Origin of the sequence: Streptomyces akebiae (assembly GCF_019599145.1) — a bacterium.
GTDB lineage: Bacteria > Actinomycetota > Actinomycetes > Streptomycetales > Streptomycetaceae > Streptomyces > Streptomyces akebiae.
In genome coordinates this window covers 9,169,987-9,227,076 of sequence record NZ_CP080647.1, presented here as the reverse complement: position 1 = coordinate 9,227,076, position 57,090 = coordinate 9,169,987, and the positions used below count along the sequence as shown (strand labels likewise).

The window sequence follows — 57,090 nt, the reverse complement described above, 5'->3', positions numbered from 1 at the left end:
ACCACCGTGCGCCCGGAGTACCGTTCCTCGGTCCGTGGCGGTGCCTCGGCCGCGAGGTGCTCCACGCGTCGGGCGCGCTTGGCCGCCGCGCGGGCGGCCGCGGTCATGGTGCGGCGGGCGGGGGAGCCGGCACCGCGGGTTCGCGAGGTGGTGTTCGCCACGGTCTTTCTCCTCAACTCTGATGCCTGTTCATACGGGACGCCGGTCGTTCAGCCCACGAACTCGACGTCGGACGTCAGCCAGCGACCGTCCTTGAGGACGAGGTCGAGCTGGAGCCGGTACGTGCGCGCCTCTCCGTCGGGCACGGCGGTGTTGGTCACCTTGCTGTCGGCGACGACCAGGACGCGGGCGGACCGGGCGTCGGACCTCACGATGCCCGCTTCGAGGACCTGTCCCTCGGACACGGACTTGTTCTCGGCGACCAGCGCGGTCAGCTGCTCGGTCTGCGCGGCGAACTGCTCCTTGAAGTCGCCGGTGGCGCTCTTGAGCACGTTCCCGCTGTCCCGGTCGTAGTGGCGGTAGTCGAGCGAGGTGAAGTTCAGCGCCGACTGGCGGGCCGCCGCCAGGACGTCCTGCCGCCGCTGCTCGGCCCCGCGCTGCCCGGCCAGCCCCACGGCCAGCCAGACCGACAGCGCGGTCGTCAGGACGGTCGCGACGACGAGTCCGGCGGACAGCACCCTGCGGCGCACCCGCTTCCCACCGTCGGCGTTCATGCGCTCGGTCACCTCGGCGTTCATGCGCTCGCTCATCTCGGTGTTCATGCCATCGGTCCGACGAGTAGCCATTGCCACGACTCCTTTCCGAAGACGGTCTGTTGGCCGCCCGTCGAGCCGATCTCGACGGGCCTCCCGTCCGGGCCGGTGGCGGTGCCCGTGTCCGGGTCGTACGGGGTGACGTACGCGGCCCGTTCGGCGCCGTACGAACCCGTCGACGCGCCGGGGGCGTTCTGCGCGCCGCGCACCGAGGTGTCGCTGCCGCGCGGCGCCGTGCAGCGCGCGTCGGTGTTCGCCGGGCGCGTGCCGGTGTCGTCGGGGTCCCGCCGCTGCGTCCCGCCGTACCCCTGGGTGCACGGCGGCGGGTCGTCGGCGCCGAGGACGAGGCCGAAGTGGGTGGTGCCGTCGCCCGGGACGACCGTGTAGCTGCCGGAGACGACGACCGGGAAGGTGACCAGGGCCTGTTCGACTCCGGGCAGCCGCGCCACGGTGACCTGGCCGCCGCTGATGAGGTTGGCCAGCAGGACCGGCAGATCCGGCCGGGTCGACTTCAGCAGGGAGTCGATCTCCTGCGCGGCGGGCGCCGCGTTGCCGATCAGCCGGCGCAGATCCCCGTCGCTCGCCTTCAACTCCTCGGTGAGCGCCGCCAGATCGCGCGAGAACGATGTGATGGCCGAACCCTGGTCGGCCTGGGTCTTGAGCACCGTGCGCGAGTCCTCGATCAGGGAGATCGTCTCCGGGAGCGTGTCGGAAGCCGCCTCGACGAGTTCGTTGCCCGAGTCCACGAGTCGGCTCAGCCGTGGCCCGGTGCCGGAGAAGGCCTTGCCCAGTTCGTCGACGGTCGTGCGCAGATCGTCCTTGCCGACCGAGTTGACCAGCCGGTCGAGGCTGACGACGAGGTCGGTGGTGGGCAGCGGCACCCGGGTGCGCTCGCGCGGTATCGGGCTGCCGTCGAGCAGGTACGGACCGCCGGTCCGCCGCGGTTGCAGATCGACGTACTGTTCGCCCACCGCCGAACGGTTGGCGACCACCGCCAGGGTGTCGGCCGGGATACGGGGTGCGTCGTCCTCGATCTCCAGGGCCACCGACACCCCTCGGCCGGACAGCCGCAGCTCGCCCACCCGGCCCACCGGCACCCCCCGGTAGGTGACCTCGGCGCCGGAGAAGATGCCCCCGGACGCGGCGAAGTCGGCCCGCACGGTGTAGCCGCGGTCGAGGACTTCGTCCACCAGGCCCGTGTACTCGGCGCCGACGTACGACACCCCGACGGCGGTGAGGGTGACGAAGGCGAGCAGCTGGGCCTTGACCGTACGGGTGATCACGGCTGTATTCCCTTCAGCATGAGCTCGGCGAGCGCGAGGTCGATCCCCGCCGGGAGGCGGCCGGAGTCCCCTCGGGGGCCGTAGCCCGCGGTGCACACCGGCGGGCACAGCAGGTCGTCGCCGTCCGTGGGCGCCGAGGGTTCGACCGGAACCTCCGGGGTCTCGGGCAGCGGGGCGGGGGCCGGGAGGCCGGGCACATCCGGGAGTTCCGGCGGTTCCGGCAGGTCCGGGATGTCGGAACCGTCGTCCCCGTCACCGGAACCGCCGGGCTCGCCGGGCTTGTCCTTGACGTTGCCGTAGATGCCCGCCAGGTCGAGGTCGGCGGTGACCGCGAGGTTGACGTAGTCGCCCTCCACGGCGTCGACCACATTGCGCGGGAAGGGGTAAGTGGTCAGCAGTTCAAGGGAGTTGGGCAGGTCGTCGCCCGCCTTGTCGAGCTGCTGCAGGATCGGCTTCAGCTGCTTGAGGTTGGCGACGGTGTCGTCCCGCGAGGCGGTCACGACCCGGGTGCCGGTCTTGCTCAGCTTCGACAGGGCGGTGAGCATCCGGGTCAGGTCGCGGCGCTGGTCGGCGAGGACCTTCAGGGCGGGCGGCAGCGTGTCGACGGCCTTGGTGATCGTCTTCTTCTCCTTCCTCAGCCGCTTGGCCAGCCGGTCGACGCCCTTGAGGGCGCGGACGATGTCGGCGCGCTGCCCGTCGAGTCCGCCGAGGAACGTGTCGAGTTCCTCCAACAGGGACCTGACCCGGTTCTCGCGGCCCTCCAGGGCCTTGTTGAGCTCCACGGTGATCGTCTTGAGCTGGGCGACGCCGCCACCGTTGAGGAGCGCGGACAGGGCGGACAACACCTCCTCGATCTCCGGGTTGCGGCCGCTGCGGGACAGCGGGACGCGGTCGCCGTCGCGGAGCCGTCCGACGGGCGCGGTGCCGACCGGCGGGGACAGCGCCACGTACTTCTCGCCGAGCATGCTGGTCTGCCGGAGCTCGGCGACCGCGTTGGCGGGCAGCTTCACCGAGTCGGCGACGCGCAGCCGCACCCGGGCGTGCCAGCCGTCCAGCTCCACCTTCTCGACCGCGCCCACGGTGACGTTGTCGACCTTGACCGCCGACTGCGGCACCAGGTCCAGGACGTCCCTGAACTCGACCGTGACGTGGTAGGAGCGGCCGTCCGCCGCCGCCCCTCCGGGGAGCTGGACGTCGTACCAGCCGTTGAACTGGCAGCCCGTCAGCAGCAGCGATCCGGCGGCCGTCCACGCGGCCACGCCGGTCCTACGGGAGACACTCATGCTCGGGCCTCCAGGATTCCGCCGAGCGTCCGGTCGACCGTGCCCGTCACCGCGGGGGCCGTCGGTACCTCGGGCAGGGAGTCGAAGAGCTTCTTCAGCTCCGCGCAGTCGGGGTTCTCGCCGCCTTCTTCCCCGGTCGTCTTCAGAAGGGAGCACAGGAGGGACGCCGGGTCCTGCGGCTGCTCGGGGTTGTTGCGGGTGTCGAGGGTGCCGGCGGAGGCGTTGTAGGCGTTCTGCAGGTTCGACAGACCCGTGGGAGCGACCTCCAACAGCTCCTCCAGCGCGGCGCGTTGGGTGACGAGGACCTTGGTGACCTTGCTGAGGCCCCGCACGTTCGAGGTCAGTGACTTCTTGTTCTTCTTCACGAACTCCGACACGTCGCCGAGTGCCGCGCCCAGATGCTTCAGCGCCGCCGCGAGGTCCTCGCGCTCCCCGGCGAGCTGCTCCGCCACCTTGGTGAGGCTGGTGTTGAACGACCGCACGCTTTGGTCGTCGGCGGCCAGCGCGGCCGTGAACACCTGGAGGTTCTGTACGGTGCCGAACAGGTCGCCCCGCCCGTCGGACAGGGTGGTGACGGCCTGCGAGAGGTCCTCGACGGTCTGGTTGAGGTTCTCGCCCTGGCCTTCGAGGTTGTCCGCGCTCACGCCCAGCAGTCGCGACAGGGAGCCGTCCTTGTTCGCGCCCTTCGGGCCGAGTGCCTCGGACGTGGTGTGCAGGCTGTCGAAGATCCGGTCCAGCTCGACGGGCACGGCCGTGCGCGACTCGGGAATGACGTCGCCGTCCCGCAGCACCGGGCCCTTGCGGTATACCGGCAGCAGTTGCACGTAACGGTCGCTGACCACCGAGGAGTTGATGATGGCGGCCTGCGCGTCGGCGGGCAGCCTGCGGCCCTCCTCGTACTCCAGCTCGACGCGCACCCGGCCGCCCTCCGGCGTGATCCGCCTGACCTCGCCGATGCGGATGCCGAGGACGCGGACGTCCGAGCCGGGATAGATACCGACGGTGCGCGGGAAGTACGCCGTGACCCGGACGGTCCCGGGGCGCGGCCACAGCACCATGGCGAGCGCGGCGAGGACCGCGAGCGCGGTGAGCAGCACCAGGGTGCGCGGGGCGGGCAATCGCCTGGTCATCGTGAGCCTCCCGTGCGGGGCACCACCGGGGCGGCGACCAGGTTCTGGACGTAGGAGTCGAACCAGCGGCCGTTGCCGAGGGTGTTGGTGAAGACCCGCACGTAGGGCGCGAGCAGCTTGACGCTCCGGTCGAGGCTCGCCTGGTTGCGTTCGAGCATCCTGACGAAGGTGTTGAGGTTCTTGAGCGCGGGCCCGATCGCCTCGCGGTTGTCCTCGACCAGGCCGGAGAGCTCGATGCCCAGCAGGGCGGAGCTCTTGAGCAGTTTGTGGATCGCCGTGCGCCGCTTGCTGATCTCCTTGAACAGCTTGTCGCCGTCCTTCACCAGCGCGGAGAAGTCCTCCGAGTGCTCGGCCAGCACTCCGGTGACCCCGTTCGCGTGGTCGAGGAGCTCACGCAGCGCCTTGTCGCGCGAGGCCACCGTCCGGGAGATCCGTGACAGTCCCTTGATGGACGCCCGCACCTCCGCGGGCGAGTCCTGGAAGGTGGTGGAGATCGTGTCCAGCGCCTTCGCGAGCCGCTCCGTGTCGACCTCCTCCGTCGTGGTCGTCAGATCGCTGAACGCCTGAACGACGTCGTACGCGGACACCGTCCGCCGCAGCGGGATCTCGCTGCCCGCCCTCAGTCGGCCCGGCCCCTTCGGGTGCAGCGCCAGGTATTTCGCGCCGAGGATCGTCTTGACCCGGATCGACGCGCCGGTCTCGGTGCCGAAGTCCGGGTCGTCCTTGACCTTGAAGGTCACCTTGACGTGGTCGCCGTCCAGATCGACGTCCTCGACCTTGCCGACCTTGACCCCGGCGATCCGCACCTCGTCGCCCGGCTTGAGGCCGCTGGCCTCCGAGAAGGCGGCGCTGTACGTCTCGCCGCCGCCGATCACCGGCAGGCTGTCGGCGTTGAACGCGGCCACCGTCAGCAGCGCGAGGGTGGTGAGCCCGACCGCGCCGACGAACACGGGGTTGCGGTCCCGGAACGGCTTCAGCCGCGGGCGGCCCGCCTTCCGGGGCAGCCTGATCCTCGGCAGCTTCGGTGGCAGGACACGCACCTTCATCAAGGGCTCCGGGCGACGCTTCCTGCGGGGAAGGAGCCGCAGCTTCGGCAGCCCGGGCAGCTTCGGTGGCAGGACGCGCACCTTCATCAGGGGCTCCGGGCGGCGGCGCCGTGGCCTGTTCGGCGCGATGCGGATCCTCATGCGCCGCACCTCGCCCGCGCCACGTGGAACTCGGGGGTGAGCACCTGCTTCGTCTTCGGCAGCACGATCCGGCCGTCGAAGTCGCAGAGGTAGAAGTTGAACCACGAGCCGTAGGACGCCGTCCCCGTCAGCGCGGTGAGCTTGTTCGGCAGCCGCTTCAGCACGCCCTCCACGGTCTTCTCGTTCCTGTTCAGCGTCCCGGTGACCTCGCCCAGCTCGGTGATGTCGTCCTTCAGCGGCGGGCGGGCGTCGTCGAGCAGCCCCGATGTGGCCTCCGTGAGGTCGCCGATGCTCACCAGGGACTCCCCGATGGGCTTGCGGTCGGCGGACAGTCCGGAGATCACCCGCCGCAACTGCTTCAGCAGTCCGGAGAAACGGCCACCGCGCTCGTCGAGCGTCTTCAGTACGGAGTTGAGGTTGTCGATCACGGAGCCGATCAGCTCGTCGCGGTCGGCGAGCGTCGTGGTGAGCGACGCCGTGTGCGCGAGCAGGCTGTTCACCGTGCCGCCCTCTCCCTGAAGGGTTTTGATGATCTCGGTGGCCAGCTGGTTGACGTCGTTCGGGCTGAGCGCGGCGAACAGCGGCTTGAAGCCGTTCAGCAGCGCGTTGAGGTCCAGCGCGGGCTGGGTCCTGGACAGCGGGATGGTGCCGCCGGGCCGCAGCCGGGTGCCGTCGCCGGCGCCCTCGGTGAGCGCGATGTACCGCTGCCCGACCAGGTTCCGGTAACGAACGACCGCGCCGGTACTGGTGAGCAGGGGGCGCTCCGCGGTGACCGTGAAGGTGACCTCGGCCAGGGTCCGGTCCTTGATCCGGATGCCCTCGACCTCGCCGACCCGCACCCCGGCCACCCGGATGTCGTCGCCCTCCTCCAGGCCGGTCACATCGCTGAACACTGCTCGGTACGTGTCCTTCGGCGCGAAGGAGACGTTGACGATGGTGGCGGCGAGCAGAGCCGTCGCCAGGATGGTGACCAGCGCGAACAGGCCGAACTTGACCAGGGGTGCCATGGTCTGGCGAGCTCCCGTCGTCCTCATACGACGCTCACCGCCGTCCCACGAGCGAGCGGGCCGAACAGCAGGGTCGCCACGGGCGGCACCTCGTCCGCCGGTACGCCCATGACGGGGGCCACGAGCGAGCCCACGGCCCGCTGCTCGGTCTCGGTGGCGGACACGTCGACACCTGCGGGCAGGGCGCCGCCGGAAACACCGGGCGACGTACCGTCGTTGAGCTTCGTGTGCGGTGCGGGCACCTGTGGATGGGGCAGACCCCGGCAGTTCGGCCCGGACCGCTCGGCGTAACGCGGCTCCTCGCCGGGCTCGTACGCGGCCTGCGGGCGGACGACTTCGAGGGTGATCCGCATCCGGCCGCCCCGGAACGCCTCCTGAGACGCCTTCTCCTGCCGGACCAGCCCTTCGAGGAGGCACGGGTACTCGGGTGAGTAGCGGGCGAACAGCTGAAGGGTGGGGCGGGAGACCCGGCCCAGCGTGATCAGCCGGTCGCCGTTCGCTTCGAAGAAGTCCTCACCGGTGCCCGCGACGGTCGCGGTGGTGCGGAGCGCGGCGGCCAGCCGGTCCTTCTTCTCGACGATCGTGCGGCTGGTGGTGACCGTGTTGCGCAGGATCCGCATCAGGTCGGGCGCCGCGTCCCCGTACACCTCGGCGACATCGGCGAACCGGGAGATGTCCTCCTTGAGTGACGGCATGTGCGGGTTGAGGCGGCGCAGATAGCTCTCGACGCGGGTGAGGTTGTCGCCGATCCGGTCACCGCGGCCCTCCAGCGCGGTGGCGAACGCCGAGAGCGTGGCGTTCAGCTCGGCCGGCTCGACCGTGCGCAGCAGCGGCAGCAGGTCGTTCAGCAACCGCTGCAGCTCCATACCCGTCTTCGTGCGGTCCTGGGTGATGACGTCCCCGGCGCGGATGGGCCGGGCCGAGGAGCCGCGCGGTGCCACGAGGTCGACGTACTTCTCGCCGAACAGCGTCTTGGGCAGCAGCCGCGCGTGCACGTCCGACGGGATGAACGCGACGTACTCCGGCCTGAGCGCGATGTCGAGGGTCGCCTTCTCGCCGTCCGCGCGCACCGCGCGCACCTCGCCGACCAGCAGTCCGCGCAGTTTGACGTCGGCGCGCGGATCGAGCTGGTTGCCGAGGCTGCCGGCCTCCAGGGTGATGCGCACGACCGAGGTGAACGCCTGCTGGTAGACGGCCACGGCGAGCGACAGCAGCAGCGCGAGCACGGCGATGAAGGCGACGCCGTACAACCGAAGTCTCAGTACTCTCATCGACCTCACCCCGCGATCCGTACGGTCGTGTTGGCGCCCCAGATCGCGAGGCTCAGAAAGAAGTCCAGGACGTTGATGGCGACGATCGACGTCCGCACCGCCCGGCCCACGGCGACACCGACCCCGGCGGGTCCGCCGCTCGCGTAGTAGCCGTAGTAGCAGTGCACCAGGATGATCAGTACGGCGAAGACGATCACCTTGCCGAAGGACCACAGCACGTCGACGGGCGGCAGGTACTGGTGGAAGTAGTGGTCGTACGTGCCGGTCGACTGCCCGTAGTAGACGGTGGTGATGGTGCGGGCGGCGAGGTAGGAGGACAGCAGGCCGATCACGTACAGCGGGATCACGGCGACGAAACCGGCGACCATCCTGGTGGTCACCAGGAACGGCAGCGAGGGCACGCCCATCACCTCCAGGGCGTCGGTCTCCTCACTGATCCGCATCGCGCCGAGCTGTGCGGTGAAGCCGGCGCCGACCGTGGCGGACAGGGCGAGCCCGGCCACCAGCGGGGCGATCTCCCGGGTGTTGAAGTACGCCGACAGGAAGGCCACGAAGTTGGAGGTGCCGAGCTGGTTGAGGGCCGCGTAGCCCTGGAGGCCCACCTCGGTGCCGGTGAAGAACGACAGGAAGGCGATGACGCCGACCGTGCCGCCGACGACGGCCAGCGCGCCGCGCCCGAAGCTCACCTCGGCGAGCAGCCGCACGATCTCCTTCTTGTAGCGGCGCAGGGTACGGCCCGTCCACGCGAGTGAGCGGCCGTAGAAGGAGAGCTGGGTGCCCAGCTCCTCCAGTGAGCGGAGCGGGCGGTCGAGAAGTCGTGGAGGTCGCATCGTCGGTTTCCTCAGCCCCTCTGCGGGACGACTTGGAAGTACACCGCCGTCATCACGAAGTTGGTCACGAACAGCAACATGAAGGTGATCACCACTGACTGGTTGACCGCGTCGCCGACGCCCTTGGGTCCGCCCTTCGCGGTGAGCCCCTTGTACGAGGCGACGATCCCGGCGATCGCCCCGAACACCAGCGCCTTCACCTCGGCCGCCCACAGGTCGGAGAGCTGGGCGAGGGTGGTGAAGGACGCCAGATACGCGCCGGGGGTGCCGTTCTGGAGGATCACGTTGAAGAAGTAGCCGCCGGCCACACCGACGACCGACACCAGGCCGTTGAGCAGCACGGCCACCACCATGGAGGCCAGTACGCGGGGGACGACCAGCCGGTGGATCGGATCGATGCCGAGCACCTGCATGGCGTCGATCTCGTCGCGGATCTTGCGTGCCCCGAGGTCCGCGCAGATCGCCGTGCCGCCCGCGCCCGCGATCAGCAGCGCGGTGACGATCGGCGAGGCCTCCCGCAGGACGGCGAGGACGGAGGCGGCACCGGCGAAGGACTGGGCGCCGAGCTGCCGGGTCAGGCTGCCTATCTGGAGGGCGATGACGGCCCCGAAGGGGATCGACACCAGGGCCGTGGGCAGGATCGTGACGCTCGCGACGAACCACGCCTGCTGGATGAACTCCCGTGCCTGGAAGGGCCGTCGGGGTATGGTCCGCACGACGTCCAGCGCCATCGCGAACAGGTTGCCCGAGTGCCGCAGCGCTCCGGTCGGTGACAGGCTCATGCTCCGGCCACCTCCTTCCGGTGCAGCTCGGCTTCCCGTCGGGCGATGGCCTCCCAGCGGGGTGGCCTGGTGATGCCCGGACCCGGCAGCAGGCGGGGAGGCAGCTCCTGACCGCCGGGCGTCGTGGTGTGCTCGCCGTCGCCGAGCTGCGCCAGCTCCTGCTCGACCTGGGCGGCGTCCTTCTCCTCCGCCATGCCGATCGGCCCCTGCATCCGGCCGTTCAAGAACTGGCGTACGACCGGCTCGTCGCTGGTCAGCAGCTTCTCGCGCGGGCCGAACATCACCAGCTCGCGCCGGAACAGCAGTCCGATGTTGTCGGGCACCTGGCGGGCCGAGGCGATGTCGTGCGTGACGATCAGGAAGGTGGCGTCGATCTGCGCGTTGAGGTCGACGATCAGCTGGTTGAGGTAGGCGACGCGTACGGGGTCGAGGCCCGAGTCGGGCTCGTCGAAGAGGATGATCTCGGGGTCCAGCACCAGGGCCCGTGCCAGCCCGGCCCGCTTGCGCATACCGCCGGAGATCTCGCCGGGCAGCTTCCCCTCGGCGCCGATCAGCCCGACCATGTCCATCTTCTCCAGCACGATCCGCCGGATCTGGCTCTCGGACTTCCGGGTGTGCTCGCGCAGTGGGAAGGCGATGTTGTCGTACAGGTTCATCGAGCCGAACAGCGCGCCGTCCTGGAACAGCACCCCGAACAGCTTCCGCACCTCGTACAGGTCGTGCTCACGGAGCTTCGTGATGTCGCGGCCGGCGATCTTGACCGAGCCGCGTTCCGGCTTCAGCAGCCCGACGAGCGTCTTGAGGAACACCGACTTGCCCGTGCCCGAGGGGCCGAGCATGACCGATACCTCCCCGGCGGGCAGCGTCAGCGAGACGTCCTGCCAGATGACCTGGTGGCCGAAGGACTTGGTCAGCCCTTCCACACAGATCTCGACACCCATCCGGTCCCACCCTTCAGCCGTGGAGCAGCTCCGACATCTGCTCTACGGGGAGGGGCGGGAGGTCCGTCGCGACGAGGCCGATTTTTTTCGGACGAATTTGCGGACTGCCGGTCAGGCAGCCTTACCGACCTCCTGACCTGCGCGTTTACGGGAGCTCGGTCGCGGTGGAGAGGGAGAGCGGGGTGGCCGGCACGGCGGACGTGTCCGGAACCGACGAGATCGACGCCGCCGGCGGCACCGGGGGGACGGCGGACTCGACCGGCGCATCCGACACGTCCAGCACCCCTGACCCACCTGTCGCATCTGCCACATCTGGTACATCTGCGATATTTGGCATGTCCGGAGTGTCCGGCAGCTCTGGCACGCCCGGGACCCGGGGAACCCCGGGCGCAGGCAGCCCCGGAAGCGGGGGCACCGAGGCCTCGGGCAAGGGCGGCACGGACAGCGGCAGCATCGATCCGTCGTCGGCCGCGGATCCCGCCGGACCGTCGCCGGGGGCCGCCGACGCGGGCGACGATTCGCGCGGCTCCGGCGCGCGCACCCCGCCGCCCCCGTCGCTCGTGAGCGCCTCCGAGGGCCCGGACACGGAGGGCCGCGGAGCCGGACCGCCCTCGCTCCCGTCGAGCGCGTACGGCATCACGAACCCCGCTACCGCCAAGGTCGCCGCCGTCGAGGCGACGACCACGGCATGCGCTTTCCCGCCTCCCCGCGGCCGTCCGCGCCCGAGCAGGAACAGCACCACGCCGAGCGTCCCGGCCAGCGAGGCGCGCAGCGTCCGCCGGGCCCGGGCGAGCAGCGACTCGACGGTCCGATAGCTCAGCCCCATCTCCGTGGCGACCTGGCCGACGTCCAGGTCCTCGGACTTGAGCCGCAGCGCCTCCGCCTGCCGGGCGGGCAGCTCCCCGCTGCGCACGGCCAGCCACTTCGCCTCGGCCCGGTCGCACACCGCCTCCTCGACGGGCACCGGGCCCGGTGCGATCAGCGTGGGGCTGGTGCGCACCTCGGCCTCACGGTTGACCTGTCGGTACCGGTCGACGCACAGCCGCATGGTCACGGTCGTCAGCCAGGCACCGAGGCGCTCGTCGTCGAGGTCCGGACGCTCGGCGGCGCGCAGCATGGCCTCGTGCACGGCGTCCTCGGCGTCCTCCGGGCTCATCGACCTGCGCCGGGCCACCTTGAGCAACTGCTCGCGGTGGCTCCACATGCGCTGCCAGCGGTCGTGGTCCGCCTCTGTCCCAGCAGCCATGGCCGCCTCTGTCTCAGCAGGCATGTCCGTCGCCATGAGGGCCCCTTCGCGCTCACTCCGCCGGTCTCGTGCCGTCCGGCGGGTGGCGACATTACCGCCCGGTATCCGTGGTTGTGGAGGGGGACGGGCGCATCGTGTCCGCACCGTTGCTGGTCAACGGGCCGACACCGGGCAGCACGTCGCCACCGGGCAGCTCAACGCCCTGGTCGGGTACGGGGAGCGGTGACTCGTCCGCCTGCTCCGCTCCGCCCGACGGGCGGGACGGGGTGGGAGAGGGGGAGGGCGAGGGTGAGGCGGGCGGCGCAGGGGACGGGCTCGCGCCCGGGCGCTCGGACGGCTCCGGCGCGGGTTCGCGTGTACTGCTCGGTCTCGACGGCTCCGGTCGCGGGGACGACCCGCCGCTCCGGTCCGGTACCACCCGATGCCCTTCCAGGAAGTACGCGTACCAGGCCCGGACCGTGCGCAGATAGGCCGCCGAGTGGTTGTAGCCGAGGATCGCCCGATCCAGGTCGGCCGGGTCGGACAGGTCCCTCCCCCACCCCGCGCACAGATAGCGCCCGGCGGCGAGCGCCGCGTCGAAGACGTTGTTCGGGTCGGCCCGCCCGTCGCCGTTGCCGTCCACGCCCCAGCGGGTCCAGGTCGACGGGATGAACTGCATCGGGCCGACCGCCCGGTCGTACGCCGTGTCCCCGTCGTACCGGCCGCCGTCGGTGTCCCGGATGACCGCGAAGGCGCCGCCGTTCAGCCGGGGGCCGAGGATCGGTGTCACGGCCGTACCGTCTGCGGTCACCCGGCCGCCGCGCGCCTGCCCCGACTCCACCTGGCCGATGGCGGCCAGCAGTTGCCACTCCAGTCGGCATCCCGGTGCGGTGCCCCCGAGCTCCGACTCGGCACGCCGGTACGCGGCGAACACGGTCGCGGGCAGTGCACCGCCGGCCCGCCCCGCGGCCGTGGCCTCGTCGGACTTCCCGGTCCGCAGAGGCGGAAGCTCGGTGCGGTACGGGGCGTCGCCGGACACGCTCGGCCCGTGCTCGGCACGCGCCGCGTTCCGCGCCGCCTCCGCGGCCTGTGCGGAGACCTCCGGCGCCTGGGAAGCGGTCAGCGCCGCCATCGCCGCCGCCGCGATCGCCGTGCATCTGGTCCCTCTCGCCGTACCGACCGTCCTGAACAACATGCGCACCGCCATCTCGCGGCCCCTCCCTGAGCGGATTCCGTCCTCTGCTCTACGCGGGCGGTCGGCGCGTCCGTCGCCGGAGGAGGAACATGCGGGAGAGCGGTGTCACCCGCCCTGGACATCGCCTCGGAACTCTGGACGGGCCCGGCCGCAGTCGGCCCGGGAGCGCCTTCGCCGCACGCCATCGGGTGCCGTCGAGGTGATACACCATCACCCCGCCTTACCGGGCCCCGAGTGCGAAGCGCTCCAACGCCACGACCGCACCCGGTACCTCCTGCGGTCGCCGAATCTCTTGGACGTCGGTTGACGGCTTTGCTTTGCGGGGCTCGCATCAGGCTGTGGACCTGGACGCCATCCTCCCGACGCGACGCGGACGCGCAGACCGCCCGGGCGTAGGCTTCGCTCAGCATGGACAGGGGGGCCGGAGCACATGACGGTTGAGGCAGCACAGAGGTGGGGGTCGACCCTCGATTCGGTCGTGGTGTACGCGCAGGGCGCGGTCTGCCGCCGTCTGGCCCGGGGCATCGTGCCGCCCGACGGCCGGGTACGGGTGACGGGACTGCCCCGCTCGTTGGACCCGGGCTCGCTGCGGGCCCGTGTCCTGGGCACACCTGGGGTCCGTGTCACCGAAGCCCGGGTGGAGGTCGAGGCCCAGCCCCTCGGCAGGGACACGCCCGACGAGTTGCGCCGCGAGGTCGAGCGGCTGCGCGACGAGCATGCGGCGGCACAGGGACGCCGGGACCGGCAGCTCGGTCTGATCGAGGAAGTGAGGGCTCTGCACCCGATCCCACCTCCCCGCAGGCGCGAGGACCCGCACCGGCGCACCCCGGTCGACGCGTGGCTGGAGCTCGCCGACTTCGTCGACGAGCGGCTGACGGGACTGCACACCCGCCTCGTCGAGCTGGAGGATGCGCTGCACGACGTCGAGCACAAGCTCGCCGTCGCCGCCGACAGGCTCGCCCGCGCCTCCACCGACGCACCGTCATCGCGTGTGGAGACCACGGTCTGCGCGGTCCTGACCCTCGACGGCACCGGTGACGCGCGACCCGAGGTGGAGCTGGAGTACGGGGTGCCGGGCGCCGTCTGGGTACCGACCTACCGTCTCACGCACCGTCAGGGCGACGGCAGCGGCCGTCTGGTGCTGCGTGCCTCGGTCGCCCAGCGGACCGGCGAGGACTGGACCGGCGTGCGCATCGCCCTGGCCACCGCCGATCTCCGGCGCCGCACCGACCTGCCGAGGCTCCGCTCGATCCGGATCGGGCGCAGTCAGCCCGCCCCCGCGCCCTCTGGCTGGCGCGAGCCTCCGGCAGGACTCGCCGACCTGTTCACCGGGTACGAGGCCGTCGGCCCCCGCCCTGCCACAACCGCCGCACCTGCGGCTGTCGTGGTCGGCTCCGCGCCCGTGGGTGCCGCGGGCGGCTCCGCGTCCGGTCCCGTTCCGCCACTGCCACCGCCACCTCCACCTCCCCCGCCGCCGGCCTCGCAGGGCTACGGCCGTCCGCCGGCCGCGGTCCCGGCGCCCGGTGGCGCGTACAACCCCTCCCCGGTGTCGTTCGGCGACGGGATGGCCGACCGCGCGCAGCCGGCCCCCTCGCGGTCGGCCGGCAGGCCGCGGACCGGCGGCAGCTCCTTCGCGGGTGCCCCCGCCGCCCCCATGGCGCCCGCGGCTCCCGGCCGGGCCGCACCGCCACCCCTTCCGGCACCGGTGGCCGGTCCGCCGCAGCCGAGCGGCGCCGAACTCGACTACGCCGCCCTCGTCCTGTGCGGCCCCGACGAACAGGGGGATCGCAGAGGCCGGCTGTTTCCCGGCTCTCCCTTCGACCCGATGGCGACCGAGCATCGCCGCCGCGCCGAAGCGGTGGCCGCGCTCCCGCTGCCCGGCCACGCCGTGCGGCCCCGCGAGTCGGCTGGTTCTTTCGACCACCGTTTCGATGCCACCGCCCGCGCCGACATTCCGTCGGACGGCACCTGGCACACCGTCACCGTCGGCGAGATCCCGGTCGGCCTGTGCACCGAGTACCTCTGTGTGCCGTCCGTGGAACAGACCGTGTACGCGACGTTGGTGCTCTCCAACGCCACCGACCAGGCACTGTTGGCCGGCCCTGTGGAGGTCACCGTCGACGACGACTTCCTGCTGACCACCGCGCTGCCCACACTCGCCCCCGGTGGTGTCCGGCGGGTGGGTCTCGGGCCGGCCGAGGGGATCCGGGTCACGCGCCGTACGAACCTGCACGAGTCGACCTCGGGCCTGCGGGGCAACACCACCGTGCTCGACCACCGCGTCCACGTGGAGCTGGCCAACCGGCTCGCGAGGCCTGTCACCGTCGAAGTCCGCGAGCGGGTGCCGGTCACCTCCGAGCCGGACGTCCGGATCGAGGAACGGGCCGACTGGGCGGCACCCGAGGAAGGCACGGGGCCCGATCGCCATGCGCCCGGCACCCGCGTCTGGCGACTGGACCTGCCCGCAGGCGCCACCGCCGCCCTCGACGGCGGCTACGAGATACGCATCCCGACCGGCAAGGCCCTGGTCGGCGGCAACCGCAGGAGCTGACCCACACCATGTCCACGGCCCCGAAGCCGATCGCCCTCCCTGTCACCGCCGTCACGTGTCTCGAGGATCGTGCCCACGTCGAGCGCGCCGCCGTGCTCGACCTGAAGGCCGGGGTCCAGCGGCTGCGTCTCGGGCCGGTCAGTGCGCTGGCCGTCGACCGGACCCTCCATGCCGAGCTGACCGCCGATCTTCCCGCGACCGTGCTCGACGTACGGATCGTCCGCAACTGGACGCCGCGCGGGCCGCTGCCGTCCACCGACGACTCCGCCCTGCGCCTGCGCGTACACGCCCTCGAAGAGGAGCAGTTGTCTCTGGGACAGCGACGTGACCGGCTGCGTGCCCGCCTCGACCTGCTCGGCCGCCTCGCCGCCGATCTGCTGCGGGAGATCGGCGAAGGTGCCGGCTCCGGGGAGAGCGAAGGACCCCGTTGGGCCCGCGAACTGGACCGGGTGGACGACGAGCGCGACGCGCACGGCGAGGAACTCCGCGCCGTGGAGGCCCGGCTGGCCGCCCTCGCCGCCGAACTCGGGGAAGCCCGGCGGGCCATGGATCTCTCCGAGGAGGAGCCCACCGAGCTGGTCGGTCATGTCGAGTTGACTGTGGAGGCCGCGGTCGCCGGGCCGGTCGGGCTGCGCCTGAGTCACCTGACCCCGTGTGCGCTGTGGCGGCCCGCCTATCGGGCCGTGCTCGACGGGGACTCCCTGACGCTGGAGACCGACGCGATGATCTGGCAGCGCACCGGCGAGGACTGGTCGGACGTACGGCTGACCCTGTCGACGGCCCGCTCGGCGCGGGCCACCGATCCGCCACGGCTGGGCGAGGACCGGCTGACGCTCAAGGACCGCTCCGCGGCGGAGCGCCGCACGCTCGACGTCGAACTGCGCGAGGAGGAGATCGGGGACCTCGGCCCAGCCCCGGTGCTCGGCCTGCCCGGGGTGGACGACGGCGGCGAGGCGCGGGTACTGAGATCCCCCGCGTCGGTCTCCGTACCCGGAGACGGCCGCGCCCACCGGGTGCCGCTCACCGTGTTCACCACCGCCGCGAGCAGCGAATACGCCTGCTCACCCGAGGTGTCGCCGCTGGTCACCCAGGTGGTGCGGTTCGACAACCTGTCCGGCCACGTGCTGCTCGCCGGGCCCGTGGACCTGGTCCGAGGCAGCGGATTCAGCGGCCGCGGCACGCTGGACTTCACCGCCCCGGGCGCCCCCGTCGAGCTGGCCTTCGGCAGCTGCGACGACTACCGGGTGGCCCGGCATGCCGAGGAGTCCCGCGGCTCCGCCGGAATCACCCAGCGGACCGTGGTCACCCGCACGGTCCGGCTGCACCTGTCCCGGTTCTCCGCCCCCGGAGAGCACGGCGAGCGGGTGGTCGTCCTTCGGGAGCGGATCCCGGTCTCCGAGGTCTCGGCGGTCGAGATACGCCTGCACAAGGATTCATGCTCCCCGGCGCCCGACGTGGTCGACGCCGAGGGCATCGCCCGCTGGGACGTCCCCCTGCCGCCCGGCGGCCGCCGCACAGTCACCCTGGTCTACGAGCTGTCGGCGAGCGCCAAGGTCACCGGGCTGTGAGCGGTGGTCCACTGCCCGCCCGCCGACAGCGTGATCATCGTCCTCCGGGACAACCTCAACACCCATCGCACCGCTGGCCCGCGTGACCACACCGCAGGCCACGCCTGACTCACGATCGTCCATCTCCCCTCCTAACAGCCCGGACTTGAACCCGGTGGAAGAAGGAGTCTGGTCCCTGTTACGGCGAGGCCCGATGGCCAACACCGCATTCACCGACCCCGACCACCTCACCCGCACCCTCCGCCGCGGCCTCGCCCAGGTCCAGCGCCACCCGGAACTCATCAACGGCTGCCTCACCGAAACCGGCCTGACCCTCAACGCCGACACCCGAAGCCAATCCGACAAGGTCAGTTGACGGCCAAACGCAACGCCGCCGCGTACGGGGAACCGAGGGACCGTACGGACCTGGACGGGCTGATCGCCCACGGGGCCGCGCTACGGCGTCACCGTCAGCTCGTGGAGCAATCTCGACCTGCGCGCCCGTCTCACACCGCGCCCGTCTCACACAAGGCAGCCTGGAACCGGGTTCCACCGTGCGGTTCGACGCCGTCCTGAGCGAGTTCGGGCGGCCCGTCGAGGGCCTGGCCGAGGTGGTGGCGGACGTGCGGCGACCCGACGGCGTCCTCGTGACCGCGCCCCTCGACGAAGAGCTGCCGGGCGCCTTCACCGGCGAGCTCACGACGGCCTCGGCGCGGGTCCGGCAAGCGCCGGTCACGGCGCGTGGGCACCCCTTCGGCCGGACACCCTTCTCCAGGGAGCAACTGCTCGGCGTGGCCGTCGTGGTGGGCGGTGACGAGCCCCCGGCCGTGGTGGTGGGCACCGACGAACCCGTCGACCGCCGGGGGGAAGAGCGCGTCCACCTGCCGAACGCGGTACACCGTGCCGCGGTTCGGCCGGCACGCGTGTCGGCGGACGCCCGCCCCGCCCACCCACCGGATCTCCCTCACGGACGAGGCCGTCCCGCCGCCCTGCCGCCCTGCCGCCGCGTCCGGGGCGTCAGCGGGGCCGCGGGTTGTCCTGTGCCCGCTGGCCCATCCGCTCCCAGAACCGGCGCAGTTCGGCCACGTCCGTGCGTTGCTGCCAGGGGGCCTGGGGGTGGAGGAACGACCGTGACAGCACACTGGACTGCGCCCGGCAGAAGGCCTCGCTCAGCTCGACACGGTGGCTGTCGAGACCCTTGGGCGGATACGGGCACAGCTCGAAGGAGCAGTCGTCACGGCAGTTGGAGCCCGCCTGGGAGGCGGTCGTCCGGACGACCGTGCGCCCCGGGTCGAGCGGGCCGCGGTCCCGGCTCAGGCACGGCGGCAGGTCCGGCCGCGCCGTGTGCCGCAGGCGCCGGAGGCGGTCCTTGGGCCAGTCGCCCCGCTCGGCGAGGTTGAGGAGCAGCAGCACGTCCGCGAGGAGCTGCTGGGCCCGCGGGTGGAGGGTGCTCCAGCCGGTCGAGGGCGGAATCCACAGCTGGTGCTTGCGCGCCTCGCCCCACGGTGCCGTCTGCGAGCCGACGTGGGCGGCGACACCCGACTCGTCGATCCACAGGAACCGCTCCGGCTGCCGGGTCTCCAGGGCCCAGACGCAGAGCCGGGCGGCTTCCACGACGAACGGGTGCTGCTCCTTGCCGTCCGGCAGGGCCAGCCACTGACGGACCTGTTCCGCGGGGTGGGAACCCCGGCCGTGCGCGGGGCGCGTCACCGTGACCCCGTCGGGCAGGTCCCACAGGGTCAGCGCGTGCAGCAGGGTGAGGCGGGTGAACCAGAACCGGGTGCGCTTGAGCATGTCCCAGGCCTGCCCGCTCAGGTACTCGCGTGCCTCGGCGCGGGCATGCGGATGGCGGTGGCGGCGGTTCGCCGCGTACTTGAACCCCTGGGCGAGGGCGATCTCCACGGTCAGGTCGAGCGCGGGCGCGCCGGACCCGTCGGGCGCGCCGACCCGGCGTACCCAGCTCTCCAGATACTCGTAGGGCGTGTTCTGGTGGCGCTGTGTCGTGACCGAGCCGACCAGCAGGGGAATCAGCCAGGCGCACATGGTGTTGTCCCGCCACCGCTGTTCCTCCTCCTCGCGCTCGGACTCCTCCTGCCTGCGTTCCTCGCGCCGCCGCTCCCGTTCGCGCGCCTCCCAGGGGCTGCGCGAGCCGTCGCGCTCCGCCGGACGGTGCCCCCGGCGCTCCGCCTGCGCGTCCGTGTCCGCGTCCGGCTCCTGCGCCCCCCACAGATCGACCATCCAGTCCCGGGCTCGCTCCAGCGTCTCGTCCCGGTCGGTCTCCGGGCCGCGCAGCCGGGCCTGCAGCACCGCGAAGGCGCTGTCACCGCCCGCGCCGATCTCCTGCGCGATGGCGACGCGGACGGGGTACGAGGGCTCCATGCGGGCGATCTCGAAGAGTTCCAGGTACGCGGGGACCACCGTGCGGCTCCGGGCGACGCCGCGCACGGCGTCGCCGAAGCGGGAGACGAGCAGCGCCTTCGCGACGCGCAGCGTGTGCGGGTCGCGGGCGCGCAGGTCGGGCCATGACGTGGCGAGCCGCATGGCGATGAGGTGCTGCTGCGGCTCGGCGTCCACGCTGTCGATCTCCAGCGCGGCGGCGTACAGCTCGAGGGCCTTGGCGTGCAGCGTGCGACCGAACAGCCGCTGCGCGTCCGGGGTGTGTCGCCCCGAGAGCTGCTGGGGCGGTTCCTGTGCCTCCGCCGGACGCCCCCGGGATGCCCGGGCGCGCTCCTCCGCTCCTGTGGGCCGCCCCGGTGTGTCCCGGGCCCCTTCGTGAGCCTCCTCCCTGCTGTCCATCTGCGCCTTGCAGGCCGCCCGAACCAGAAGATCCCGCGCGGCGGACACGGGACACCACGGCTGCCCGCCGCCGTGCGCCTCCTCCCCGTGGCGGCACGAACCCTCGGGCGTGCGGGAGTGGAGCACCATGGCGATCAGCAGTTCCCGGCCCGGCTTCTCCAGCGCCGCCGGGAACAGGTATCCCTCCGTGGGTTCGGCGGGCACGCCCGGATGGATCACGGCATTCATGAACCGCGCTCCGAGGTGGGCCTGGATCACGCTGTGCTGGAAGCGGACCCTGTCACCGCCGACCTCCACCAGCCCCATGCGCGCGCCCCAGTGGGCGGCGAGGCGAATGTCCAGCTTGCTGTCCTCCACCCTGCGCACCAGTTCCGCCAGGATCTCGGGGTAGCGGGGCCGCGAGGGGTTCTGCTCGTCCACCACGTCGGTGAAGTGCACCTCGCAGGAGTCCGACGCCAGCCCCGCGCACGCGAGCGCGGAGAGGTAGTGCACGGCCGCCCGTCGCTCGTCCTGCCCCAGCGGCAGTTCCGGCCGGAACCGTCCGCTGATCAGGGCGGCGATCCAGGTGTCGACCAGGTGGTGGCGCAGGCCCGCCCGGTCCCCGCCACGCGTCTCCACCGCCTCTTCCTCCGCGCTGGCGTTCAGGGCGCGCTCCAGCAGGCCCTCCTCGTGGAGTTCACTGGCGATCTGCAAGTAGGTGGGCGCCTCCGCGATGCCGGCCTTCTCCACGATCCAGTCCAACCGCTGCCGGTCCTCCCAGGCACTGCCCGAGGAGATGTACGCGAGCGCGGCCTCCTCACTCAGCGGTTCCAGGTCCGTGAGGGAGGCCTCCATGCCCCGCAGGGAGTCGTGCGGGCGGGAGGTGATGATGAGCGGCAGCCGCTCGTCGGTGGCCCGCCGGATCGCCAGCCGGATGACGGTGTCGCGTTCATCCGCCATGGTGTCACCGGTCAGCGCCTCTTCGAGGCCGTCCGCGAGGACGACGATCCGCCCCTGCTGGCACAGCCTGCGCCATACCTTCTCCGCCTCCGCGTCGGAACGGATGTAACCCTGCACCTCCCGGCAGAACCGTCTGAACGCCATCTCGCGGAAGTCCAGGTCCGTGTCGGCGTTCCGCAGCCGCAGCGGCACGGGAAGGGCCTTGCGCCGGGCGAACTGCTCCGTCAGCAGCACGATCAGCGCCGTCTTGCCCGTGCCGACGCCGCCGACCACGACATGCGTACGACGGAACCGGGCGTCCCGCTGGTCCTCCATGAGGACCTCGCACAACTGGTCGCGGCCCACCACCTTGCCGAGGATGCCCCCCGCCGTCTCCACCAGCTCGTGCGGCGTCGTCCGGGCCTTCCTCAGGTACGCCCTGCGCACCCTGGTGAACCGGAAGGAGAGGTAGGCGACCGTGGCCAGGGAGAGGGTGAGGAACGGCATGATCAACGACTGGAGGACGGCGCAGGCATTGGGGCTCTTCGCGCAGTGCTGGTCGAGCCACCGGACCGGTGTCCAGAACGTCCGGTCGTTCGCCAGCGTGACCAGTGCCGTCACGGCCAGGAACAGCAGGAGCAGCGCGCCCAGCAACGTCGCCACGAGCGACAGGTAGTACCACCCGCTCTTGCGGACCCGCCACGGCCGGGCCCTGCCGTACCCCTGCCGCGTCAGCCGGCGCGATGGTCTCCTTCCAACGTTCACGTGGTGATTGGTTCCGTATCGGGTGGGTGCCCCACCGTCATTCACCCGGCCGGCCCAGCCGGGTCCGGACGCGGAGTGCGGTGCGTGGCCGTGTTCATGACACCGACATCGCGCGGGGGAGGTCAGTGCGGTAGCCGCCGTCGCCCCGGACTTCGCGGACGGTGGATGGGCGGCGGCCACCTGGTCGAGGTCTATCTGGTCTGCGAGCAAACGGCCGAGGGTGTCGGTGATCGGGCAGTGGTCCCCATGGCGGAATCCGTACTCCGTCGTTGCCGCTCCGTGCAGAAGCCCCACGGACCAGGATGCCCCGACCTGCGGTTTCGTGTCCGCGCTGGAATGAGTAGACGCCCCTGGACGGTCGTTACGACCTGTGCCAGGTGGGACCGTCAGCTCGGAGCGGGCCGCCACAGCCGATCCAAGACAACAGAGCCGTAGGCCCGAGGTCTGCCTCAGTCAAGATTCGGACCATTCCCGGGCCGGCGGTCGGCGCGGCCGGACTCCGCCTCCGCGGTCTCCGCAGAGCGGCCACCTAACCGAGGAAGCTCAGCCGGACCTGACGGTCGGGGTTGTCCCTGTTCGTGTCCACCAGACACACCGACTGCCACGTCCCCAGCTCCAGTCGCCCGGCGATCACCGGAAGGGTGGCGTGAGGTGGGACCAAGGCGGGGAGGACGTGGTCGCGGCCGTGGCCGGGGGTGCCGTGGCGGTGCTGCCAGCGGTCGTCGGCGGGCAGGAGGGTGCGCAGGGCGGCGAGGAGGTCGTCGTCGCTGCCGGCGCCCGTCTCGATGATGGCGATGCCGGCCGTGGCGTGCGGGACGAAGACGTTGAGGAGACCGTCCCGTCCGGCCGCGGACTCGCGGAGGAAGTTCTCACAGTCGTGGGTGAGGTCGACGACCCGCTCGCGGGAGCCGGAGGCGACGTTCAGTACTCGGGTGGTGAAGGCATCGGACATGGCTCCATCCTCGCGCACCGAGAAGACGTCGGCGTGACCCACGTACGCCGCGCCTCCTCCACCACACCGGCGCTGCCAGGGGAAGATCCGGCGCCCCCTCCCCGTTGGTAGAAGCATGAACAACACGCGTGAGGTCGAGGTGGTCGTCATAGGCGCCGGCCAGGGAGGTCTGGCCGCCGCCTATCACCTGGGCCGCACCGGCTTCGAGCCGGAACGCGACTTCGTCGTGCTGGACCACTCCCCCGCGCCGGGCGGCGCCTGGCAGTTCCGCTGGCCGTCGCTGACGTACGGCAAGGTGCACGGGATGCACGCGCTGCCGGGCATGGAGCTGACGGGGGCCGACCCGGCACGACCGTCGTCCGAGGTCGTCAGGGAGTACTTCGACACCTACGAGCGGACCTTCGACCTGCGGGTACGGCGCCCCGTGGACGTCCGCGCCGTGCGTGAGGGCGAGGACGGGCGGCTGGCCGTCGAGACCTCGGACGGTGGGTGGTCGACGCGGGCACTGATCAACGCGACGGGGACGTGGGACCGGCCGTTCTGGCCGCGCTACCCCGGGCAGGAGACCTTCCGGGGGCGGCAGTTGCACACCGCCCGGTACCCGGGGCCCGAGGAGTTCACGGGACTTCGGGTGATCGTGGTCGGCGGAGGCGCGTCCGGGACACAGCATCTGCTGGAGATCGCGCCGTACGCCGCCGCGACGACCTGGGTGACGAGGCGTCCGCCCGCGTTCCGCGAGGGACCGTTCGACGAGGGCGCCGGGCGGGCGGCGGTCGCCCTGGTGGAGGAGCGAGTGCGGCGAGGACTGCCGCCGAGGAGCGTCGTGTCGGTGACGGGTCTGCCGCTCAACGACGCGATCCGGCAGGGCATCGCGGACGGAGTCCTGGACCGGCTGCCGATGTTCGACCGGATCACCCCCGACGGCGTGGAGTGGGACGACGGCCGCCACACCGACGCCGACGTCATCCTCTGGGCGACCGGTTTCCGCGCCGCTGTCGACCATCTGGCTCCCTTGCGGCTGCGCGAGCCCGGTGGCGGCATCCGCGTCGACGGCACCCGCGCGGTCGCCGACCCCCGCGTCCACCTGGTCGGGTACGGCCCCTCGGCGAGCACCATCGGCGCCAACCGGGCCGGCCGTGCGGCGGTGCGGGACATCCGGCGGTTCCTGGCGAACACACCGGCCGCCGCCTGACGCCCCGAGCCGCCCCGGCCCCGACCTCAGCCCGTCGCCGGTGAGGGCGACCCGCTGCCCGTCCCGGCCTCCGGTGACGCCTTTCTGCGGTTCTGGTTGAACTCGGCGACGTTGCGCAGGTGTTCCTGGTAGTTCGCCGTGAAGCGGGTGTCGCCCGGCTTGACCGTGACGAAGTACAGCCAGTCACCCTCCGTCGGGTTGACGGCGGCACGCATCGCCGCCTCGCCCGGGTTGGCGATCGGAGTCGGCGGCAGGCCCATGCGCCGGTACGAGTTGTAGGGGCTGTCGATCTTCGTGTCGTCGACGGTGGTGTTCAACGTGGAGCGGTTCAGCGCGTAGTTGATGGTGGAGTCCATCTGCAGCGGCATCCCGCGTTCCAGGCGGTTGAAGACGACCCGGGCCACCCGGCCCATGTCCTGCTCGGTGGCCGCCTCGGCCTGGATGATGCTCGCGATGGTGACCGCCTGATAGACGTTCATCGCGTTGCGCTGGGCCCCGGCCGTGACCTGGCCGCCGTTGAACTTCTTGTTCGCGGTCTCGACCATGGACGCCAGCAGGGACTCGGGGGTCGACTTCTCCCGCAGCGGATACGTCGCCGGGAACAGATAGCCCTCCGGGTTGCCCTCGGCATCGTCGGGCAGCATCAGCCTGGCCTTGGACAGCGACTTCTTGGTGGACCCGGCGGGCAGCGCGAGGGCCTTGTCGACGGCTTCGTAGACCTGGCCGGAACGCCAGCCCTCCGGGATCACCAGGGACGCGGGGCGCTCGGCCGCGCCGTCACCGCCCCCCACGCTCAGCAGCGGCACCGCCACGGCGGTGGCCGCCACTACGGCCCCGGCCGCGATGAGGGCGGCCCGGCCCCGACGCGTCAGTCGAATCGTGCTCCGTGGCGGAGTGTTCATCTGCATGCGGGCACGGTAACCCGCATATCACCTCAAACCCGGCATATCTTCATCTTGTCGGCTCCAGTTTCGGCACCTTGGCCACGTCCCGACCGGGCTTCAGCCGCGCGTCCCGCCGGACCAGCGCCGCGTACCGCCCACCGCTCTCCAGCAGTTCCTCGTGCGTACCGCGCTCGACGGCACGCCCGGAGTCGAGCACGACGATCTGGTCGGCGCCGCGGATGGTGGAGAGCCGGTGCGCGATGGTGACGGTGGTGCGGTTCGCGGAGAGCGCGTCGATGGCCTCCTGCACCGCGTGCTCGGTACGGGTGTCGAGGGCGCTGGTCGCCTCGTCGAGGATGAGGACCGGGGGATCGCGCAGAATGGTGCGGGCGATGGCGAGACGCTGCTTCTCCCCGCCGGAGAAGCGGTGTCCGCGCTCACCGACGACGGTGTCGTAACCGTCGGGCAGGGCCGCGATGTGGTCGTGGATCTGGGCCGCCCGCGCGGCCGCGTGCAGTTCCTCGTCGGTGGCGTCCGGTTTCGCGAAGCGCAAGTTGTCGGCGACCGAGGCATGGAAGAGGTACGTCTCCTGCGAGACGACGCCGATGCCCCGCGCCAGGGTGTCGAAGTCCAGGTCGCGCACGTCGACGCCGTCGAGGGTGACCCGGCCACCCGTGACGTCGTACAGCCTCGGCACCAGCCAGCCGAGCGTGGACTTGCCGGCGCCGGTCGGCCCGACGACGGCGAGGCTGCCGCCGGCCGGAACGCTCAGGTCGATGCCGTCGAGGATCGGGCGCGACCTCGCGCCCCCGCCGGGGCCACCGGTCTCGCCGGGGCCACCGTTCTCGCCGGGACTGCCGGCACTGTCGGTGCTGTCCGCGTCGTAGCGGAACTCGACCTTCTCGAAGCGGAGTTCGCCCTTGATGCGGTCGAGGTGGACCGGGCGCTCGGCCTCGGTGATGTCGATCGGCAGGTCGAGGTACTCGAAGATGCGCTGGAAGAGGGCGAGCGAGGCCTGGATCTGGACACCCGTGGACAGCAGGCTCACGGTCGGCCGGAACAGGTTCTGCTGCAGCGACACGAAGGCGACGAGCGTGCCGACGGAGACGGACGGGCCGCCGAGTTGGAGCGCGACGCCGGCGGTCCAGTAGATGACGGCGGGCATGGCGGCCATGACGACGGTGATGATGGCCATGCGCCAGCGCCCCGCCATGTTGGCCCTGACCTCCAGGTCGACGAGCCCCTCGGACTCCTCGGCGAAGGACTTGGTGAGCGAGTCGGCGCGGCCCATGGTGCGCCCGAGCAGGATGCCGCTGACGGAGAGCGACTCGGTCACCGTCGCGGCCATGGCGGCCATCTGGTTCTGCCGCTGGGTGGTGATCTTCTTGCGCTCGTCGCCGACCCGGCGGCTTATCCACACGAAGAGCGGCAGCAGGAGCAGGGTGACCACGGTGAGCCGCCAGTCCAGAGCGACCATCGCGACGACCGTGGCGACCACGCTGGTGGTGTTGGACACCAGGGAGGTGGCCGTGGAGGTGACGGTCGCCTGCATGCCGCCGATGTCGTTGGCGATCCGGGACTGGACCTCGCCGGTCCTGGTCCGGGTGAAGAAGGCGAGCGACATCCGCTGCAGTCGACCGTAGACGGCGGTGCGCAGATCGTGCATGACACGCTGGCCGACAGTGGTGGAGATCAGCGTCTGCAGGACACCGAAGATGCTGGTCAGGACTGCGCTGAGGATCATGCCGAGGGCCAGCAGACTCAGCAGCCCGGTGCGCCCCTCGGGGATGGCGGTGTCGAGGATCTCCTTGAGGAGGAAGGGCGTGGCGACCGACGCGAGTGACGCGGCGCCGACGAGGAGGCCGACGATCGCGAGCCGACCGCGATAAGGGCGGAAGAGCTTCAGGATGCGACGCACCTGTCGGGGCTGTTCACCCGTGTCGGCGGAGGGCGCCCGGGTGGGTTCGGGATGGGGATGCATGGGCTCCTACGGGAGGTGAGGCGGGTGGGAGGTCGAGGTGACGACGAGGACTTCCGGCAAAGCTTCCGGCATTTCTGGGTACTTCTGGGGACTTCCGGGGGCCTGCGGAGCCTAGCTCATTGTTACCTATACTCACAATGAACATGGTCCTGATATTGTTCCCGGTATGACCGACCCCGATGCCGGCGGACTGCTCGCCGAGCAACTGCTGCGGCTCACCCGCCGCGTGCACCGCATCCAGAAGCGCCACCTCCAGCAGAGCGGGTTGGAGATCACCCCGGCGCAGTCGCGACTGCTGCGCACCCTCGCCCACTACGACACGCCGCCGAGGATGGCCGATCTGGCGGAGCGCCTGGAGGTCGTGCCCCGGGCCGTGACGACGCTGGTCGACGCGCTAGAGGAGAGCGGGCGGGTGCGCCGGGCGCCCGACCCCACCAACCGGCGGGTGATCCGGATAGAGGTCACGGACGAGGGCCTCAAGGTCCTGCGGGAGCTGCACCACGCGCGCCGCTCGGCGGCGGAGGAGATCCTGGCACCGCTGTCGGACGGTCAGCGGAGCGTACTCGAAGGCTTGCTCGACACGCTGGTCGACGGGACGCCGACGGCGGAGCGACGCTGCTGAGCGCCGCCGCCGACAGGGAGCCGCCGACTGGCGCCGACGACCAGGCGTACGCGAAGGGCCCGGCGCAGAGTGCTGCGCCGGGCCCTTCGTATCCCGGGAGGGCGGAGAAGGAGGGATCCAGAGGAAGGATCAACTCACTCCGGACGCGGCCTCCTTGGTCTCCCCCTTGGAGAGAGCGGGAACCCCTGCCTCCGAGTGAGTGCCCTCGGCCTCGCCCTCCGCGTCACCCTCCGCCTTCGCGGGAGGCTTCCCGGGCTCGTCCTCTTCCTCCACGAACTCGATCTCACCGTCGAGCATCTTCTTCGCCCGGTCGGTGTCCAGCGCGCCCTCCCACTTCGACACCGCGAAGACGGCGACACAGTTGCCGAGGAGGTTGGTGACGACGCGCATCGAGTCCATGATGCGGTCGACGCCGAGGAGCAGGGCGACGGCGCCGGCCGGGATGGCACCGAGCGAGGAGGCGGTCGCCGACAGCGCGAGGAACGCCGAACCGGGGATGCCCGCCATGCCCTTGCTGGTCAGCATCAGGACCAGGACGACGGTGACCTGCTGACTGAGACTGAGGTCCACTCCCACGGCCTGCGCGATGAACAGGGTGCCGATGGACAGGTAGATGGACGCGCCGTCGAGGTTGAAGGAGTACCCGGTGGGCAACACCAGACCCACGGCGTCGTCGCGGGCTCCGGCCTGGCGCAGCTTCTGCATCATGCGCGGCATCACGGACTCGCTGGACGCGGTGCCCAGCGCGAGCAGCATCTCCGCCCGCGTGTAGCGGACGAACTTCCACAGGCTCAGCCCGGTCATCAACTTCAGTGCGACGCCCAGCAGCACCAGGAACGCGGCGGCGACGGCGTAGCAGAGGATGATCAACTTGGCGTAGGTCTTCATCACGCCCAGGCCGTACTCACCGACCAGGTGGACCATCGCGCCGAACACGGCGAGCGGGGCCAGCTTCATGACGAAGCCAACGATCGCGAAGATGACCTCCTGGGCCTGCTCGATGGCGGGCAGGATCTTGGGCACCTTGGTGTGCCCGAGGTGCAGCAGCGCGGCGCCGGTGAGGCAGGCGAGCACGAGCACCTGGAGCAGCGCGTTCTCGGCGAACGCGCCGATCGCGCTCTGGGGCAGCGCGTTGAGGATGAACTCGCTCGTCGTCGGCAGCTCACCGCCGGCGGTCTTCGCGTCGACCGCCGAGGTGTCGAGCTTCGAGGGGTCGACGTTCATGCCCGAGCCGGGACCGAAGACGTTGGCGGCGACCAGACCGATGAGCAGCGCGGCCGTCGAGGCGACCTCGAACCAGATCAGGGCCTTGAGCCCGATCCGTCCGAAGGCCTTCAGATTGCCGGCCTTGGCGATGCCGACGACGACCACGCAGAACACGAGTGGCGAGATGACGGTCTTGATGAGCCGGATGAAACCGTCGCCGAGCGGTTGGAAGGTCGTGGCCGTGTCCGGCCACAACCTTCCGACGACGATTCCGAGCACAAGCGCGACTCCGACTTGCGCGAACAATGAGGTACGCAGCATGCGTGCGACGCGTCGCGGCAGGGACGGTACGGACTGCGGCACGGGCACTCCTCCGAGGGGACTTTCTGGCATGCGGAAAAATGCTTCCGCGTCGATCACTATCGGGGAGTCGTCGCTCGCAGGGAAGACCGCCGCGTTTCACGGAGGTAAATCATCGAACAGACGTCACATCGCACGCATGGGGCATCAACAGCCCATACGGTCCTGGGTCAGCACTCCCTGTACGGAGACCAGCGAACGGTCGTAGCATCCGTCCGACCCGTAGGTTCGGTAGCGCTCGCTCGTCGTCCCGACGGCGTGCCGCTGGTCGCGCGGTACGTTCGCGGTGTACGTGGCGTCACCGGTGTAGGTGTCGTCGAGCCGGGACCACGCCGTGCGCCGCCCGCCGTGCGTCTCGGTGACCGTCGCCCGGTCGCCGAGCGTGAGCACGGTCCGCAGCCGCTCTCCCGCGCCGAGCGTGGTCGTTCCGTCCATCGTGTACGACCGCTGGACACGCGTCGCCCGGTCCTGCCCACGTCCGGCTCCTCCGCTGCCTCCGCTCACGGTGACCGTCTCGTCGTCGCTCCACGTCGCGTCGAGCGCGTCGGGGTTCTCGCCGTCCGACCAGGTGTGCGTGGAGGTGTTGACGAGGCTGCGGCGAACGGTGGTCGTGACCCGGCCGTGGGAGGTGTCGACGTAGCCGGCGACGGTCAGCCGATGGCTCCCCTCGGTGTCGAGGCGGTGCTCCGCACCGGGCGTGTACGTGGTCGTGTTGGCGAAGTCGCCCTCCCTCACCTTCGTGAGGGCGCCGGTGACGTGCTCGCTCTTCTCGTCCTGCCAGACCAGGACGTTGACCGGGGTGCTCCAGCCGCTCTGCCCCTCGGGCACACCGGCGACGGACACCTCGATCCGGTGCGGGCGCCCGTCGTTGAGGAGTCCGGCGAAGGGGGTGAGGTCGTAGCGGAGGGGCTGGATGTCGAAGGCGCGGAGCCCGGGGACGACGTACCAGAGGAAGGGGTTGGACCAGCCGCCGGTCCACACGTTCGGGAACGGCGCGGCGATTCCGGCCAGTTGCCCGTCCACCGCGATCCGCACCTCACGGTAGGGCCCGTCGTCAGCCTTGCAGGAGTACGGCGCCTCGTCGGGCACCGTCAGGTACCAGTACTCCTCGCAACCGCCGCCGGACCCGGTCGCGTACACCTCGGCGATGACGCGTTCGGTGTTGCGCGGGGTGGTGAGGCTGGTGCCGTCCTGGAGAGTGAGGACACGGTCGGGGACGGTTCTCGCCGTTCTCGCGTCGGGCCGGCCGACGTAGAAGGTCAGCGTGACCTTGACGTCGAGGATGCCGGTGTACGTGTCGTCGACGACGTTGCCGATGAGCATCTCGACCGGCTGCTCGGTACGCAGGGTGTCGCTGTAGCGCGTGACGTCCTTCTCCACGGACCACTCGATGCCGTCGGGCGAGGGCTGCGGGGTCGACGTCCGGAACACCTCGACGCCGCCGATGTGCAGATGGCCGAGACGGTCGAACTGGCGGCCCTTGACCTTGCCGTCGAGCCGCAGGACGACCTTGCTCCATCTCTTCCCGCACTCCCCCGGCGGCGCGTAGGTCCCCCGGTACGGCGTGAAGTCCTTGAACTGCGCCTCGGCGACCGTCACTTCGCACGATTTCGTGTTCTCGGGTCTGGCGACGGCCGGGGCAGCGGTGATCGGATCGTGCCAGTCGGAGCCGAACTCGGCGGGGACGGCGGGCGAAGCACCGGTCCGAAAGGGGGTTGCGGCGGATCGGGCGGAAGCGGCGACGGATTCGTCGGGGGTCCCGGCGGACTGGGCGGGGGTGGCCCCGAGGAGGGTGCTCGCCAGGAGGGTCGCCCCGGTGAGCATGGACATGATGATCCGGCTTCTCATGGCCGGAGTTCTACGGGGAGTCGGCACTCCGCCGCAATGGGATCTCCGGCCACAAGCAGGCCCAGGCGCACCGGCCGCCTCAGGCCTTCAGCTCCGCCTTGTCCCCCATGACGATCACCGGGTGCAGGGCCGGGTCGAGCGTACGCAGCAGGTACTCCATGCCCGACTTGGACAGGCTGACACAGGCCGAGGTGCCGCTGCCGTGGTCCATGTGCAGCCAGATGCTGCCCCCCTTCGACTGGCCCTCGGGACGCGTCGGGTCGATCGGCGAGGTGCCCTTGACCCGGTTGTAGTCGATCGCGATGACGTAGTCGAAGTCGTGCCAGTGCGACTTGGCCCAGTAGTGGGGCGCCTGGAACGACACCGACCGGCTGTACGGCAGCTTGGCCCCCGGGTCGGCCAGCACCCCTCCCGCGTCGCTCAGTGTGAACACGCCGACCGGGCTGCGCTTGTCGCCCTCCCGATGGTCGGTGGTCCATCCCTTCTTGCCGTTGTGGCCCTCCCAACTACGGGTCTTCTTCCAGTTGGAGCCGCTTTTCGTGTAGAGCACGACTGTGGCGTCGGCGTCGTTCCTGCCCTCCCCGTAGACGGCCACGACCTGGCGGGACTCCGCGGGGATCTGCTTCTGGAGACGGTCACCGACGCCCGGGACACGGGTCGGGTCAACGGTCCCGGCCCCGGCCCGATCCGTCCCGCCCCCGGACTTCGTGGCGTTCGTGTCGGCCCTGGCTCCGTCGTTCGTGACACCCGAACCGCCGCACGCCGCGACGGACATCACCAGCGCGCCGCAGACCACCACGGCGAGTCCGACACGGGCCGCGCCCTTCCTCGCACCCATGTCGTCCGCACTGCCCGCACTGCTCGCCGCACCCGCGCTCGCGTCGCTCACCGTGCCGGTTCGTCCCCGCCTCGTACCGCCTATTCGCATGCGGTCCATCGTCGCACCGCTCGCCGGACGGGGGCGCCCGCCGTCGCGCGCGTCGAGCCCTCCGCGGAGTGTCCAGGCCGAAACTTTGCCCGGCACCGGAAAACCGTTTGCTTCCGACCACGCCGCGACGCGAACCTTTCACGGCCGGTCGCTGGACCTCGCCGCCCCTTTTCTCCCCACTTCTCCTCCCTTCCCCTCATCCCTGACACGAGCCTCTGGGACGTCATGCAGATTCAAGACCTTCCGTACAAAGACCCGGGTGTGCCGGACGCGCGCTCGGGCCCACGATTCCTGTGGTGGCTCGGCCGGAATCAGCTGGGCGGACAGTTCAAGGCGCTGGCGTGGGGGTTGCTGCACTTCACGTCCGTGGCCGGACTGCCGTTCTGTGTCGGCTTCGCCATCCAGGCCGTGGTCGACCGCTCCGGATCCCGACTCGCCCTCGCGGGGGTGGTGATGATGGTGTGCGGCTTCACCATCGCGTTGGGCGACACCTTCCTGCACCGGGCCGCCGTCACCAACTGGATCACGGCCGCCGCCCGCGTCCAGCAGTTGCTGGCCCGCAAGACGGCCCAGCTCGGCTCAGCGCTGACCCGCCGGGTCGCAGCCGGAGAGGTGGTCGCGGTCTCCACCGGCGACGTCGAGAAGATCGGCTGGTTCGTCGAGGCCATCTCCCGCTTCACCGCCGCCGCCCTCACCGTGGTGCTGGTCTGCGTCGGCCTGGTCGTGTACCAGCCCGCCCTGGGCATCGTCGTCGCCATCGGAGTCCCCGTCCTCGCCCTGGCCGTGCTTCCGCTGCTGCCCCGCGCGACCCGCCGCGCCGACTTGCAGCGCGAGAAGGCCGGCCGCGCCACCGAGCTGGCCTCCGACACCGTCGCGGGCCTGCGCGTGCTGCGCGGCATCGGCGGCGAGGACCTCTTTCTGGACCGCTACCGCCGCGCCTCCCAGGAGGTCCGCCACGCCGCCGTCCGCAGCGCCCGTATGTGGGCGCTCATCTCCGGCATCCAGGTGCTGCTGCCGGGACTGCTGATGATCGCGGTCGTCTGGCACGGCGTGGGTCTCGCCCGAGAGGGCCGCATCACGGTCGGCGAACTGGTCACGGTGTACAGCGCGGTCATGCTGCTGGCGTACCCGCTCAGACACTTCGAGGAGATCGCGATGGCGTACTCCTTCTCCCGCCCGTCCGCCAAGCGGGCCGCCGGAGTGCTGTCACTGGAGCGGGCCACGGACACCGAGGGGTCCCGAGAGGCCGCCGTGCCCACCGGAGACCTGTACGACCCGGCCACCGGGCTGCTCGCCCCAACCGGGTGTCTCACGGCGGTGGTGTGCGGTGACCCGGACGCGGCCGGACGACTGGCGGAACGGCTGGGCGGCCACGCCGCCGAGGAGGGCACCTCCGTGCTCCTCGGCGGTGTCCCGCTCGACGAACTGCCCCTCGACTCCGCCCGCACGGCCGTCCTCGTCCAGGACAAGGACCCGGTGCTGCTCTCCGGCACTCTGCGCGAACTCCTCGACGTCCCCTCCTCGGGCCAGGTCACCGCCGTGGAGGCGCTGAACGCCGCCCAGTGCGGTGACGTACTGGACGCCCTGGTCCAGGGATCACTGGACGCCGAGGACCCGATGGACGCGCGGATCACCGAACGCGGGCGGTCCCTGTCCGGCGGCCAGCGCCAGCGACTCGCCCTGGCCCGCTCCCTGATCACGGATCCCAAGGTGTTGGTCCTCGACGAGCCGACCTCTGCCGTCGACTCGCACACCGAGGCCCGGGTCGCCGACGGCATCCGCTCGCTGCGGGCGGGCAGCACGACGGTCGTGTTCACCTCCTCGCCCCTCCTGCTCGACCTCGCCGACCGCGTCGTGCTCGTCCACGACGGTGAGGTCGCGGCGGTCGGCCTGCACCACGACCTGGTCCGCAAGGAACCCCGGTATCGGGCCGTCGTCACCCGCGAGACCGACGAGGAGGCCGACGAGAGGACCGCCCTCACCGGCCGGCCGCAAGACCGCAAGACCGCTCTCAGCGAAGTGCTGGACGAACTGGAAGAGATCGAGGAGACCGCATGATCGGCGTGGCGCCCCCGGCCTACGACCCGGCCGCCCCGACAACGGCGAACACCCTGCCCGTCGGCGCCCCCGCGACCGTACGCGCCTACGTGGCCGAACTGTTCCGCCGGCACCGCCGGGCGTTCGTCCTGCTCATCACCGTCAACACCATCGCGGTCGTGGCCTCGATGGCGGGCCCCTACCTGCTCGGCGCACTCGTCGAACGGGTCTCCGACGGGGCGCGCGAACTCCATCTGGAAGTCACCGCGGCGGTGTTCGTCGCCGCCCTCGTCGTCCAGGCCGTCTTCGTACGGGAGGTACGTCTGCGCGGCGCCATGCTCGGCGAGCGGATGCTGGCCGACCTGCGCGAGGACTTCCTCGTGCGGTCGGTCGGCCTGCCGCCGGGTGTCCTGGAACGTGCCGGCACGGGTGACCTGCTCTCCCGCATCACCACGGACATCGACCGGCTCGCCAACGCCATGCGTGAAGCCGTGCCCCAGCTGGCCATCGGCGTGGTCTGGGTGGCCCTGCTCCTCGGCGGCCTGGCCGTGACCGCTCCCCCGCTGGCGCTCGCCGTCCTGCTGGCCCTGCCGCTGCTGGTGGTCGGCTGCCGCTGGTACTTCAAGCGCGCCCCCTCCGCCTACCGCTCGGAGTCCGCGGGGTACGCCGCCGTCGCCGCCGTGCTCGCGGAGACGGTGGACGCCGGCCGCACCGTCGAGGCCCACCGCCTCGGCACACGCCGCATCGACCTCTCCGACCAGCGGGTCCGTGAGTGGACCGCCTGGGAGCGGTACACGCTGTGGCTGCGGTCGGTGCTCTTCCCCGTCATCAACTTCACGCACACCACGGTCCTCGGGTCCGTCCTGATCATCGGCGGGGTGTTCGTCCTGAAGGGCTGGATCGGGCTCGGGCAGCTCACCACGGGCGCGCTCATCGCCCAGATGCTCGTCGACCCCATCAACCTCATCCTCCGCTGGTACGACGAACTGCAGGTTGCCGAGGTGTCGCTGGCCCGTCTGGTAGGGGTACGGGACATCGAGCCGGACGCGGGCGACCCGACCGTGGCTCCCGAGGGGCGCCATGTCCACGCCGACCGGGTGCGCTTCGGGTACCGCGAAGGCGTGGACGTCCTGCGCAAGGTGTCCCTGGAGGTCGCGCCGGGCACCCGGCTCGCGCTCGTCGGCCCCTCCGGCGCGGGCAAGTCGACCCTGGGCCGACTGCTCGCCGGGATCTACGCGCCCCGCGACGGCCGCGTCACCCTCGGTGGTGCCGAGCTGTCCCGGATGCCCGCCGAGGACGTCCGCTCCCACGTCGCCCTGGTCAACCAGGAGCACCACGTCTTCGTCGGCTCCCTCCGCGACAACCTGCTCCTGGCCCGCACCGGCGCGCAGGACGCCGAGCTGTGGGCAGCGCTGGGCGCGGTCGACGCCGACACCTGGGCACGGGCACTGGACGAGGGGCTGGACACCGAGGTCGGTTCCGGCGGGTTCACGCTCACCCCGGCGCAAGCCCAGCAGATCGCACTGGCCCGGCTGGTCCTGGCCGACCCGCACACGCTGGTCCTGGACGAGGCGACCTCTCTTCTCGACCCACGGGCGGCCCGCCATCTGGAACGCTCCCTCGCCCGCGTCCTCGACGGCCGGACCGTCGTCGCCATCGCCCACCGCCTGCACACCGCCCACGACGCCGACGTCATCGCCGTCGTCGAGAACGGCCGCATCAGCGAGCTGGGCAGCCACGACCAGCTCGTCGCGGCGGACGGCGCGTACGCCGCACTGTGGAGGTCGTGGCACGGCTGACCGGCGCGGGGGCGCCGCCACCAGGCGGAGAACGGCCGTCACCGACCGGACGGCGCCCCAGCCCAGGCCCCTGTTCGGCTCCTGCACGGCGCTCACGACGGGTGGGGCCGCACCGGCGGGGCCCTGCCGCCGGACCGCAAGGCGCACCGGCCTCGGCGGCGGGCCCCACCGTTGCCTCGGCCGTCGCCTCCTCACCTGCCTCGGCGGCCGCCTCAGCACCTGCCCGGGCAGTCGGCTGCGCCCCGGCCGTGCCGACCAGCCCCGGCAGGGCCCGGCGGCCGCGGTCGCCCTGCCGTTGCGCGGTGCCGAACGCGAGTGGAAGGCTGGTGGTGGGCACTGATTCGGGGGACGCCCGTGAACCGCCCGGTTCGCGGGGTTCGGGCCGTCGCCCAGCGGTCCGTGCGTCCACCGTCGCCGAACGGTGGCACCGGGCCCGCCCCACCACTGGAGGTACCCGTGGACAGAGCCGGCGGATGGGGAGACGACGTCTACCAGCCAGACGGATCCGAGATCCAGGACGACGCGGGGCTGCTGGACGCCGAGGACACCCTGGTCGCCGACGGTGTGGCCGACCCTCTCGACCGGGGCTGGTCCCCACCCGAGCGGCCATGGGCGGTGGAGCACACCGGTGTGACGGCGGCGGAGCGGCTGCGCGGCGAGACCCTGGAGCAGCGCCTCGCCGAGGAGCTCCCGGACATCGCCTACCCCGACGGGGACGGCATCGGCGACTCCCAGGACACCGACGGCGAGCCGCTGGACAACGAGGTGGGAGACCTCCGCTCCGGCCGTCTGGTCGCCCCCGACGAGGGCGCGCACGAGGACGAGGAGAGCGGGCTGATCGCCACTGATGTAGGCATCGACGGAGCGGCCGCCTCCGCCGAGGAGGCCGCCATGCACATCGTGGACGAGGACTCCCACCCGAGCTGACCCCCAGGCGAACGCGTCACCCGGACCTGGGCGGCCGGTCCCTCGGCGGCAGTGCCCGGGTGTCAGATGACGTTCAGAGCTGCCGCCGCGCCCACTCCCCCGAGCACCATGAACACCGGCATCAGCACCCGCAGCTCGACCCAGCTGCCGGCCCGGAACCGCATCGCCTTCGGTGGCCCCACGGGGTACCAGCGCTTGCGCCCGATCGGTATCGGCCACAGGATCGGGCACCCCGACACGGTCAGCGAGTCCCCGATGTCGTGCACCAGCGCGCCGAGCACGATCGGCAGCCCGAGCCACAGGTACTCCTGGCCCGGCTGTGTGAACAGCCAGTCCGCCCCGTTGCCGGGCTTGTCCAGGACACCCGCGAGGATCCAGGCACTGGTCGCCGCCAGCAGCCACACCAGCACATCGCTGCTCGCCCCCCGGGTCGCCCGCCACAAAAGACCCTCGATGGCCAGCACCAGATGCACGAAGAGAATGGCCAGCACCGCCCAGCGGCCCCCTGTGATCGCGGTGACAGACGCACCGCCACCGAGCAGCGCCGCCCACAGCCAGGTGTGCGTGAGCGTGCGGTGCCCACCCGAGCGACGCGGGTCGCCCTGCTTCTTGGTCGCCTTGTAGACGGCGTACGACAGCTTGTCGACGATCTCGCACACCCAGCGTGACAGCGGACCGAAGGAGCGGGAGATCGTGGCCGCCTTGTGGTCCAGGTCCGGGGCGAGTGCGGCGCCCGCGCAGATCAGCGCACCGACCAGGAGCACCGGCCAGGGCATCGTGTGCCCCGCGGCGGCCGCTGCGGCTCCTACGCCGAGCCAGGCCGCGGCTCCCGACAGTGAGTGTGCTGGTCCCATCATGGCCGTGCCCCGTCCCATTCCGTTCGTGCCGCTGTCCAGGCGCCTTGTGCCGCTGTCCAGTTGTCCAGGTGCGCTGACGCTGCGTCGGCGCCACAGCGTAGCGTTCGCGATCTTCGGTCTCGCAGCCGATTCCCCCATCGGGTGCGCGGGCAGGCAAGATGGGGGCGTGACCCTCATCGATCAGCTGCCGCGGACCGCCGACCCCGACGCCCTCTACGAAGCCTTCGAGTCGTGGGCCCAGGAACGCGGTCTCACCCTCTATCCGCATCAGGAGGAGGCGCTCATCGAGGTGGTCTCCGGCGCGAACGTGATCGTGTCGACGCCCACCGGCTCCGGCAAGAGCATGATCGCGGCGGGCGCCCACTTCGCGGCCCTCGCCCGCGACGAGGTCACCTTCTACACGGCCCCGATCAAGGCGCTCGTCTCGGAGAAGTTCTTCGAGCTGTGCAAGATCTTCGGCACCGAGAACGTCGGTATGCTCACTGGCGACGCCTCCGTGAACGCCGACGCCCCCATCATCTGCTGCACCGCCGAGGTGCTGGCCTCCATCGCGCTGCGCGACGGCAAGCACGCCGACGTGGGCCAGGTCGTGATGGACGAGTTCCACTTCTACGCGGAGGCCGATCGGGGCTGGGCCTGGCAGATCCCGATCCTCGAGCTGCCGCAGGCCCAGTTCATCCTGATGTCGGCGACGCTCGGCGACGTCTCGATGTTCGAGAAGGACCTCACGCGGCGCACCGGTCGCCCGACCGCCGTGGTCCGCTCGGCGACCCGCCCGGTGCCCCTGTCCTACGAGTACGTGCTGACCCCGCTGACGGAGACGCTCACCGAACTGCTCGCCACCAAGCAGGCTCCGGTCTACATCGTGCACTTCACGCAGGCACAGGCCGTGGAGCGAGCGCAGGCGTTGATGAGCATCAACATGTGCACGCGGGAGGAGAAGGACCAGATCGCCGAGCTGATCGGCAACTTCCGCTTCACCACCAAGTTCGGCCGCAACCTCTCCCGTTACGTGCGGCACGGCATCGGCGTCCACCATGCCGGCATGCTGCCCAAGTACCGACGCCTGGTGGAGAAACTCGCGCAGGCAGGTCTGCTGAAGGTCATCTGTGGCACGGACACGCTCGGCGTCGGCGTCAACGTCCCCATCCGCACCGTGCTGTTCACCGCCCTCACCAAGTACGACGGCAATCGTGTGCGGACCCTGCGGGCCCGTGAGTTCCATCAGATCGCGGGACGCGCGGGACGGGCCGGCTTCGACACGGCGGGCTTCGTGGTGGCACAGGCACCCGAGCACGTCATCGAGAACGAGAAGGCCCTCGCCAAGGCCGGCGACGACCCGAAGAAGCGTCGCAAGGTGGTCCGCAAGAAGGCGCCCGAAGGGTTCGTCGGCTGGACCGACAACACCTTCGAGAAGCTCATCGCCTCCGATCCGGAACCCCTCACCTCCCGCTTCCGGGTCACCCACACGATGCTGCTGTCGGTGATCGCCCGGCCGGGCAACGCCTTCGAGGCGATGCGCCATCTGCTCGAGGACAACCATGAGCCCCGCAAGCAGCAGCTGCGGCACATCCGCCGCGCGATCGCGATCTACCGCTCGCTCCTCGACGGCGGCATCGTCGAGAAGCTCGACCAGCCGGACGCCGAGGGCCGCATCGTCCGGCTGACGGTCGATCTCCAGCAGGACTTCGCGCTCAACCAGCCGCTGTCCACCTTCGCCCTGGCCGCGTTCGAACTGCTCGACCCGGAGTCCCCGTCCTACGCCCTCGACATGGTGTCCGTCGTCGAGTCGACGCTGGACGACCCGCGGCAGATCCTCGCCGCCCAGCAGAACAAGGCACGCGGAGAGGCCGTGGCCGCGATGAAGGCCGACGGCGTCGAGTACGAGGAACGCATGGAGCGGCTGCAGGACGTCAGCTACCCCAAGCCGCTGGAGGAACTGCTCTTCCACGCATACAACACATACCGCAAGAGCCACCCCTGGGTCGGTGACCATCCGCTGTCGCCGAAGTCGGTGATCCGCGACATGTACGAACGGGCCATGTCCTTCACGGAGTTGGTGTCCTACTACGAGCTGGCCCGCACCGAGGGCATCGTGCTGCGCTACCTCGCCGGCGCCTACAAGGCCCTCGACCACACCGTCCCCGACGATCTGAAGTCGGACGATCTGGAGGACCTGATCGCCTGGCTCGGCGAGATGGTGCGCCAGGTCGACTCCAGTCTCCTCGACGAGTGGGAGCAGCTGGCGAACCCCGAGGAGATGACGGCCGAGGAGGCCCAGGAGAGGGCCGACCAGGTCAAGCCGGTCACCTCCAACGCGCGTGCCTTCCGGGTGCTCGTCCGCAACGCCATGTTCCGCCGTGTCGAACTGGCCGCGCTCGACCACGTGGACGAGTTGGGCGAGATGGACGCCGAGTCCGGCTGGGACGCCGAGCGGTGGGGCGAGGCGATGGACAAGTACTGGGACGAGTACGAAGAGCTCGGCACCGGTCCCGACGCCCGTGGCCCGCGGCTGTTGATGATCGAGGAGGAGCCGCACAACGGGCTGTGGCGCGTCCGGCAGACCTTCGCCGACCCGAACGGCGATCATGACTGGGGCATCAGCGCGGAGGTCGACCTCGCGGCCTCCGACGCCGAGGGACGCGCCGTCGTCAAGGTCACCGACGTCGGTCAGCTGTGAGCACAGGAGAGGCCACCACATGACGACCAACCCCGCCGAGCGGCTCGTCGACCTGCTCGACCTGGAGCAGATCGAGGTCAACATCTTCCGCGGGCGCAGCCCGCAGGAGTCCCTGCAGCGGGTCTTCGGCGGCCAGGTCGCCGGCCAGGCGATGGTCGCCGCCGGACGCACCACCGAGGGCGACCGGCCCGTGCATTCGCTGCACGCGTACTTCCTTCGCCCCGGCCGTCCCGGGGTGCCGATCGTGTACCAGGTCGAGCGGGTGCGGGACGGGCGGTCGTTCACCACGCGCCGGGTCACCGCCGTGCAGCAGGGCCGCACGATCTTCAATCTGACCGCCTCCTTCCACAAGCCTGAAGAGGGGAGCTTCGAGCACCAGCTGCCGCCGGCCCGCAAGGTGCCGGACCCCGAGTCGCTGCCGACGGTGACGCAGGAGATCAGTGAGCATCTGGGCACGCTCCCCGAGCAGTTGGAGCGCATGGCCCGGCGTCAGCCCTTCGACATCCGGTATGTCGACCGGTTGCGCTGGACGGCCGAGGAGGTCGAGCACGCCGAGCCGCGCAGCGCGGTGTGGATGCGCGCCGTGGGTCCCCTCGGTGACGACCCGCTCGTGCACACCTGCGCGCTCACGTACGCCAGCGACATGACGCTCCTGGATGCCGTACGCATCCCGGTGGAGCCTCTGTGGGGGCCTCGTGGGTTCGACATGGCGTCGCTGGACCACGCGATGTGGTTCCACCGGCCGTTCCGAGCGGACGAGTGGTTCCTGTACGACCAGGAGTCCCCGATCGCGGTCGGCGGCCGCGGACTGGCCCGCGGCCGTATCTACGACCTGGAGGGACGTCTGCTCGTGTCGGTCGTACAGGAAGGGCTGTTCCGGAAACTCGGCGCCTGACGGCAGGCGGGACAGGATGCCTGACCGGCGCGCTCAGTGGGGGCCGCGCCGGAGCCAGCCCAGCAGCCCGCGTCGTCCCTCGGGAGCCGTCCCGGCGCCGGGTCCGCCTTGCCCGGGACGCCGTCGGCCCCGGCGCTGTCGCGGGGTCGGTCGCGCTGTCACGACGGGCGTCTCGTGCCAGGCCGCCGACTGCGGCACCTTGCGGCGGGCCCTCGGGGCGAGTCGGTGCGCTCGGGCCTCGATGAGGGCCTGTTGAAGGTCCGTCCGCAGCCACGCGATCTCATCAGGGTCGTCCGCGGTCATGATCCGCGCGGTGATCCTCTCGGCGGGCGAGTCGGGTGTCCCTTGGTCGGCTCGTGCGGGCCGGTGGAAATGCAGGTGTGCACGTTCGTAGGGGTCCTGGACGATCTCGGCGACCAGGACCGGGTCGAGCAGGGAGGCCGAAGCGGCCGCCCTGCTCCAGGGGTCGTCGGCCTGCCTCAGCAGGAATCCGAGGTGGCGCCCTCGCCAGTTCCGGGGGCGCAGGTCCAGCCCCGCGTCCAGCCGGCGCCTGAGATCCTCCGGGATACGGCCCGTCAGCCAGGGGGTGTTCCTCTCGTCGGCCGCGAACTGCCGTAGCTCAGCCGCCAGATAGACCCAGATCACGGTGCGGTAGCGGTTGAGTGAGAATTTGACCGGTGTGAGCAGGCCCAATCGCGCGAGGCGCATGAACCGTGTGGGCGGCACGCCCAGGATCTCGGCGGCTGCCTTCGATCCCACGGCCTCGACCCGTTCCCGCAGGGCCTCCGGGAAGCCCTTCTCGGCACGGAGCCGGTCGATCTCCGCCTGTGTGATGCGACGGCCTCCGCCTCCGTCGTCGACGACCGTTCGCAGGCAGCCCAGTTGTACGGCGAGGTCGAGTTCGCTTCGCTTCAGGCCCAGTTCGCGGGCTGCTCGGCTCAGTGGCAGGGTGCCACCGGCCAACCCGGCCGGTGCAGGGGCCCGGCGTCGTGTGGTGAGCGTGGTGAGTGTGGTGGGCTCGGTGGTCGGGGTGGGCTCGGTGGTCGGGGTGTGCGCGGTGCGCGTGGCGGACTGCGTGACGGTGTCGCCGGACATGACGGTTCTCCCCCGTACGGTGTGGTGCTCGCGCTGGTCTCGCGCTCGCCTCGGGAAAAACCGTAGCCCGTTCGCTGAGAGTCGTGGCGGGCCTGTGGATAACTCGGCACACAACAGAGAAACCCGCAGGTCAGCGATCCATCGCGGCCGAGCGTTCGGGGTGCCTGGCATCCACTCGGAGGTGTTCCCCGACACGGTTCACCAGCAGGGTCATCTCGTAGGCGATCTGACCGATGTCCGCTTCCGCCGCGCTGAGGACGCAGAGGCAGCTGCCCGGCCCGGCGGCGGTGACGAAGAGCACCGCGTCGTCGAACTCGATCATCGTCTGCCGTACGTCACCGGCGCCGAAGTGGCGACCCGAGCCCTTGGCGAGACTGTGCAGACCCGACGAGACCGCGGCCAGGTGCTCGGAGTCCTCGCGCCTCAGGCCGGTGCTGGCCGCGGTGACCAGCCCGTCGTTGGACAGGACCAGCGCGTGCCGTATGGGTTCCACGCGCTCGGTCAGGTCGTCCAGCAGCCAACCGAGCCCCGCGTTCTGCGACATCGTCTTCGCACTCCCCGTTTCGTCGTTCCCCCGGACGCGGAGGATCCGACGATTCAGCCTTCCCCACTGCCGCGGTCGGAGCAAGCAGGATCGGAACATGGCAGGGAAGATGACCGACAAGGCATGCCGGTCCTTCCGCGCGAACAGCGACAACGGGTGCTTCCCCACCCGAAACAGCGGTGTCAAGGCACAGGATCCGGCCAGGGTCAGGCGTGTTGCCGTCGGCTCAGCTCACGGAGTCGAGCAGCCGGGCGGTGTGCATCCGTCCCGCGTACTCGACGAGCCGTATCAGCACCTCCTTGCCGGAGTCCCGGTCCCTGGCGTCGCAGAGGACCACGGGGGTGCCCTGGTCGAGGTCGAGGGCGCGTGAGACGTCCTGGGCACCGTGGGCGCGCGCCTCCGAGAAGCAGTTGACGGCGACCACGAAGGGGATGTGCCGGTGCTCGAAGTAGTCCACGGCCGGGAAACAGTCCTGCAGTCGCCTCGTGTCCGCGAGGACGACGGCACCCAGGGCCCCCTGCGCCAACTCGTCCCACAGGAACCAGAACCGGTCCTGCCCGGGTGTGCCGAACAGGTAGAGGGAGAGCCCCGACCTGATGGTGATGCGGCCGAAGTCCATGGCGACGGTGGTGGTGACCTTCTGGTCCACGCCGTCGGTGTCGTCCACCGACTGGCCCACCTCGCTCAGGAGTTCCTCGGTGCGCAGCGGTTTGATCTCGCTGACGGCGCCGACCAGTGTGGTCTTGCCGACGCCGAATCCGCCGGCGACGAGGATCTTCAATGCCAGGGCGCCCGTGTCCCCGTCTGTCTCATCGGAGTGCTCGGAGAGCATCGATCACTTCTCTCGGGAGTGTCGGCCGTGGTCGTTCATGGCTACGGCTGTGAGGAGTCAGCATCTTGGCAACTGCCGCTCACGCGTGGGGCGTTGGACCGGTATTTCATGTCACCGACCGCTTGTGCTCGTTCGGTGCCGGGTTGGATGCACAAGTCGGTACGGGCAGGAACGGTGCGCGTGTTCATCTACAGCGCCCTCAACCCCTCGATCACCTCGCGCAGAATCCGTTCGTCCGGCAGTTGCGCGGGCGGCACGGGGCGGCTGACGGTGACTCGGCCCGCCTCCAGAAGGTCCCCGAGGAGGACCCGCACAACGCCGACGGGCAGGTCGGCGCCGGCGGAGAGTTCGGCGACCGACTGGGTCTCGGTCCGGCACAGTTCGAGGAGCGCGCGGTGTTCCGGGCCTAGCGAGGTGTCGTCGGCGGCGGGTGCGCCGGTGTCGAGCGAGATCAGGGCGATCAGGTCGAAGCGGCTCCCGCCGGGGCCGGGTCTGGTGCGTCCGCCCGTCATGGCGTAGGGGCGGACGAGCGGTCCGGCCTCGTTGTCGTACCAACGGCTGCCCGGCGGTTCGTGCGGGGCACCGGTGCCCCTGCTTTCGGTCATGAGCACGGCCCGTCCCCGGTTCAGTCGGCCGTGGGCGGGCGTGCGCCGGCGCGGGTCGGTGTGCGGAAGTGCTCGCCGACGCGTTTCACCAGCCGTGCCATCTCGTACGCCACCAGCCCGATGTCGGCCGATGATGAGGTGAGGAGGGCGAGGCAGGAACCGTCTCCGGCGGCTGCCACGAAGAGGAAGCCGTCGTCCATCTCCACCATCGTCTGGCGTACGCCTCCGGCGCCGAAGTGACGGCCCGCGCCCTTGGCGAGACTGTGGAAGCCGGAAGCGACCGCGGCGAGATGCTCGGCGTCCTCGCGCCTGAGGTCGCTGGAAGCGCCGACCGCCAGTCCGTCGTTGGACAGGACCACGGCGTGCCGCACCTCGTGCACGCGCATGACCAAGTCGTCCAGCAGCCAGTCGAGTTCACCGGACCGCTCGGTGGCCCTGGTGCTCGGGTCCTGGGTCATGCGGGGTCTCCTTCGCTGCTGTCGCTGCCCGTCGTGGGGCCGTGGCCGACTCCTCTGCCGGGTGCCCTGCCGCCACCGCGTGCCCAGCCGTCGCGGTAGGCCGCCATACGGTCCCTGACGAGCTCCGGGGTGCGCTCGACGTCCGCTCCGGGGGGCGTCGCCGACGCGGGCTGTCCGTCGTGTCGCTCGCGCAGTTGGGGGGCGAGGTGCGTCTGGCGTACGCGGCGCGGCAGTTCGTCGGTGCTGTCCGGTTCCGGCGGTTGGCGCTGCGGCCGCAAGGTGGTGACGCCGGCCGGTGTCTCGGGCGGGCCGTCCCCGGTGCTCCGTCCGGCGGAGGCGACGGGCGCGGTCGGGGCGCGCCGGTCCGTCACCTCGTCGACGGGTTCCTGGTGCGGGGCCGCGGTCACGTGCGCGTACTCGCGTTCCTCGGGCTGCGGAGGTGTTTCGGCGGGGGCTTCGGTGGAACGTTCCGGCACGCCGCTGTGCATCAGGCTGGTGGGGAGGAGTACCACGGCCGTGGTGCCGCCGTAGGGGGAGGTCCTCAGGTGGACCTTGATGCCGTGGCGGGCGGCGAGCCGGCTCACCACGAACAGCCCGAGCCGGTCGCTGTCGAACAGGTCGAGGGCCTCGGACTGTTCGATTCGGCGGTTGGCCTCGGCGAGCGTCTCCTTGCCCATGCCCAGTCCCCGGTCCTCGACCTCCAGGGCGTAGCCGTTGCCGACCGGTTCCCCGGTGACCCGCACGCGCGTGTGGGGTGGTGAGAACTGGGCGGCGTTCTCCACGAGTTCCGCGAGGAGGTGGGTGAGGTCGGCGACCGCGGTGCCGGCGATCTTCGCTTCCGGGAGCTGCCGCAGTTCCACGCGCGCGTAGTCCTCGATCTCGGAGACGGCCGCCCGGACCACGTTCGTCAGGGAGACGGGCATGCGCCAGGCACGCCCCGGGGCGGCACCGGAGAGGATGATCAGACTCTCCGCGTGGCGTCGCATGCGCGTGGTCAGGTGGTCGAGGCGGAAGAGGTCGCTGAGTTCGTCGGGATCGTCGGAGCGGCGCTCCATGCTGTCGAGCAGACCGAGTTGGCGGTGCACGAGGATCTGGCTGCGGCGGGCGAGGTTGACGAACACCCCGGAGATGCCGCTGGCGAGTTCGGCGCGCTCGACCGCCGCGTGGAGGGCCGCGCGGTGCACGGTGCCGAGGGCCTCGGCGACCTGACCGGTCTCGTCCTCCGCAGGGGGGCCGGTGGGTGCCTCGGTGTCGACGTCGATCTCCTCGCCGGCGCGCAGTCTGCGCATGGCGTGGGGCAGTTTGCGGCGGGCGATCTCCAGGGCGTCGTTGCGCAGGCTCACCAGCTCGACGACCAGAGCGCGTCCGATGCGTACGGAGATGACGAGGGAGGCGGCGACCGCGGCGAGGCCGAGGAGTACGGCGGCCCCGGCCGGGGTGAGCAGTGCGCGGGTGAACGGGTCGGCCCGGTCGGCGACTTCGCGGCCGGCGTCCGCTTCGATGTCGCGCATGTCCTTCTGCACGCGCGCGTGGGCGGACTCCCAGGCTGCTTCGGGGACGGCATGGAGCACCTTGGCTCCGGGGTGGCTCGCGAGCACCTCGTCCTCGAGGGCGCGCAGGTCGGCGTATGCGTCTCCGCCGGCGAGTTGCTGCCACGCGACGCGTTCCGGGCCTCGCAGGTCCGCGCCGGCCGCTTCGGTCAGGGTGCGGCGCGTGTCGACGGCTCCGGTGAACAGGCGCAGCCGCTCGCGGTCGAGGGTTCCGGCGATGTGGGCACCGGACAGGAGCGTGTTCTCCTGCGCCAGTGCCTCGCCGGCGCGGGAGAACTCGAGCAGCACGCGCGCGTCGGAGCCGAGTTCGGCGTCCTGGATGCCGGTGAGCGCACCGCCGACGCCGAAGGCCGTGGAGACGGCCGTCGTGTACCGCTCGTACGTCTCGGCCCAGCCGCTGCGGCGGTCGAGGACCGCGGTCCGCAGCGTTCGCAGGTGGTCGGCGCCGGTCACGAAGGCGGCGAGGCGTTCGGACACCCCCGCGGGCAGGTCGGTGCCGTCGGCGACGGTGTGGCGTTCTCCCAGGCGCAGGGCGTCCACCGCCCGGTCGGTGTGCCGGGTGAGTCCGCGCAGCGTGCTCTCCCGCTCTGGGGAGGGTCGGGTGGCGTACCGTACGGCGGCCGCGCGTTCGGCCTGGAGCGCCGCGACGGCGTCGGCGACCGGGCCGCGTACGGAGGCGTCGACGCGTTGCAGCTGGCGGTAGCGGGCGACGTCCTGGGCGGTGGTGACGGTGGCGTACGCCCACAGCGCGAGCAGGGAGACGACAGGCACCATCAGCAGGCAGACGATCTTTGCCCGGACGGTGCGGGGGCGCAGGGTCCGACGTCCCGAACGGGTGGGTGGTCCGGGCGTCGGGGCGCCGGTGCCGTCAATTGCGAGGGGCTCGTCGGCCGGTGGTCCGGCGTGGGCGCGGCGTCCGCGTCTCGCCGGCTGGGGCGACGCCTCGGCAGCGGCAGTCGGGGTCCTGCGGGGTGTACGCATGGCCTCCTCGATCAGGGGTTCGGGGGCGGGCTTGGAGAGCCGTCGCGCGCGGCTAGTGGGCGGCGGCGTTCTCGACCGGCCGCTGGGCCGACGCGGATGCCTCACGCTCCCCGGCCGTCGGCGACAGTGCGACGAACGCCGAGGTGAGGAAGAGATAGGAGCCGAGGCCGACGGCGAGGGGGAAGATGAACTGCATCGCCGTGGCCCCGGGCAGGACCGCCGTGGACGGAGTGACCTCCACGCTCACCGCCCACATCGCTGTGTAGTGCATGCTGCTCACCGCTCCGCCCATGACGAGTGAAGCGACGGTGACCGCGATGGGCGACCTGATGTTGAGTGCGGCCCAGAGGGCGGCGGTCGCCGCGACCACCGCGATCACGACGGAGAGGGCGACGAGTGCCGGATCGTAGGTGACATCGCCGTGCAGCCGTACGGCCGCCATCCCCAGGTAGTGCATGCTCGCCACGCCCAGGCCGGTGGTGAGCCCGCCCAGCAGGAGCGCCCGGGCGCGGTCCCGGCTGTAGCCGACGGCGAAGACGCCGGCGCAGACCACCAGCATGGCGACCACGAGGCTCAGGACGGTCAGGGGGACGTTGTAGCGGATCTCGGTGCCGCTGACGCCGAAGCCGAGCATCGCCACGAAGTGCATGGTCCAGATGCCGGTGCCGATCGCCGACGCCGCGGTGACGAGCCAGTTGCGGCGGGACCTGCCGGTGGTGGCGAGCGCGCGGACCGTGCAGCGCAGTCCGAGGGCGGCGCCGATGCAGGCCATGGCGTACGACAGCGCGGGGGTCAGCCAGCCGAAGGTGGCGTGGTCCAGGTGTCCCATGGCCCCGGGACGCTAGTGGGGGCATGGGAGCACGGAGCGGGCGCATTTCTAAACCTGCTGGAATGTGGCGCATATATGCACAGAAACGATCGCCTCCCGCCCGAACATGCGCGTCATCCCGTCCCCCGCTCCGGTGAGGGATCATGCGGAGCATGAGCGACGACCACACACACGTCCAGGAGTTCTTCACGGCACGGGCGGCCCACTGGGACGCCCGCTTCCCCGACGACGGGCCCGCCTATGCCGCCGCGGTCGCCGAGCTGGGCCTGCGCGAGGGCGACCGGGTGCTGGACGCGGGGTGCGGTACGGGACGGGCCCTGACGGCGTTGCGCGCTGCCGTGGGAGCCTCGGGAGTGGTTCTCGGAGCCGACCTGACCCCCGCCATGCTGGCAGCCGCCGTACGGGCCGGGCGGGACCGTGACGGGCTGCTGGTGCTCGCCGACGTCGGCCGCCTACCGCTGCGTACGGCGTCGCTCGACGCGGTTTTCGCCGCGGGGCTCGTCGCACACCTCCCGAGCCCCGCGGAGAATCTGCGGGAGTTGGCCCGGGTGGTCAGGCCGGGCGGCACGCTGGCGCTCTTCCACCCCATCGGCCGGGCGGCGCTCGCCGCGCGCCAGGGGCGGCAGATCACCCCGCAGGACCTGCGCGCCGAGGCGAACCTGGGGCCGCTGCTGGCAGGTTCGGGCTGGCGCATGACGTCGTACGCCGACGAGGACGCCCGCTTCCTGGCGCTCGCCACGCGCCTGGGCTGAGCCCTGCCGCGGCCCTTGCGGATCGCGCCGAGCAGCGTCCTGAATGCGCCGTTCGCGGCGCTTCACCCGCCCTCCCCCTTCTGCCGCCGCAGATCCGTCTCTACGTTGAGTAGGACGAGCTGTGATACCGACGCGGGGGTAGGTAATCCATATGTTCGACAGCGTTCGCAAGTCCTTCGGCAGATTCCTCGGCTCGTGGCGGGCGGAGACCACCGCGCAGAAGACGAAACGCACGCACAACCTGTTCGAGGCGGCCGCCGTCTACATCGCGGCGTGCGCCGAGGACGATCAGGACCAGATCGACGAGGCCGCCACCTGGGTGTCGCCCGAGGCCCTGTCGTTCGGAGTGAGCGAGCTGGCGTGCCGAGCGGTGATCGCCCTCGCCCGGGAGCGCGACGAGTCGCCGCAGACCGTCGCGAGGTCACTTCTGGGCCTGCCCGCTGCCTGAACGGGTGAGGGTCTCCGGTCGTTTCGCCCCTGTCCACCCGGATACCTGCAGCTCGTCCCGGATATCCGCAGCTCCGCACGGGGTTCCCGCTCGTGACAAGGGCCCGCCGGGCGCATTAGGGTGCGCCGACGGACGAGCGAGAGCGATGGGAGGCCGGCATGGCCGGGACGGACGAGGACGCCGTCACCGCCGGGGACGACGACGCGCTGTATGTGCTGACGGCGGTACTGCTCACGCCCGCGAACTTCCCCAGCGTGCTGGGCGACGACTACCCGGAGGCCTGCGCGGCCCTGGGCCTCGCACCGCTCGCGGACGGCTACGGGATCGTCCTGGGCCAGGACGGCGAAGGAGCCAGGTGGACGGTGGCGGTCGACGACGTGTCGCTGGTCGCCGTGGCCATCGCGTCGTGGGACTGCGGCATGGAGTACGACCTGTCACCCGACGAGGACTCCGTCGTGGCAGCGCTACCGGGCTGGCCTCTCGCGGTCGCCGTCGCGGCCCCGGGAGTGCCCGATCCGCACGACCCCGATCCCGAGGTCGCAGACCGGCCTCCGCTGAGCCCTCCGGACACCGGCATCTGGGGCCCCGCCCAGCGGCGTCTGGGCGCCGACGAGATCGCTCTGCAGTGGGCCATGTGGCGTGAGCAGATCGACGACGCCGCGTTCGCCGGGCAGGACGGCTCGGACCGGGCGGCGACCGGCGACACGACGGAAGCCGCAGCGAGTGCCGGGAGGGACGACGGCGCTCCCCGCACGGGTATCCGCCGCGTGCTCGCGGAGGCGCGCGCCTACGTGGAGTCCCCTCCGCCTCTCGGGCGGGTCCGGTCCTCGTTCGCGCCGGGCGGCGCGCGGACGCTCCGTGCCGACGGCCCCGGCTGGTCGATGGTGGCCAGGACCGACGACATCGCGTTCGTCCTTCTCGACGAGGAACCCGGCGAGGTGCTGCCGGTGGGCAGGGGCCCGGAACTGCCCGGTCTCCTGGAGTCGCTCGACAAGATCGCCGTACGCCCGAACTGATTCCGCGTGTCACACCGGCCCGCGCGAGCGGGCCGGTGACACCTCAGCGGTCGAGCTCCTTTCGGCCGGCGCGGCGCAGCCTGCGTCGCTGCGAGGGGTCCAGCGCCAGGTACGCGGCTGTGGGGATCCCCAGGACTATCAGGAGATTGGCCCAGAAGGGGAAGGGCAACAGGATCAGCAGGACGATCCCGAGTGCCGCACCCCCTGCGACGATCTTCGTGCTCTTCGACATCTCCGTCGCCTCCTTCGCGGCCACTGCCGCTCTCTGTCCTGAAAACGGGATCGGACTCCCCGCAGTTCCGGACCACGACCCTGACATGCCCCTGAGCCGAACCCCCGTACAACCCTGAGATGCCCTCGCTACCGAACGGGAAAAGTGACTCACATCACTCCATAAGGTATCGGGTAGAGGTTTGAAATGAGGTATCCTCGGCGATTCTGACTTCAGTAGTCAAATTTGAGGAGCCCAGCATCCCTGTGCCGATGAACCCCGTGGCAACCCTCCCCCAAGCTTCCGAACTGGCCCGATGCCGCGCCGTCTTCGTGGCCGCGGACCCCGCCCGCACCGGTCAGGTCGCCTTCTGGCGACCGGACGGCTCGACACCGTCCCTGGTCGCCCACGGATACGACGGGGAGCTGACGCTCGCGCTGCCCGGCGACCGTGGCGACCGTGGCGTCCGACGGGGCACGGTGCCCGTCGTATCGCTCCCGGTACACGCGGCGCTTCCGGTTCTCACGCGCGCGCGTGCCACCACCGGCGCCCACCGGTCGACGGCCTTCTGGGGCGCCGCCACCCTGCTGGGGCTCCAATTCGCCGCGCGAGGCCTGCTGTTGCCCGGCGTCACCACGAGCGGACAGGACGCCTGGCGGGCGGGGCCGCTGCGGGCGGAGGACCTGGACCGGGTCAGGGAACTGGCCGCCGCGATGCCGCCCGAGGCGCACGCACTGCCGGTGGACCACGGTGAGCCGCCGCGGCTGCCCGATCCGGAGCGGCTGCTGCGCACGTTCCTCGACGCCGTCGTGGACTCGCTGCCCCGCTCCCCCGCCGCGAGCGTCGCGGCGGGCGGCCCGGCCTTCGCCGCCCGTGATCCGCAGTTCGTTCCCGAACAGCGCGCCTGGGCCGCTGACGTGGCCGCCGGACACGACGCCGGGGTCCGCGTCTCACTGCGCGTCGAGATTCCCGGGCTCGCCTCGCTCGGGGCCGACGACCCGGCCGGGACGAGGCCGGCTTTCCGAGTCGTTCCTCAGCTGCACAGCGTGAGCGACCCGACGCTCGTCGCGGACGCCTCCTCGGTGTGGGCCGACGCGGCCGCCTTCGGCCCGCGCGCGCGGATGGACGCCCTGCTGGCGCTGCGCCGCGCCGCCCGCGCCTGGGCCCCGCTCGGCCCGCTGCTGTCGGCAGCCGTGCCGGACGCCGTGGAACTCGCCGACGAGGAGGTCACCGCACTGCTCGGCGAAGGCGCCCGACTGCTGGCGACGGCCGGTGTCGAGGTGCACTGGCCCAGGGAACTGACCCGTGGGTTGACCGCCCGCGCGGTCATCGGCCCACCGGACGACGACGAGCAGGGCCCGGGGAGCAACGCGTCGGACACCCCGTCGTACCTGTCCGCTGACGCGCTGCTCGCCTTCGACTGGTGGTTCGCGCTGGGCGATCAGCGGCTCACCCGGCAGGAGCTCGACCTGCTCGCGGAGGCGAACCGCCCCATGGTGCGACTGCGCGACCGGTGGGTCCTGGTGGATCCGGAGGAGATCCACCGCGCCCGTGCGCAGCAGGACCGCAAGGTGTCGCCCATCGACGCGCTCAGTGCCGCTCTGACGGGCTCGACGGAGGTCGACGGCCGGATGGTCGACGTGCTGCCCACCGGGTGGCTGGCGACCCTGCGGGAACGTCTGTCGGACCCCGAGGGGCAGGAATCGGTCGGGCAGCCGTCCGCGCTCGCCGCGCCGCTGCGGGACTACCAGCTGCGAGGGCTCGACTGGCTGGCCCGGATGACCTCCCTGGGACTCGGCGGCTGTCTCGCCGACGACATGGGGCTCGGCAAGACGATCACCCTGATCGCTCTGCATCTGCACCGGCAGTCGGACGTGTCCTCCGCGGGCCCCACCCTCGTGGTCTGTCCGGCCTCGCTGATGGGCAACTGGCAGCGGGAGATCGAGAAGTTCGCACCGGGCGTGCCGGTGCGCCGCTTCCACGGATCCCGGCGCGGTCTGGACGGGCTCGCCGACGCGGAGTTCGTCCTCACCACGTACGGCACGATGCGGCTCGACGCACCGCGCCTCGCCGACGTGCCCTGGGGCCTGGTCGTGGCCGACGAGGCGCAGCACGTGAAGAACCCCTACTCGGCCACGGCGCGGGAACTGCGCACCATCGGGGCACGCGCGCGTGTGGCCCTCACCGGCACTCCGGTGGAGAACAACCTGTCCGAACTGTGGGCGATCCTCGACTGGACCACTCCGGGCCTCCTCGGCCGGCTCGGCACCTTCCGCACCCGGTACGCACAGGCCGTCGAAGCCGGTCGGGACCCCGCCGCGGCGGAGCGGCTCTCCCGGCTCGTACGGCCGTTCCTGCTGCGCCGCCGCAAGTCGGACCCGGGCATCGCGCCGGAGCTCCCGCCGAAGACCGAGACCGACCGTGCCGTGTCGCTCACCAGGGAACAGGTGGGGCTGTACGAGGCGTTGGTCCGCGAGACCATGGCGGAGATCGCCGCCGCCGACGGCATGGAGCGGCGGGGACTGATCGTGAAGCTGCTGACCGGGCTCAAACAGATCTGCAACCACCCCGCCCAGTTCCTCAAGGAGGAGAAGCCGCGGATCGCCGGCAGATCGGGGAAGTTGGAGCTGCTGGACGAACTGCTGGACACCATCCTCTCCGAGGGGGCGAGCGTTCTGGTCTTCACGCAGTACGTCCGGATGGCTCGGCTGCTGGAACGTCACCTGGCGGCACGCGGGGTGCCCACCCGCTTCCTGCACGGCGGGACACCGGTCCCCGAGCGCGAGGCGATGGTGGAACGCTTCCAGGAAGGCGAGGTGCCGGTCTTCCTGCTCTCGCTGAAGGCGGCCGGCACGGGTCTGAACCTGACGCGGGCCGAGCATGTCGTGCATTACGACCGCTGGTGGAACCCGGCCGTCGAGGCGCAGGCCACGGACCGGGCGTACCGCATCGGACAGACACGGCCGGTGCAGGTGCACCGGTTGATCACCGAGGGCACGATCGAGGACCGCATCGCGGACATGCTGCTGCGCAAACGGGAGTTGGCCGACGCGGTGCTGAGCGCCGGCGACACGGCGCTGACCGAGCTGTCCGACGCGGCACTGGCCGATCTGGTGGAGCTTCGAGGGGACGCGCGATGACGGAACGCACGGGACATGACGAAGAGCGCACGTTCGCCGCACTGGCTCCCGTACGGGGCGGGGGTTTCGCACGGACGTGGTGGGGGCGAGCGTGGTTGAAGGCGCTCGAGGACGCGGCGCTGGACGGGCAGCAGGTGAAGGTCGGGCGCCGACTGGCGCGCGCGGGGGCCGTGGGCGCGGTGTCGGTGCGCCCCGGGCGCGTCACCGCGGTCGTCCAGGACCGCGACGGCACCGGCCACCGTGCCGACGTCCTGCTTCAGGAATTGTCCGGAGAGCACTGGGACCGTCTTCTGGACATGGCGGTCGAGCGGGCCGGGCATGTCGCCGCCCTGCTCGACCGTGAGATGCCACCGCACCTGGTCGAGGACGCCGCGACGGCCGGAGTCGAGCTGCTGCCCGGGCTCGGTGATCTGGAGGCGGAGTGCGACTGCGGTGCCTGGGACCACTGCGGACACACCGCGGCGCTCTGCTACCAGGTTGCCCGCCTGCTGGATCAGGACCCGTTCGTCCTGCTGCTGATGCGCGGCCGCACCGAACGTGCGCTGCTGGACGAACTGCACGTGCGTGGAACCGTGTCCGCGGCGGGCGGCGAGGAGGCGATGAACGACCTCCGGAGCAGTCTCGCGGACAGCCACAGGGACGGTGTGGACGCCGCGGAGGCGTTCGCGGCGGGGGAGGTCCTTCCGCCGCTGCCCGAGCCGCCCCCGCTGCCGATGGAGCCCGGCCTGCCGCCCTCCCTGGACGCCGAGACCACGCCCGCGCCTGGACTCGACCCGACGGCGCTCGAGTTCCTGGCGGCGCAGACGGCCCTGGAGGCACACCGGTTGCTGGCCGAGGCTCTCCACCCCGGTCACGAGCAGCAGCCCCTGGGCGACGAGTTGCCGTTCCACCAGGACGTGGTGCGCCTGGCGGCCGGTGCGCCGGGGACGAGCATCGCGGAGCGTCTCGGCGATGGTTCCGGGCGTGGCCGGGAAGGGCTGGCGCTCGCCGTCCGCGCCTGGCGGTACGGCGGCGCGGCCGGTCTCGCCGTGCTGGACGAGGAGTGGCACGTACCGGCGGAGTCGCTCGCACGCGCGCGTGCCGCTGTGGAGACGGCGTGGGAGGAGGGCGAGCGGCCTTCGCTGCGGTCCGCGCACAACCGTTGGACCGTCGTGGGTGGGTCGGCCCAACTGCGCCTCGGGCGGGACGGCCGCTGGTGGCCCTACCGCAAGGAGCGAGGTCGCTGGGCACCGGCCGGCCCGGCAGCCCATGATCCGGCGACGGCACTGGCTGCCGTCGCCGGTGGACCCGACATCTGACACCTCGGAGCAGTTCCGTCACCTGGTGTGGCCGACCGGGTCCGGGAAGAGTGAGTCCAGGTCGCCGGGCAACCCGGTCGGGAATCCGCTGGGCAGATTGCTGGGGAACCCACTGGGCAGATCGCTGGGGAACCCGGAGGGCAGCGTCGGAAGGTCGCTGGGCAGCCCCGAGGGAAGGCTCAGCGACGGGGTCGGCGAAGAACCCGCACCGCCACCGGTCCCGCTCGACGGCTTCTCGTCCGGCGACCCCGCACCCCGGCCGGCCACCAGCGCCACGGCGAGGACGGCACCGAGGGTGACGAGCACGGCCAGTGCGATGAGCGCGAGCCTGCGACGCCCGTCGGGAGTGGGTCCACCGGGCGGATCGGGTGGCCGGCGGCCCCCGCCCTGACCCGGGGGCCGCCAACCACCGCCTCCTCCGGTCGGATCACCCGGAGGCGGACCGAAGCCCCCTGGAGGGGGCCCGAACCCGCCACCGTTCGACGGCGATGTGCCGTCCGGCGGTCGGGGCGGCTGGGACGGTGGCGGCGGCATGCCCATACCGTCCAGAATCCCCGCGAACGGGCCAAGGCGCGAGCCCTGTACTGAAGTTGATAGGGGCTCACACCGTGGATCGCACGATTCCGGAGAATTGCGCACGGAAACCGACCAGGTGGGGCGTCGGAGTCGACCTTGACCGTCACCGGCGGAAAGAGGGGCCCTCACCGCCTCGGCCTCGGCTTGCCCCTGAGCTTGAGCCGCCTTGCGGCTGGAGCTGCGGCTTCGGCGCACAGGGCCCCCACGCGCGCGTGATCAGCCGCGCGCACCCAGCAGGTGGTCCATCGCCAGCTGGTCGAGCTGTTCGAAGGCCATGCCGCGAGCGGCGGCGGCCTCGGCGTCGAACTCCTCGAATGCCGTCCGGTCCGCGAGCAGCGCCTGCAGGCCGTCGGCGGCCGTGGGCTGGGCCAGCTGGTCCAGCCGCGCGGCACGCAGTGCCTCCTGGACCGCCGGGTCCGCACGGAAGGCGGCCGCGCGCTCCTTGAGGATGAGGTAGTTGCGCATGCAGCCTGCGGCCGACGCCCACACACCGTCGAAGTCCTCGGTGCGCGGCGGCTTGAAGTCGAAGTGCTTCGGCCCCGCGTAACCGGCGCTCTCCAGCAGGTCGACCAGCCAGAAGGCGGAGCGCAGGTCGCCCGCGCCGAAGCGGAGGTCCTGGTCGTACTTGATGCCGGACTGGCCGTTGAGGTCGATATGGAAGAGCTTGCCCGCCCAGAGGGCCTGCGCGATGCCGTGCGGGAAGTTCAGCCCGGCCATCTGCTCGTGGCCGACCTCGGGGTTCACGCCGTACAGCTCCGGGCGCTCCAGGCGCTCGATGAAGGCCAGGGCGTGGCCGACCGTGGGGAGCAGGATGTCGCCGCGCGGCTCGTTCGGCTTGGGCTCGATCGCGAACTTCAGATCGTAGCCCTGGGAGGTGACGTATTCGCCGAGAAGGTCGAACGCCTCCTTCATGCGGTCGAGCGCGTCCCGGACGTCCTTGGCGGCACCGGACTCGGCGCCCTCGCGGCCACCCCAGGCGACGTAGATCTTGGCGCCGAGCTCGACCGCCAGGTCGATGTTGCGGATCGTCTTGCGCAGCGCGTACCGGCGGACGTCGCGGTCGTTGGCGGTGAACGCGCCGTCCTTGAAGACGGGGTGCGTGAAGAGGTTGGTGGTGGCCATGGGCACGGTCATACCGGTCGTGTCCAGAGCCGCGCGGAAGCGCTTGATGTGCTCCTCGCGCTCGCTGTCCGAGGACCCGAAGGGGATCAGGTCGTCGTCGTGGAAGGTCACACCGTAGGCGCCGAGCTCCGCCAGGCGCTGCACCGTCTCGACCGGGTCGAGGGCGCGCCGGGTGGCGTCGCCGAACGGGTCCCTTCCCTGCCAGCCGACGGTCCACAGGCCGAAGGTGAACCTGTCGTCGGGGGTGGGTTGGTAGTTCATGCCGCGGCTCCTTGCGCTCCGACTATTTCGTCATGGCGATTTACAAATTAGTATGCGGACGCGTCTCTGGGAAGACAAGATGTCGCCGGACGGAGGCGTCAGCCGCGTCAGCGGCAGTCACGAGCCGCGTGAGAAGGAGAGCCCGATGTCAGCTGCCGAGGGTCCGCTCGTCGTCGGTGTGGACTCGTCCACACAGTCCACCAAGGCCCTGGTCGTCGACGCGTCGACCGGTCGGGTCGTGGCGAGCGGGCAGGCGCCGCACACCGTGTCCTCCGGGGCCGGTCGGGAGAGTGACCCCCGCCAGTGGTGGGACGCGCTGTGCGAGGCGCTGCGCCAGTGCGGGGAGGCTGCGCGCGAGGCCTCGGCGGTGTCGATCGGCGGTCAGCAGCACGGCCTCGTCACCCTCGACGCCCAGGGCGAGCCGGTGCGGCCGGCGCTGCTGTGGAACGACGTGCGCTCGGCGCCGCAGGCGGCCCGGCTGGTCGAGGAACTGGGCGGAGCGAAGGCCTGGGCGGAGCGCGCCGGCAGCGTGCCGGGGCCCTCCTTCACCGTGACGAAGTGGGCCTGGCTGGCCGAGCACGAGCCCGAGGCCGTCCGTGCGACCACCGCCGTGCGCCTGCCGCACGACTACCTCACCGAGCGTCTCACGGGCCAGGGCACGACCGATCGCGGCGACGCCTCCGGCACGGGCTGGTGGGCTTCGGCGACGGAGGCGTACGACGCCGAGGTGCTCGCCCATGT

The 57,090-nt window shown here is 71.3% G+C and carries 47 protein-coding genes and 1 pseudogene (2 of these 48 cut by a window edge); 16 read left to right on the top strand and 32 right to left on the bottom strand.

The window, feature by feature from the left end; all coding sequences use genetic code 11:
- The 13 genes from K1J60_RS40065 to K1J60_RS40005 all read right to left on the bottom strand — a co-directional run.
- A protein-coding gene (locus K1J60_RS40065; protein WP_220650496.1) for a hypothetical protein crosses the window boundary here: on the bottom strand, positions 1 to 161 show its 5' portion. 628 nt of this gene lie to the left of the window's left edge; the window shows 161 of its 789 coding nt (coding positions 1-161); its start codon is at positions 159 to 161; the stop codon falls past the left edge of the window.
- A gap of 48 nt (positions 162 to 209) precedes the next feature.
- Entirely contained in the window at positions 210 to 785 is a 576-nt protein-coding gene (locus tag K1J60_RS40060; RefSeq protein WP_398683952.1) for a hypothetical protein, read from the bottom strand.
- On the bottom strand, positions 758 to 2,035 hold the full coding sequence (locus K1J60_RS40055) for an MCE family protein (protein ID WP_220650495.1): 1,278 nt from the start codon (positions 2,033 to 2,035) through the stop codon (positions 758 to 760). Before K1J60_RS40055 ends, K1J60_RS40060 begins: the two co-directional genes overlap by 28 nt.
- Positions 2,032 to 3,318 carry an MCE family protein gene (locus K1J60_RS40050; RefSeq protein WP_220650494.1) on the bottom strand — a complete coding sequence of 429 codons (1,287 nt, stop codon included), beginning with the start codon at positions 3,316 to 3,318 and terminating at the stop codon, positions 2,032 to 2,034. Before K1J60_RS40050 ends, K1J60_RS40055 begins: the two co-directional genes overlap by 4 nt.
- Positions 3,315 to 4,448, bottom strand: coding sequence for an MCE family protein (locus K1J60_RS40045; RefSeq protein ID WP_220650493.1), 1,134 nt, complete (start codon positions 4,446 to 4,448; stop codon positions 3,315 to 3,317). Before K1J60_RS40045 ends, K1J60_RS40050 begins: the two co-directional genes overlap by 4 nt.
- Positions 4,445 to 5,635, bottom strand: coding sequence for an MCE family protein (locus K1J60_RS40040; protein WP_398683951.1), 1,191 nt, complete (start codon positions 5,633 to 5,635; stop codon positions 4,445 to 4,447). The genes K1J60_RS40045 and K1J60_RS40040 overlap by 4 nt, the downstream gene beginning before the upstream one ends.
- Positions 5,632 to 6,669: an MCE family protein gene (locus K1J60_RS40035; RefSeq protein WP_220650492.1), complete on the bottom strand. Its 1,038-nt coding sequence runs from the start codon at positions 6,667 to 6,669 to the stop codon at positions 5,632 to 5,634. Before K1J60_RS40035 ends, K1J60_RS40040 begins: the two co-directional genes overlap by 4 nt.
- Positions 6,666 to 7,913, bottom strand: a complete 1,248-nt coding sequence (locus K1J60_RS40030) for an MCE family protein (protein ID WP_220650491.1) — start codon at positions 7,911 to 7,913, stop codon at positions 6,666 to 6,668. Before K1J60_RS40030 ends, K1J60_RS40035 begins: the two co-directional genes overlap by 4 nt.
- A gap of 5 nt (positions 7,914 to 7,918) precedes the next feature.
- Positions 7,919 to 8,743, bottom strand: a complete 825-nt coding sequence (locus K1J60_RS40025) for an MlaE family ABC transporter permease (protein WP_220650490.1) — start codon at positions 8,741 to 8,743, stop codon at positions 7,919 to 7,921.
- 11 nt (positions 8,744 to 8,754) lie between these two features.
- The gene (locus K1J60_RS40020; RefSeq protein WP_009313612.1) at positions 8,755 to 9,525 is read right to left on the bottom strand and encodes an MlaE family ABC transporter permease; all 771 of its coding nucleotides are present in this window, start codon (positions 9,523 to 9,525) and stop codon (positions 8,755 to 8,757) included.
- Positions 9,522 to 10,466, bottom strand: coding sequence for an ABC transporter ATP-binding protein (locus K1J60_RS40015; RefSeq protein ID WP_220650489.1), 945 nt, complete (start codon positions 10,464 to 10,466; stop codon positions 9,522 to 9,524). Before K1J60_RS40015 ends, K1J60_RS40020 begins: the two co-directional genes overlap by 4 nt.
- A gap of 145 nt (positions 10,467 to 10,611) precedes the next feature.
- Positions 10,612 to 11,712: a sigma-70 family RNA polymerase sigma factor gene (locus K1J60_RS40010; RefSeq protein ID WP_259408119.1), complete on the bottom strand. Its 1,101-nt coding sequence runs from the start codon at positions 11,710 to 11,712 to the stop codon at positions 10,612 to 10,614.
- Positions 11,713 to 11,803: 91 nt separating this feature from the next.
- The gene (locus K1J60_RS40005) at positions 11,804 to 12,898 is read right to left on the bottom strand and encodes a lytic transglycosylase domain-containing protein (RefSeq protein WP_220650487.1); all 1,095 of its coding nucleotides are present in this window, start codon (positions 12,896 to 12,898) and stop codon (positions 11,804 to 11,806) included.
- 418 nt (positions 12,899 to 13,316) lie between these two features.
- Between K1J60_RS40005 and K1J60_RS40000 the strand changes: the two genes are divergently transcribed.
- From K1J60_RS40000 to K1J60_RS47440, 3 genes and pseudogenes are all read left to right on the top strand, one after another.
- Entirely contained in the window at positions 13,317 to 15,437 is a 2,121-nt protein-coding gene (locus K1J60_RS40000) for a DUF4139 domain-containing protein (RefSeq protein ID WP_220650486.1), read from the top strand.
- A gap of 8 nt (positions 15,438 to 15,445) precedes the next feature.
- Positions 15,446 to 17,005, top strand: coding sequence for a DUF4139 domain-containing protein (locus tag K1J60_RS39995; RefSeq protein WP_220650485.1), 1,560 nt, complete (start codon positions 15,446 to 15,448; stop codon positions 17,003 to 17,005).
- 33 nt (positions 17,006 to 17,038) lie between these two features.
- Positions 17,039 to 17,360 (top strand): annotated as a pseudogene (locus K1J60_RS47440) (transposase); the annotation flags it as partial.
- 130 nt (positions 17,361 to 17,490) lie between these two features.
- Here K1J60_RS47440 and K1J60_RS39985 read toward each other — a convergent pair.
- From K1J60_RS39985 to K1J60_RS39975, 3 genes are all read right to left on the bottom strand, one after another.
- On the bottom strand, positions 17,491 to 17,865 hold the full coding sequence (locus tag K1J60_RS39985) for a hypothetical protein (protein WP_220650483.1): 375 nt from the start codon (positions 17,863 to 17,865) through the stop codon (positions 17,491 to 17,493).
- Positions 17,866 to 18,001: 136 nt separating this feature from the next.
- Positions 18,002 to 21,361, bottom strand: a complete 3,360-nt coding sequence (locus tag K1J60_RS39980) for an NACHT domain-containing protein (RefSeq protein WP_259408118.1) — start codon at positions 21,359 to 21,361, stop codon at positions 18,002 to 18,004.
- Between the two features lie 631 nt (positions 21,362 to 21,992).
- Positions 21,993 to 22,415, bottom strand: a complete 423-nt coding sequence (locus tag K1J60_RS39975) for a secondary thiamine-phosphate synthase enzyme YjbQ (protein WP_220650481.1) — start codon at positions 22,413 to 22,415, stop codon at positions 21,993 to 21,995.
- 115 nt (positions 22,416 to 22,530) lie between these two features.
- Here K1J60_RS39975 and K1J60_RS39970 point away from each other — a divergent pair, with 115 nt between their 5' ends.
- Positions 22,531 to 23,607 carry an NAD(P)-binding domain-containing protein gene (locus tag K1J60_RS39970; protein WP_220650480.1) on the top strand — a complete coding sequence of 359 codons (1,077 nt, stop codon included), beginning with the start codon at positions 22,531 to 22,533 and terminating at the stop codon, positions 23,605 to 23,607.
- Between the two features lie 26 nt (positions 23,608 to 23,633).
- Here the strand turns inward: K1J60_RS39970 and mltG are convergent, their stop codons facing one another.
- Both mltG and K1J60_RS39960 read right to left on the bottom strand, forming a co-directional pair.
- A complete protein-coding gene (mltG, locus tag K1J60_RS39965) occupies positions 23,634 to 24,515 on the bottom strand; it encodes an endolytic transglycosylase MltG (protein ID WP_220650479.1) in 882 nt (293 codons plus the stop codon).
- Between the two features lie 43 nt (positions 24,516 to 24,558).
- A complete protein-coding gene (locus K1J60_RS39960; RefSeq protein WP_220650478.1) occupies positions 24,559 to 26,472 on the bottom strand; it encodes an ABC transporter ATP-binding protein in 1,914 nt (637 codons plus the stop codon).
- Positions 26,473 to 26,638: 166 nt separating this feature from the next.
- Here K1J60_RS39960 and K1J60_RS39955 point away from each other — a divergent pair, with 166 nt between their 5' ends.
- Positions 26,639 to 27,094, top strand: coding sequence for a MarR family winged helix-turn-helix transcriptional regulator (locus tag K1J60_RS39955; RefSeq protein ID WP_220650477.1), 456 nt, complete (start codon positions 26,639 to 26,641; stop codon positions 27,092 to 27,094).
- 129 nt (positions 27,095 to 27,223) lie between these two features.
- Here the strand turns inward: K1J60_RS39955 and K1J60_RS39950 are convergent, their stop codons facing one another.
- The 3 genes from K1J60_RS39950 to K1J60_RS39940 all read right to left on the bottom strand — a co-directional run bounded on the left by K1J60_RS39950 (position 27,224) and on the right by K1J60_RS39940 (position 31,346).
- Positions 27,224 to 28,663, bottom strand: coding sequence for a cation:dicarboxylate symporter family transporter (locus tag K1J60_RS39950; RefSeq protein WP_220650476.1), 1,440 nt, complete (start codon positions 28,661 to 28,663; stop codon positions 27,224 to 27,226).
- Between the two features lie 144 nt (positions 28,664 to 28,807).
- On the bottom strand, positions 28,808 to 30,508 hold the full coding sequence (locus K1J60_RS39945; protein ID WP_220650475.1) for a peptide-N4-asparagine amidase: 1,701 nt from the start codon (positions 30,506 to 30,508) through the stop codon (positions 28,808 to 28,810).
- 79 nt (positions 30,509 to 30,587) lie between these two features.
- Positions 30,588 to 31,346: a hypothetical protein gene (locus tag K1J60_RS39940; RefSeq protein WP_220651914.1), complete on the bottom strand. Its 759-nt coding sequence runs from the start codon at positions 31,344 to 31,346 to the stop codon at positions 30,588 to 30,590.
- 315 nt (positions 31,347 to 31,661) lie between these two features.
- Between K1J60_RS39940 and K1J60_RS39935 the strand changes: the two genes are divergently transcribed.
- From K1J60_RS39935 to K1J60_RS39925, 3 genes are all read left to right on the top strand, one after another.
- Positions 31,662 to 33,494 (top strand): ABC transporter transmembrane domain-containing protein, encoded by a 1,833-nt coding sequence (locus K1J60_RS39935; protein WP_220650474.1) that lies wholly within the window; start codon positions 31,662 to 31,664, stop codon positions 33,492 to 33,494.
- Positions 33,491 to 35,272 (top strand): ABC transporter ATP-binding protein, encoded by a 1,782-nt coding sequence (locus tag K1J60_RS39930; RefSeq protein WP_220650473.1) that lies wholly within the window; start codon positions 33,491 to 33,493, stop codon positions 35,270 to 35,272. The genes K1J60_RS39935 and K1J60_RS39930 overlap by 4 nt, the downstream gene beginning before the upstream one ends.
- A gap of 456 nt (positions 35,273 to 35,728) precedes the next feature.
- On the top strand, positions 35,729 to 36,199 hold the full coding sequence (locus K1J60_RS39925; RefSeq protein ID WP_220650472.1) for a DUF5709 domain-containing protein: 471 nt from the start codon (positions 35,729 to 35,731) through the stop codon (positions 36,197 to 36,199).
- A gap of 62 nt (positions 36,200 to 36,261) precedes the next feature.
- Here the strand turns inward: K1J60_RS39925 and K1J60_RS39920 are convergent, their stop codons facing one another.
- Positions 36,262 to 37,056 (bottom strand): metal-dependent hydrolase, encoded by a 795-nt coding sequence (locus K1J60_RS39920; RefSeq protein ID WP_220650471.1) that lies wholly within the window; start codon positions 37,054 to 37,056, stop codon positions 36,262 to 36,264.
- A 166-nt stretch (positions 37,057 to 37,222) separates the two neighbouring features.
- Between K1J60_RS39920 and K1J60_RS39915 the strand changes: the two genes are divergently transcribed.
- Positions 37,223 to 39,736, top strand: a complete 2,514-nt coding sequence (locus tag K1J60_RS39915; RefSeq protein WP_220650470.1) for a DEAD/DEAH box helicase — start codon at positions 37,223 to 37,225, stop codon at positions 39,734 to 39,736.
- Positions 39,737 to 39,755: 19 nt separating this feature from the next.
- The gene (locus K1J60_RS39910; RefSeq protein WP_220650469.1) at positions 39,756 to 40,631 is read left to right on the top strand and encodes an acyl-CoA thioesterase; all 876 of its coding nucleotides are present in this window, start codon (positions 39,756 to 39,758) and stop codon (positions 40,629 to 40,631) included.
- A gap of 33 nt (positions 40,632 to 40,664) precedes the next feature.
- Here K1J60_RS39910 and K1J60_RS39905 read toward each other — a convergent pair whose 3' ends face one another.
- The 7 genes from K1J60_RS39905 to K1J60_RS39875 all read right to left on the bottom strand — a co-directional run bounded on the left by K1J60_RS39905 (position 40,665) and on the right by K1J60_RS39875 (position 47,525).
- Positions 40,665 to 41,726, bottom strand: a complete 1,062-nt coding sequence (locus tag K1J60_RS39905) for a DUF6397 family protein (RefSeq protein ID WP_220650468.1) — start codon at positions 41,724 to 41,726, stop codon at positions 40,665 to 40,667.
- A 130-nt stretch (positions 41,727 to 41,856) separates the two neighbouring features.
- Positions 41,857 to 42,270, bottom strand: coding sequence for a roadblock/LC7 domain-containing protein (locus tag K1J60_RS39900; RefSeq protein WP_184897217.1), 414 nt, complete (start codon positions 42,268 to 42,270; stop codon positions 41,857 to 41,859).
- 226 nt (positions 42,271 to 42,496) lie between these two features.
- A complete protein-coding gene (locus tag K1J60_RS39895; RefSeq protein WP_220650467.1) occupies positions 42,497 to 43,102 on the bottom strand; it encodes a GTP-binding protein in 606 nt (201 codons plus the stop codon).
- A 188-nt stretch (positions 43,103 to 43,290) separates the two neighbouring features.
- The gene (locus K1J60_RS39890) at positions 43,291 to 43,707 is read right to left on the bottom strand and encodes a DUF742 domain-containing protein (protein WP_220650466.1); all 417 of its coding nucleotides are present in this window, start codon (positions 43,705 to 43,707) and stop codon (positions 43,291 to 43,293) included.
- 20 nt (positions 43,708 to 43,727) lie between these two features.
- Complete coding sequence (locus K1J60_RS39885; protein WP_220650465.1) at positions 43,728 to 44,165, bottom strand: roadblock/LC7 domain-containing protein; 438 nt, start codon at positions 44,163 to 44,165, stop codon at positions 43,728 to 43,730.
- Positions 44,162 to 46,696 carry a sensor histidine kinase gene (locus tag K1J60_RS39880; RefSeq protein ID WP_220650464.1) on the bottom strand — a complete coding sequence of 845 codons (2,535 nt, stop codon included), beginning with the start codon at positions 46,694 to 46,696 and terminating at the stop codon, positions 44,162 to 44,164. Before K1J60_RS39880 ends, K1J60_RS39885 begins: the two co-directional genes overlap by 4 nt.
- A gap of 52 nt (positions 46,697 to 46,748) precedes the next feature.
- Positions 46,749 to 47,525 carry an MHYT domain-containing protein gene (locus K1J60_RS39875; RefSeq protein WP_220650463.1) on the bottom strand — a complete coding sequence of 259 codons (777 nt, stop codon included), beginning with the start codon at positions 47,523 to 47,525 and terminating at the stop codon, positions 46,749 to 46,751.
- Between the two features lie 152 nt (positions 47,526 to 47,677).
- On the opposite strand from K1J60_RS39875, the gene K1J60_RS39870 reads away from it, so the two are divergent.
- The 3 genes from K1J60_RS39870 to K1J60_RS39860 all read left to right on the top strand — a co-directional run bounded on the left by K1J60_RS39870 (position 47,678) and on the right by K1J60_RS39860 (position 49,741).
- Positions 47,678 to 48,277: a class I SAM-dependent methyltransferase gene (locus K1J60_RS39870; RefSeq protein ID WP_220650462.1), complete on the top strand. Its 600-nt coding sequence runs from the start codon at positions 47,678 to 47,680 to the stop codon at positions 48,275 to 48,277.
- A 151-nt stretch (positions 48,278 to 48,428) separates the two neighbouring features.
- Positions 48,429 to 48,725 (top strand): hypothetical protein, encoded by a 297-nt coding sequence (locus tag K1J60_RS39865; protein WP_220650461.1) that lies wholly within the window; start codon positions 48,429 to 48,431, stop codon positions 48,723 to 48,725.
- Positions 48,726 to 48,883: 158 nt separating this feature from the next.
- Positions 48,884 to 49,741, top strand: a complete 858-nt coding sequence (locus K1J60_RS39860; RefSeq protein WP_220650460.1) for a hypothetical protein — start codon at positions 48,884 to 48,886, stop codon at positions 49,739 to 49,741.
- A 43-nt stretch (positions 49,742 to 49,784) separates the two neighbouring features.
- On the opposite strand, the gene K1J60_RS39855 is transcribed toward K1J60_RS39860, so the two are convergent.
- Positions 49,785 to 49,997, bottom strand: coding sequence for a hypothetical protein (locus tag K1J60_RS39855; protein ID WP_220650459.1), 213 nt, complete (start codon positions 49,995 to 49,997; stop codon positions 49,785 to 49,787).
- A 227-nt stretch (positions 49,998 to 50,224) separates the two neighbouring features.
- Between K1J60_RS39855 and K1J60_RS39850 the strand changes: the two genes are divergently transcribed.
- Both K1J60_RS39850 and K1J60_RS39845 read left to right on the top strand, forming a co-directional pair.
- On the top strand, positions 50,225 to 53,092 hold the full coding sequence (locus tag K1J60_RS39850; protein ID WP_259408117.1) for a DEAD/DEAH box helicase: 2,868 nt from the start codon (positions 50,225 to 50,227) through the stop codon (positions 53,090 to 53,092).
- On the top strand, positions 53,089 to 54,390 hold the full coding sequence (locus K1J60_RS39845) for an SWF or SNF family helicase (RefSeq protein ID WP_220650457.1): 1,302 nt from the start codon (positions 53,089 to 53,091) through the stop codon (positions 54,388 to 54,390). Before K1J60_RS39850 ends, K1J60_RS39845 begins: the two co-directional genes overlap by 4 nt.
- Before the next feature lie 18 nt (positions 54,391 to 54,408).
- On the opposite strand, the gene K1J60_RS39840 is transcribed toward K1J60_RS39845, so the two are convergent.
- Both K1J60_RS39840 and xylA read right to left on the bottom strand, forming a co-directional pair.
- Positions 54,409 to 54,696 (bottom strand): hypothetical protein, encoded by a 288-nt coding sequence (locus K1J60_RS39840; protein ID WP_220650456.1) that lies wholly within the window; start codon positions 54,694 to 54,696, stop codon positions 54,409 to 54,411.
- A gap of 486 nt (positions 54,697 to 55,182) precedes the next feature.
- The gene (gene xylA / locus K1J60_RS39835) at positions 55,183 to 56,349 is read right to left on the bottom strand and encodes a xylose isomerase (protein ID WP_033527929.1); all 1,167 of its coding nucleotides are present in this window, start codon (positions 56,347 to 56,349) and stop codon (positions 55,183 to 55,185) included.
- A 145-nt stretch (positions 56,350 to 56,494) separates the two neighbouring features.
- Here xylA and xylB point away from each other — a divergent pair, with 145 nt between their 5' ends.
- Positions 56,495 to 57,090, top strand: partial view of a xylulokinase gene (gene xylB / locus K1J60_RS39830; protein WP_220650455.1) — the 5' portion only. 850 nt of this gene lie beyond the right edge of the window; the window shows 596 of its 1,446 coding nt (coding positions 1-596); it begins with the start codon at positions 56,495 to 56,497; its stop codon lies beyond the right edge, outside the window.

Coding starts and splice junctions, on each gene's coding strand:
- K1J60_RS40060 (WP_398683952.1), bottom strand. CDS start 785: ATGGCTACTCGTCGGACCGATGGCATGAACACCGAGATGAGCGAGCGC.
- K1J60_RS40050 (WP_220650494.1), bottom strand. CDS start 3,318: ATGAGTGTCTCCCGTAGGACCGGCGTGGCCGCGTGGACGGCCGCCGGA.
- K1J60_RS40045 (WP_220650493.1), bottom strand. CDS start 4,448: ATGACCAGGCGATTGCCCGCCCCGCGCACCCTGGTGCTGCTCACCGCG.
- K1J60_RS40040 (WP_398683951.1), bottom strand. CDS start 5,635: ATGAGGATCCGCATCGCGCCGAACAGGCCACGGCGCCGCCGCCCGGAG.
- K1J60_RS40035 (WP_220650492.1), bottom strand. CDS start 6,669: ATGAGGACGACGGGAGCTCGCCAGACCATGGCACCCCTGGTCAAGTTC.
- K1J60_RS40030 (WP_220650491.1), bottom strand. CDS start 7,913: ATGAGAGTACTGAGACTTCGGTTGTACGGCGTCGCCTTCATCGCCGTG.
- K1J60_RS40025 (WP_220650490.1), bottom strand. CDS start 8,743: ATGCGACCTCCACGACTTCTCGACCGCCCGCTCCGCTCACTGGAGGAG.
- K1J60_RS40020 (WP_009313612.1), bottom strand. CDS start 9,525: ATGAGCCTGTCACCGACCGGAGCGCTGCGGCACTCGGGCAACCTGTTC.
- K1J60_RS40015 (WP_220650489.1), bottom strand. CDS start 10,466: ATGGGTGTCGAGATCTGTGTGGAAGGGCTGACCAAGTCCTTCGGCCAC.
- K1J60_RS40010 (WP_259408119.1), bottom strand. CDS start 11,712: ATGGCTGCTGGGACAGAGGCGGACCACGACCGCTGGCAGCGCATGTGG.
- K1J60_RS40005 (WP_220650487.1), bottom strand. CDS start 12,898: ATGGCGGTGCGCATGTTGTTCAGGACGGTCGGTACGGCGAGAGGGACC.
- K1J60_RS40000 (WP_220650486.1), top strand. CDS start 13,317: ATGACGGTTGAGGCAGCACAGAGGTGGGGGTCGACCCTCGATTCGGTC.
- K1J60_RS39995 (WP_220650485.1), top strand. CDS start 15,446: ATGTCCACGGCCCCGAAGCCGATCGCCCTCCCTGTCACCGCCGTCACG.
- K1J60_RS39975 (WP_220650481.1), bottom strand. CDS start 22,415: ATGTCCGATGCCTTCACCACCCGAGTACTGAACGTCGCCTCCGGCTCC.
- K1J60_RS39970 (WP_220650480.1), top strand. CDS start 22,531: ATGAACAACACGCGTGAGGTCGAGGTGGTCGTCATAGGCGCCGGCCAG.
- mltG (WP_220650479.1), bottom strand. CDS start 24,515: ATGCAGATGAACACTCCGCCACGGAGCACGATTCGACTGACGCGTCGG.
- K1J60_RS39960 (WP_220650478.1), bottom strand. CDS start 26,472: ATGCATCCCCATCCCGAACCCACCCGGGCGCCCTCCGCCGACACGGGT.
- K1J60_RS39955 (WP_220650477.1), top strand. CDS start 26,639: ATGACCGACCCCGATGCCGGCGGACTGCTCGCCGAGCAACTGCTGCGG.
- K1J60_RS39945 (WP_220650475.1), bottom strand. CDS start 30,508: ATGAGAAGCCGGATCATCATGTCCATGCTCACCGGGGCGACCCTCCTG.
- K1J60_RS39940 (WP_220651914.1), bottom strand. CDS start 31,346: ATGGGTGCGAGGAAGGGCGCGGCCCGTGTCGGACTCGCCGTGGTGGTC.
- K1J60_RS39935 (WP_220650474.1), top strand. CDS start 31,662: ATGCAGATTCAAGACCTTCCGTACAAAGACCCGGGTGTGCCGGACGCG.
- K1J60_RS39930 (WP_220650473.1), top strand. CDS start 33,491: ATGATCGGCGTGGCGCCCCCGGCCTACGACCCGGCCGCCCCGACAACG.
- K1J60_RS39920 (WP_220650471.1), bottom strand. CDS start 37,056: ATGATGGGACCAGCACACTCACTGTCGGGAGCCGCGGCCTGGCTCGGC.
- K1J60_RS39910 (WP_220650469.1), top strand. CDS start 39,756: ATGACGACCAACCCCGCCGAGCGGCTCGTCGACCTGCTCGACCTGGAG.
- K1J60_RS39905 (WP_220650468.1), bottom strand. CDS start 41,726: ATGTCCGGCGACACCGTCACGCAGTCCGCCACGCGCACCGCGCACACC.
- K1J60_RS39900 (WP_184897217.1), bottom strand. CDS start 42,270: ATGTCGCAGAACGCGGGGCTCGGTTGGCTGCTGGACGACCTGACCGAG.
- K1J60_RS39895 (WP_220650467.1), bottom strand. CDS start 43,102: ATGCTCTCCGAGCACTCCGATGAGACAGACGGGGACACGGGCGCCCTG.
- K1J60_RS39890 (WP_220650466.1), bottom strand. CDS start 43,707: ATGACCGAAAGCAGGGGCACCGGTGCCCCGCACGAACCGCCGGGCAGC.
- K1J60_RS39885 (WP_220650465.1), bottom strand. CDS start 44,165: ATGACCCAGGACCCGAGCACCAGGGCCACCGAGCGGTCCGGTGAACTC.
- K1J60_RS39880 (WP_220650464.1), bottom strand. CDS start 46,696: ATGCGTACACCCCGCAGGACCCCGACTGCCGCTGCCGAGGCGTCGCCC.
- K1J60_RS39875 (WP_220650463.1), bottom strand. CDS start 47,525: ATGGGACACCTGGACCACGCCACCTTCGGCTGGCTGACCCCCGCGCTG.
- K1J60_RS39870 (WP_220650462.1), top strand. CDS start 47,678: ATGAGCGACGACCACACACACGTCCAGGAGTTCTTCACGGCACGGGCG.
- K1J60_RS39865 (WP_220650461.1), top strand. CDS start 48,429: ATGTTCGACAGCGTTCGCAAGTCCTTCGGCAGATTCCTCGGCTCGTGG.
- K1J60_RS39860 (WP_220650460.1), top strand. CDS start 48,884: ATGGCCGGGACGGACGAGGACGCCGTCACCGCCGGGGACGACGACGCG.
- K1J60_RS39850 (WP_259408117.1), top strand. CDS start 50,225: ATGAACCCCGTGGCAACCCTCCCCCAAGCTTCCGAACTGGCCCGATGC.
- K1J60_RS39845 (WP_220650457.1), top strand. CDS start 53,089: ATGACGGAACGCACGGGACATGACGAAGAGCGCACGTTCGCCGCACTG.
- xylA (WP_033527929.1), bottom strand. CDS start 56,349: ATGAACTACCAACCCACCCCCGACGACAGGTTCACCTTCGGCCTGTGG.